This is a genomic window from Faecalimonas umbilicata (assembly GCF_004346095.1).
GTDB classification, from domain to species: domain Bacteria; phylum Bacillota; class Clostridia; order Lachnospirales; family Lachnospiraceae; genus Faecalimonas; species Faecalimonas umbilicata.
Genome location: NZ_SLZV01000024.1, coordinates 1 through 47970, shown reverse-complemented (window position 1 = coordinate 47970; position 47970 = coordinate 1). Strand labels below are relative to the sequence as shown.

Annotated in this window: 36 protein-coding genes and 1 pseudogene; 7 read left to right on the top strand and 30 right to left on the bottom strand. The window is 38.4% G+C overall.

Annotated features, from left to right (window positions below):
• Positions 1–254 precede the first annotated feature (254 nt).
• The gene (locus EDD74_RS11330) at positions 255–1631 is read left to right on the top strand and encodes an MATE family efflux transporter (protein ID WP_016439489.1); all 1377 of its coding nucleotides are present in this window, start codon (positions 255–257) and stop codon (positions 1629–1631) included.
• Positions 1632–1712: 81 nt separating this feature from the next.
• Here EDD74_RS11330 and EDD74_RS11325 read toward each other — a convergent pair whose 3' ends face one another.
• The 23 genes from EDD74_RS11325 to EDD74_RS11215 form a co-directional block, all read right to left on the bottom strand.
• Positions 1713–3200 (bottom strand): D-alanyl-D-alanine carboxypeptidase family protein, encoded by a 1488-nt coding sequence (locus EDD74_RS11325; protein WP_116441388.1) that lies wholly within the window; start codon positions 3198–3200, stop codon positions 1713–1715.
• 372 nt (positions 3201–3572) lie between these two features.
• Positions 3573–4673 carry a UDP-galactopyranose mutase gene (gene glf / locus EDD74_RS11320; RefSeq protein WP_116441025.1) on the bottom strand — a complete coding sequence of 367 codons (1101 nt, stop codon included), beginning with the start codon at positions 4671–4673 and terminating at the stop codon, positions 3573–3575.
• 90 nt (positions 4674–4763) lie between these two features.
• Entirely contained in the window at positions 4764–5900 is a 1137-nt protein-coding gene (locus tag EDD74_RS11315) for a tyramine oxidase subunit B (RefSeq protein ID WP_116441024.1), read from the bottom strand.
• Between the two features lie 4 nt (positions 5901–5904).
• Positions 5905–7170, bottom strand: coding sequence for an ATP-binding protein (locus tag EDD74_RS11310; RefSeq protein WP_116441023.1), 1266 nt, complete (start codon positions 7168–7170; stop codon positions 5905–5907).
• A gap of 487 nt (positions 7171–7657) precedes the next feature.
• A complete protein-coding gene (locus EDD74_RS11305; RefSeq protein WP_116441022.1) occupies positions 7658–8701 on the bottom strand; it encodes a glycosyltransferase family 2 protein in 1044 nt (347 codons plus the stop codon).
• 29 nt (positions 8702–8730) lie between these two features.
• Positions 8731–9921 (bottom strand): sugar-transfer associated ATP-grasp domain-containing protein, encoded by a 1191-nt coding sequence (locus EDD74_RS11300; protein WP_242990045.1) that lies wholly within the window; start codon positions 9919–9921, stop codon positions 8731–8733.
• Between the two features lie 25 nt (positions 9922–9946).
• Positions 9947–10783 carry a sugar transferase gene (locus EDD74_RS11295; RefSeq protein ID WP_116441021.1) on the bottom strand — a complete coding sequence of 279 codons (837 nt, stop codon included), beginning with the start codon at positions 10781–10783 and terminating at the stop codon, positions 9947–9949.
• A gap of 228 nt (positions 10784–11011) precedes the next feature.
• On the bottom strand, positions 11012–12547 hold the full coding sequence (locus EDD74_RS11290; protein WP_116441020.1) for an O-antigen ligase family protein: 1536 nt from the start codon (positions 12545–12547) through the stop codon (positions 11012–11014).
• 29 nt (positions 12548–12576) lie between these two features.
• Complete coding sequence (locus tag EDD74_RS11285) at positions 12577–13686, bottom strand: DegT/DnrJ/EryC1/StrS family aminotransferase (protein WP_116441386.1); 1110 nt, start codon at positions 13684–13686, stop codon at positions 12577–12579.
• Positions 13687–13963: 277 nt separating this feature from the next.
• Complete coding sequence (locus EDD74_RS11280) at positions 13964–15415, bottom strand: flippase (RefSeq protein WP_116441019.1); 1452 nt, start codon at positions 15413–15415, stop codon at positions 13964–13966.
• Positions 15412–16821 carry an O-antigen polymerase gene (locus EDD74_RS11275; RefSeq protein ID WP_116441018.1) on the bottom strand — a complete coding sequence of 470 codons (1410 nt, stop codon included), beginning with the start codon at positions 16819–16821 and terminating at the stop codon, positions 15412–15414. The genes EDD74_RS11280 and EDD74_RS11275 overlap by 4 nt, the downstream gene beginning before the upstream one ends.
• Before the next feature lie 16 nt (positions 16822–16837).
• Positions 16838–17908, bottom strand: a complete 1071-nt coding sequence (locus EDD74_RS11270) for a glycosyltransferase (RefSeq protein WP_242990043.1) — start codon at positions 17906–17908, stop codon at positions 16838–16840.
• Between the two features lie 18 nt (positions 17909–17926).
• Positions 17927–19012 (bottom strand): glycosyltransferase, encoded by a 1086-nt coding sequence (locus EDD74_RS11265; protein ID WP_116441016.1) that lies wholly within the window; start codon positions 19010–19012, stop codon positions 17927–17929.
• A gap of 1 nt (position 19013) precedes the next feature.
• Positions 19014–20090: a glycosyltransferase family 2 protein gene (locus EDD74_RS11260; protein ID WP_116441015.1), complete on the bottom strand. Its 1077-nt coding sequence runs from the start codon at positions 20088–20090 to the stop codon at positions 19014–19016.
• Between the two features lie 2 nt (positions 20091–20092).
• Positions 20093–21313 carry a glycosyltransferase family 4 protein gene (locus EDD74_RS11255; RefSeq protein WP_016441271.1) on the bottom strand — a complete coding sequence of 407 codons (1221 nt, stop codon included), beginning with the start codon at positions 21311–21313 and terminating at the stop codon, positions 20093–20095.
• Positions 21314–21332: 19 nt separating this feature from the next.
• Positions 21333–22031, bottom strand: a complete 699-nt coding sequence (locus tag EDD74_RS11250) for a sugar transferase (protein WP_016441270.1) — start codon at positions 22029–22031, stop codon at positions 21333–21335.
• Positions 22025–23236, bottom strand: coding sequence for a DegT/DnrJ/EryC1/StrS family aminotransferase (locus EDD74_RS11245; RefSeq protein ID WP_016441269.1), 1212 nt, complete (start codon positions 23234–23236; stop codon positions 22025–22027). The genes EDD74_RS11250 and EDD74_RS11245 overlap by 7 nt, the downstream gene beginning before the upstream one ends.
• A gap of 2 nt (positions 23237–23238) precedes the next feature.
• Positions 23239–25197, bottom strand: a complete 1959-nt coding sequence (locus EDD74_RS11240; protein WP_116441014.1) for a polysaccharide biosynthesis protein — start codon at positions 25195–25197, stop codon at positions 23239–23241.
• Positions 25198–25220: 23 nt separating this feature from the next.
• A complete protein-coding gene (locus tag EDD74_RS11235; RefSeq protein WP_116441013.1) occupies positions 25221–26945 on the bottom strand; it encodes an LCP family protein in 1725 nt (574 codons plus the stop codon).
• A 228-nt stretch (positions 26946–27173) separates the two neighbouring features.
• A complete protein-coding gene (gene ade / locus EDD74_RS11230; RefSeq protein WP_116441012.1) occupies positions 27174–28907 on the bottom strand; it encodes an adenine deaminase in 1734 nt (577 codons plus the stop codon).
• Between the two features lie 97 nt (positions 28908–29004).
• Positions 29005–30006 carry a Fic family protein gene (locus EDD74_RS11225; RefSeq protein ID WP_116441011.1) on the bottom strand — a complete coding sequence of 334 codons (1002 nt, stop codon included), beginning with the start codon at positions 30004–30006 and terminating at the stop codon, positions 29005–29007.
• A 494-nt stretch (positions 30007–30500) separates the two neighbouring features.
• Complete coding sequence (locus EDD74_RS11220) at positions 30501–30824, bottom strand: hypothetical protein (RefSeq protein WP_132038455.1); 324 nt, start codon at positions 30822–30824, stop codon at positions 30501–30503.
• Positions 30825–30860: 36 nt separating this feature from the next.
• Positions 30861–31316: a DUF1653 domain-containing protein gene (locus tag EDD74_RS11215; protein ID WP_116441009.1), complete on the bottom strand. Its 456-nt coding sequence runs from the start codon at positions 31314–31316 to the stop codon at positions 30861–30863.
• Between the two features lie 316 nt (positions 31317–31632).
• Here EDD74_RS11215 and EDD74_RS11210 point away from each other — a divergent pair, with 316 nt between their 5' ends.
• A complete protein-coding gene (locus EDD74_RS11210) occupies positions 31633–33357 on the top strand; it encodes an ABC transporter ATP-binding protein (protein ID WP_116441008.1) in 1725 nt (574 codons plus the stop codon).
• A gap of 1 nt (position 33358) precedes the next feature.
• Positions 33359–35101, top strand: a complete 1743-nt coding sequence (locus EDD74_RS11205) for an ABC transporter ATP-binding protein (protein ID WP_116441007.1) — start codon at positions 33359–33361, stop codon at positions 35099–35101.
• Positions 35102–35146: 45 nt separating this feature from the next.
• On the opposite strand, the gene EDD74_RS11200 is transcribed toward EDD74_RS11205, so the two are convergent.
• Genes EDD74_RS11200 through EDD74_RS11180 form a run of 5 tightly spaced genes read right to left on the bottom strand, consistent with a single transcriptional unit; the run spans position 35147 to position 40661 of the window.
• The gene (locus tag EDD74_RS11200; RefSeq protein WP_116441006.1) at positions 35147–36016 is read right to left on the bottom strand and encodes a uroporphyrinogen decarboxylase family protein; all 870 of its coding nucleotides are present in this window, start codon (positions 36014–36016) and stop codon (positions 35147–35149) included.
• A 16-nt stretch (positions 36017–36032) separates the two neighbouring features.
• Positions 36033–37829, bottom strand: coding sequence for an ASKHA domain-containing protein (locus EDD74_RS11195; protein ID WP_116441005.1), 1797 nt, complete (start codon positions 37827–37829; stop codon positions 36033–36035).
• Positions 37822–38898, bottom strand: a complete 1077-nt coding sequence (locus EDD74_RS11190; protein WP_016441259.1) for a methylcobamide:CoM methyltransferase MtbA — start codon at positions 38896–38898, stop codon at positions 37822–37824. The genes EDD74_RS11195 and EDD74_RS11190 overlap by 8 nt, the downstream gene beginning before the upstream one ends.
• Before the next feature lie 18 nt (positions 38899–38916).
• Entirely contained in the window at positions 38917–39573 is a 657-nt protein-coding gene (locus tag EDD74_RS11185) for a corrinoid protein (protein ID WP_016441258.1), read from the bottom strand.
• A 44-nt stretch (positions 39574–39617) separates the two neighbouring features.
• The gene (locus tag EDD74_RS11180) at positions 39618–40661 is read right to left on the bottom strand and encodes a uroporphyrinogen decarboxylase family protein (RefSeq protein ID WP_116441004.1); all 1044 of its coding nucleotides are present in this window, start codon (positions 40659–40661) and stop codon (positions 39618–39620) included.
• Between the two features lie 184 nt (positions 40662–40845).
• On the opposite strand from EDD74_RS11180, the gene EDD74_RS11175 reads away from it, so the two are divergent.
• From EDD74_RS11175 to EDD74_RS11165, 3 genes are read left to right on the top strand one after another with little or no spacing between them, the layout of a single operon-like run.
• Positions 40846–42153 carry an ABC transporter substrate-binding protein gene (locus tag EDD74_RS11175; RefSeq protein ID WP_016441256.1) on the top strand — a complete coding sequence of 436 codons (1308 nt, stop codon included), beginning with the start codon at positions 40846–40848 and terminating at the stop codon, positions 42151–42153.
• Between the two features lie 17 nt (positions 42154–42170).
• On the top strand, positions 42171–43055 hold the full coding sequence (locus tag EDD74_RS11170; RefSeq protein WP_116441003.1) for a carbohydrate ABC transporter permease: 885 nt from the start codon (positions 42171–42173) through the stop codon (positions 43053–43055).
• Positions 43056–43070: 15 nt separating this feature from the next.
• Positions 43071–43880, top strand: a complete 810-nt coding sequence (locus tag EDD74_RS11165) for a carbohydrate ABC transporter permease (RefSeq protein ID WP_016441254.1) — start codon at positions 43071–43073, stop codon at positions 43878–43880.
• Between the two features lie 48 nt (positions 43881–43928).
• Here EDD74_RS11165 and EDD74_RS11160 read toward each other — a convergent pair whose 3' ends face one another.
• Positions 43929–45596: a DUF4091 domain-containing protein gene (locus tag EDD74_RS11160; protein ID WP_116441002.1), complete on the bottom strand. Its 1668-nt coding sequence runs from the start codon at positions 45594–45596 to the stop codon at positions 43929–43931.
• A gap of 315 nt (positions 45597–45911) precedes the next feature.
• Positions 45912–47165, bottom strand: coding sequence for an ATP-binding protein (locus tag EDD74_RS11155; protein ID WP_116441001.1), 1254 nt, complete (start codon positions 47163–47165; stop codon positions 45912–45914).
• A 257-nt stretch (positions 47166–47422) separates the two neighbouring features.
• Between EDD74_RS11155 and EDD74_RS15660 the strand changes: the two are divergent.
• Positions 47423–47686: pseudogene (locus tag EDD74_RS15660) on the top strand (transposase); the annotation flags it as partial.
• Positions 47687–47970: the final 284 nt, after the last annotated feature.

The following is a 47970-nucleotide window of genomic DNA, read 5'->3' as shown; positions in this document are numbered from 1 at the left end:
TGCAAAGTCAGTAATCTTATTCTACACTGAGGTATTTTTTTCTCAACCTTCTTTCTTGGAATTCCTTATATTTGAATTATACAGGAAGCTCCTTCGTTCCTCTTTTCTTTTTTCCTCAAAATCCTAACTGATTATAGTATGAAGCTTTCTCCTGTGCAAGTCAAAATTTTTTTCATCTCCTATTTCCCCCTTTTCATCTCTATGGTATGATACATGGGAAACAAACAATATCTTACTTTATGAGGGGTAACATTATGAACAATCAGAAAAAAGCCGCAGCTGCGGCAACAAACGCAATTACGGAAGGAATTATCTGGAGACAGCTTTTGATTTTCTTTTTTCCTATTGTTCTCGGTACATTCTTCCAGCAGCTTTACAATACTGCAGACGCGATGATCGTTGGACGGTTCGTTGGAAAGGAGGCACTCGCCGCTGTAGGAGGTTCTTCTAATCAGATCATCAACCTGATCATCGGATTCTTTGTCGGTGTTTCATCAGGAGCAACTGTAATCATCGCCCAGCACTATGGTTCGAGAAAAGAAACCGAACTGTCCCATGCACTGCACACTGCGATTGCTTTCTCGACCGTATCCAGTATTTTTCTCATGGGCGCTGGCTATTTTCTGGCACCTGCGCTTCTTAGCATGATGAATACTCCGGAAAGCATGATGGCAGATTCTGTAACCTATCTCCGGATTTTCTTCCTCGGAATTTTGTTTACATTCATCTACAATATCGGCTCCAGTATCCTCCGCTCTGTCGGAGATTCCAAGCGACCGCTGTACTACCTGATCGTCTGCTGCTTTTTGAACATCGGACTGGATCTTCTATTTGTACTCGTGTTCCATATGGGAATTGCCGGTGCTGCCATTGCAACAGTACTGTCTCAGGCAGTCAGTGCCATCCTTGTACTGCTCGCCCTGATACGGACATCCGATATTTACAAACTACATCTGAGAAAAGTCCGCTTCTTCGAAGGCTCCCTGTCCTCGATCCTTCGTATCGGAATTCCTGCCGGACTTCAAGCAGCCATGTACAGCTTGTCAAATATCATTATCCAGACTGCTCTAAATGCCCTTGGAACTGATACCGTAGCAGCATGGACTTCTTTCGGAAAAATGGATGCCTTCTGCTGGATGGTCATTTCCGCCTTTGGTATTTCTGCCACAACTTTTGTCGGACAAAATTATGGCGCCGGGAAATATGACCGCGTAAGAAAAAGTGTGCGTGTCTGCCTTGGGATGACACTTGCTTCATCCATCGCAATGAGTATATTTCTAATGACTGCAGGAAAGTATCTGTTCCATCTGTTCACAAGTGATCCAGAAGTCATCCGCATCGGAATCCAGATCCTGAACTACATGGCACCGGCTTATGCTCTGTTTGTCTTTATCGAAATCTACTCCGGAGCATTGCGTGGAATCGGTGATGTCATCATCCCGACAATCATGACATGCTGCGGTGTTTGCGTATTCCGTACACTTTGGGTATTCCTGCTTGTCCCAAAATCACCTACGATCGAAACAATCACATTGAGTTATCCAATCTCCTGGGGAATTACAGCCGTACTGTTTATCATTTACTATTATAAAAAGCAGAAAAAACTTGGTATGGAAAACTTCGATCAGTAAATCTTTATACGAAAAATATCAAAGGGAAATTGTGGCTTATTCTGCACAATTTCCCTTTACATTTTGTCCCACAGCTCTTTCCTATCTCCGCGGAAGTCTATGATCCTCACTTCTTTTATTCGTATGATCTTTCTGCTTTTGATACTGCTGTCTTCTTCTTGCCTGAACCTGCTGCTGTCTTACCTGCTTTTCTTTCCTCTGTCGGCGGCGTCTCTGCTCCATCAGCCTTCGCTGCCTTCTCCGCTGTCGTTTTCTATAGACAAGCGCACAAAAAATCAAGCCCATTGCAATAATAACTGACACAACTATGCCAATAATCATCTTAACTTTCGGTGAAACAGTAAAAAGAGGCTTTTGTTCCTTCTGATCTGTGTCACTTTTTTCTGTCTTCGTTCCTGCTGTGTTTGTCTGAAAATATGAACCTTTCAAAACAACTTCTGAGACTCCGACCGTCTGGCCATCGTAAGTGTAAGTCAACGTACCCTTCTTTGATTTCCCGCTTTTATCTTCTGGGACAATCTCCGCTTTTACATCTTGAAATTCTACGTTTTTCGGTACAACAATGTAAGCATCTTCCTCTGTCTCTTTCACACCTTTTGGAAGATCCTTTCCTTCTAAAGGAATCTTTTTAAAATTATTGAAAACATATTCTGCCATATTTTTCGTGTCCGGATAGACGTGAACCCCATGTGTTTTCAAATTCACAGAGACAAGCTGAAGTTCTCCATTGTCCAGATAAGAAACAAGAGTAGACAGTGCCTGGTCTGTATATCCCGTCTTTCCCCCAACACATGGCTCATAAAAGGTATCTGTTCCATCATAAAGCATTTGGTGGTACTGCTGAAATACTCGTTCCTCATTAACAAGATTTGTAGGCGGAATCCGATGTTCGTATGTGTTCGTAATCTTCCGGAATTCCTCATGCTGAAATGCTGCCGCTGCAATGAGCGCCATATCTCTGGCAGAAACATAATGTTCTTCATCATGAAGTCCATGTGGGTTTGTAAAATGTGTATTCGTACATCCCAGCTCCTCTGCCTTCTCGTTCATCATACGGATAAAATTATCATACCCATTTCCCACTGTGTCTGCAATCGCATAGGAGACTTCATTCGCAGATGCCAACAACATCCCATATAAAGCATCCTCCATTGTGATCTCTTCTCCCGGCTGCATACCAATGCTTGCATCTCCATATTCAAGAAATGCCACCGACTCTTCGGTAAAATGAACCTTATCTGTCAGCTCACTGTTTTCCAATGCTACGAGCGCCGTCATGATTTTCGTAATACTCGCCGGAAATTCCTTCTCATCAATATTCTTTGCATAGAGGATTGCTCCACTGTTCATATCCATGATGATTCCCGCCTCCGCAAAGATTCCCGGTCCCTCTGGCCAGTTCTTCAACGCATTTGATTCCACCGGCATCTCATACACTGCCTTCTCTTCATCCGTAACTGCTGCCGCTGCTCCTTCTACCTCTGCTGCACATACCTCATGCACTGCCGTATTCGAAAAAACAAGTCCTGCTGCCAGCAGGAACGCGGCTAATCTATATCTCAATTTCATCTGTATTTCCTCCAAAACATCATAAGCGGTATTATAACATATTCTTGTTCTTCTTCCAACAAAAAATACATTTCCCTTACAAATATGTTTTCTACTTTTATCGGAAACAAAATAGAATTCCTCTGTCTCTCTTTGGAGCATTGCCCGAAACGGCATCGACTTGTTATTAATCCCTGGAAATTTCACAAGAACAGTGAAATCTCCAGAGATTTGATCTGATCATTGATCTGAAATAGATTTTTATTATATCTTCTGTATAAATTCTTCCATTGTTTTTGACTAAAAGGCAACCTGCATCCAGGCTTTAGCACTGCTATGTCCTGCTGCTTTTCCATATCTAAAGCAGTGGGGGTTACAACACATTAGATAAAATTATCCCAATTCCTTTTCGCACATTTCAAGCGCCGCCTCAATAACCTTATCCATATCGTAATACTTATAGTTTCCAAGACGTCCGCCAAAGATCACCGTTGACTCTTTCTCTGCCAACTCGCGGTATTTCTCAAACAATGTATTGTTCTGCTCGTTGTTGACTGGATAATATGGCTCCATTCCTACGCTCCACTCAGAAGAATACTCTCTGGAAATGACTGTCTTCTCCTGTGTACCGAACTCAAAATGTTTGTGCTCGATGATACGTGTATATGGCACTTCTCTCTCTGTATAATTCACAACTGCATTTCCTTGATAGTTATCTGTATCCAGGACTTCTGTCTCAAAACGTACAGAACGATATTCCAGCGCTCCTAATTTATAATCATAATACTCGTCAATCATTCCCGTAAATACTGTCTTCTCTGCAATCTCCGGATTTTCTTTGATAAACGCAAAATAATCTGTATTTGTCTTTACGTCAATGCCATCCAGCATCTTTTCTACAATCTTCGTATAACCACCCATAGGGATTCCCTGAAAGCGATCATTGAAGTAATTATTGTCGTAAGTAAATCGAACTGGAAGACGCTTGATGATAAATGCCGGAAGATCCTTACAGTCTCTTCCCCACTGTTTCTCAGTGTAGCCCTTTACTAACTTCTCAAATACATCCTTACCGACCAAAGATAATCCTTGCTCTTCCAGATTCTTTGGCTCAGTAATACCTGTCTCTGCCACCTGCTCAGCAATCTTTTCCTTCGCTTCCTGTGGCGTGCGGATATTCCACATCTTACTGAAAGTATTCATATTGAACGGCAAGTTATAAAGTTCATCCTTATATACAGCAATCGGAGAGTTAATGTAATTATTGAACTCTGCAAACTGATTGATGTATTCCCATATTTTCTTATTGGATGTGTGGAAAATATGTGCACCATACTTGTGCACATTGATTCCTTCGATTTCCTCACAATAAATATTTCCCGCAATGTGATCACGCTTGTCAATTACAAGACAATTTTTACCCTTTTTCTTTGCCTCATGAGCGAACACTGCTCCATATAATCCCGCTCCTACTACAAGATAATCGTATTTCATATTCGTTCTCCTTCTTGATATTTGGTGATATAAAAATTACCATTCGTCGTCTCTATGGCACTGTCCTTGAACCACCACAATATTTCTTTCTTACAAAGCCGGTTTTTCCCAAAGATTCAATTTTGTTCCAATCCCTTTCTCTATTGCATTCATATATACATCATATCCCCATGCAACATCTTCAATCGGCATACCACCAACAGCATAAAGAAGAATTTGATCATCGCTGTCTCTTCCCGTCTTTTTACCTGCCAAAATTTCTCCCATCTCAGTAATTGATTCACGCATAATGCGTCCTTCCGTTACAGCATCATAAAATCCCATACCTAATAACGTAGAAACATTTTTCTGTGTAGGCAACGGCTGACCGCTTCCCCATCCGTCATACATTTTATAATTATCCGAAATAAGTTTCACCTTTTTATCTGATAAAAATTCTGTATCAACTAATAAAGCAGAAGCCGCAATTACCAATGCACCCGGTTTTAACCATTCTTTTTTCACTGTCGGATTATCTTCATATTTAGAAGCATTTGTAGTTCCATAGAATACAATGTCAGCCCCTTCACACGCTTCCTCGAAACTATCGCATATAACATACTCTTTTATATTCGGGAATTCTGTTTTACAATATTCGATAAAATTTTTCAAACTATTTTTTCCACGTCCTTTGATTTTCACAATATCAATTGTAGGCTGTGCTTCTACAAAAGCATTCAATGAATATCTGCTCATCGTACCAGGTCCAATAATAGCCACTGTTTTTGGATTTTGCACACACAAATGTCTTGCGCCAACACCTGCTGTTGCTCCTGTTCTCATAGCACTAAGAATATTTGCTGACATATATGCCAATGGAGCGCCTGTCTCGGCATCCATTAAAGACATCATAAGAATAGAACGCGGAAGACCTTTTTGAGGATTATCTGGATTAGACCCATAACTCTTTATTCCAAATGAGTGAAAACGTCCCCCTAAATATGCTGGCATTGCCATAAATCTATAATCTGGTTTATGCAATGGCATTCCTTCAACAGAACTTGTTTTCGGAAAAGATACACGAATACCATGTTCATTGGCATCTTCTCCACCCATTCGATAGTCTCCCTTATGCAATAATACAAACATATCTTCCATTGCTTTAATGCAACCCGACATATCACTCACTCCTGCCTTAATCATATCCTGTTCATTCAAATATCTAAAATCTAATTTCTGCCCACTCATATTATTATCCTCTTATTCTACTTGTGTTAAATCTTGCAAAAATAACATCTTCGCCTTTATTATCAGTTGCTACAATCGAACTATGCGTATAGTCAATCAACTCTTTCAATTCATCCAAATCCCGTGCTAATAAATCAATCTCAGCCAATCTCTGATTCACGTTATAGCTCCAAGATATCGTATCTCCTTCCTTACATCTTGGCAAGTAAGACACGATACCCTTTCTTTTTTTCATTTTATCTTCCCCTGTAAATCTTGCTAAATAACATTGTTTTATAGTTAAATATAAAACTGCTCCTCTAGACCCATTTAAATATACAGCACCATCTGGTATTTCAATATTGCAATTACCAGTTAAGGCAATTTGTACCATTGCTTTCATCAAATCCACACCTACTGCCTCTTTGAACACCAATTCAAAATCAACTCCAGGGAAACGAAGACCCGGATCAAAAAATCGGAATACACCTTGGTCCTCAAATCCCTGCATAAAAATTGGACCATTTTTTATTCCCATTTTTTCAAACATCCTAACAACATTCTTATGAGCTGTATTGATATACTTATCCGTATAGCTTGAAGGCATCACTGCACATGAGACCACTTTTTCCATATGCATTTTTTCTGCTCCGCAATAATTGTCGCTAGTACGGATCAAATGTGGCTTTCCGTTCACAAAAAAATATGTTACGTGAAATTCCTGTCCTCCAGTTATATACTTTTCAATTAAAATATCCCCATTTGAAGATTCAGCTTTTGCATTTTCTATAGCAATTGTTAAGTCTTGCATATTGTAACAAACTGCTTGTCCTCTTGACCCCCTACTATCCACTGGCTTTACAAATACTGGGAATTCTATTATACCTTTTTCTGCATCTTCGAGACTATATTCTGGAATTGTATCTACTCCATGTTCTGCACACATTTTTTTAAATGCATGCTTATCTGTCATCAATAAAAATTGTTCTTGTGTTCCATAGCATGACACGCCTAACTGTTCACATATTTCTTGATAAGGTCTCTGGCAAGGATCTAACCAGCCAGAAATTACCCCATCTACTTTTTGCTCTCGTGCTTTTTTAACTATTCCATGCACATCGTAAATATTTAAATCCCAATATTCATCTGCTATTTTTTTCCCTGGTGAGTCATCATATTTCACATTATCAGTTACAATAGTATAAACTCCCAATTCTTGTGCCGCTCTTATTAATTTAACATGAACAGATGCCCCTCCAAGAACTAATAATTTTTTGTGTTTATAATTCATCGTCTCTTTCCTTTCATTATATTTTCATACGACTAAATGATAAATATTTATGTTTTATACTTTATTTGCGCTTATTCCTATTAGCAACTAAAAACTGCCTTTTTACATACTTCTAAAAATCTGTCTTTTAAAACCGCAGACTCCACACTACACACTACAAAATCTTCTTCCATTACTCTAATTACTACACTAACCAATAGCATATGAGGAATCAAAATGAAATATATGTATTTATATAATTCCAAAGTTTAAAATGTTACTAAATATTTCTATACCTATCTATACAAAAAGAACAAAATATGAAACCTCTGAAATTGTAAAAGACACTTAGATTATTCTTGTCAGTAACAAAATCCATGATACCTAAAGAAAAACTATCTGTGGAAAAATAAATAAAGCCATTGTTAAAAAGCATTCCTTACAAAATTAAACATACGAAAACTATTTTTTTCTCTTGCCTTAACATTTTCTACCTGTTTTACAAATCTTATTTTTTTAACATCCAATACAATCTGTAACATTTAAAACGCAATAAAATAACTGTAACTTTCTGTTTGAAGTTAGCCACCATACTAAGGGGCAGATTCCGAATCGCCTCTTTGTATGGAGATGTGGATAGAACATTTTTCATCTCATTCATACGTTCTTGTTTTGTTTTTGGATTGTTTTCATTTTTGAAGTAACGATCCATTGCATGCTGAAAGTATATAAGTACTCTAAAATAGTATCCATTCCAATAGTCTTTGTCCTTATTGTAATCATTTAGATATTTTTCCATTCTGTCAAAAATCAACTCATACGATTCCAATATATTCTTCTTATACCCCTGAGAATAGGACAATTCCATAATCCGATAATGATAAATCGGCTTTTGTACGTATGCTACACTTTTTACGTACTCGTACACATGAAGCATAAATAAAATATCGTCTCCTAATCCTTTCACATATGGATCATACTTCAATTGATTTTTATCTATTACTGCTTTACGAATCAATGCTCTCCATGGGGCACCACCAAAATGATTAATCCTATCAAATTCCTGACATTTTACCGGAGAGCTCAAATCATTATTATTTACAGCACAATGCATTGTTTTTATTGTTTTTACATTTTCTGATTGGAAATTTTTGTCAAAAATATGTATAAGTTCTGTTTTTCCTTCTTTCTCTAAATAATAATCACCATATATTAAATCCGCATTTGTTTTTTCAGCTACATTCCAAAGTTCTTCCAATGCATTTTCTACTAGCCAGTCATCAGAATCTACAATATAAACATACTTTCCTGTAGCCTGGACTAGCCCAGCATTTCTTGCCATAGAAACACCTGCATTTTTCTGATGTATGACCTTATATCGACTATCCTTTTGAACAAATTCATCTAATATTTGAGGACAATTGTCGGGACTTCCATCATCTACAAGAATAACTTCAATATCTTGTAATGTTTGCTTTTCTATACTGTCTAAAAATTGATGTATGTATTTTTCTACCCCATATACAGGTGCTATTACACTGATTTTTATCATAACCATACGCTCCTCTAAGATACAATTTTTTATATAACTTTTTTCATTCTGTTTAAACTCTTTTCTAATTCTCTCTTGATTCCCCGTTTCATTACAATTTGGGGTATGATAAATTGTCCTACCTCATTTACTTCAATAACCACCCAACCTTTTTCTGTATAAGCTAAATCCCACGAAAGATAGCTTATATCTTTTACTGTTACAGCTGCTTCTTTACATAAACTCGTTAGTTCTTCCCACTTGGGAATTTGACTCCCTTTAAAAACCACTTTTGTCTCTGGATGACAGAAGTAGTGACTCCCATATTCATCATAACCATCTGTATTCAAAATTCCTGTTTTTGTATCAACTCCTACTACAATCCCCCCTGCACCTGCGTTATCAACAAATGATCCATTCCGCCCTGCGCGCATAAAAGCATATGGGGTTTCAACTCCTTTATCAGTTTTAAATGTAATACAACGAATGGTATTCACACTAGATTTATTAAATTTTGCCATCTCTTCATGCTGACAGACTTTTTCTTCAAGCAAATATTTACCTGTAGATACCAATTTTTCAAAATAATCCTTTTCGTTTTCACTGATCTCATTAATATTAACTAATTCAACACCTTTTCCCATACTGGAAAAAACCACTTTTTTTACAAAGATAGGATGTTTTTTAACAAACTCATGAAACTGCGCATAGTCACCCTTATTTTTAATTACAATTGCATCTCTTTTGAAATAATTGGAAAATCGAAGATAGCCATCTCCCTTATCTAAAATACTCTGCAATTCTTTTATATCATTCACAGAATATCCAAATACGTTCATATCAATATCTGACGCAAATTCTCTTCGTTGCTCTGGTGTTTTATTTTCCAGTTCGAATCCTGCATATTCGGATGGTATAAATCCATAAGCTAATCTACAGAATAACATGTCTGTTCGAAGATAATCCTTATCTTCCCTATCTTTATATATAGGTGAGTTCTCTAATATGTCTTCCATCTCTTCTATCGATGGTTTTAAATACCGTTTCCATTTTGATAAATATGGCGTAATGATTTCTGCTTTTTTTGATGGATTTTTTTCACATTCTTCTACTTCTTTTGCGGATAAGCAACATCTGTAAAGTCTTTTAATTTTTAATCTCTGCAATCCTTTTCGAATTCCAAATATCTTAGGATATCTACTGCGTAGTATGTAACAAATTCTCTTTTTATCCAATTTCATGCGTTTTCTCCTTATACTATTATTTTTAATAACCTAATCTCTCGACAGCTTTTTCATAATATTTCATAGGTACTTTTAAAGAACTAATACTACTTCCATCTCGATTATATCCCATGAAACTCCCACGAAATGCACCTCCTCGTATTGCTGTTGTTTTTTTATCAAACACCATCTTAACAAGACCATAAACCATTTTTATGTCCAGCAAGAAGCTCACATTTTCAACATAATACACTTCATTTTCAAATTGATCTGCCCAAGTAAGTTCCTTTTTTTTAATTTGCAATATAGGACATTCCAGTCCAGGTCTGACAGCATGTCTCATCATATGACGCTCACTATATGAATCCAAATAATCAACCAAGAGTGGTCTTGGACCAATAAGACTCATATCACCTTTAAAAATACTCCAGAAATTAAGCAACTCATCAAGCGATGTCTTTCTCACAAATTTCCCAAATCGAGTTACTCTTTGACTTGGAGGAAGCAAATCACCATTCTTATCCTTTTTATTTGTCATATTGCGAAATTTGACTAATGTAAATATTTTTCCATCTTTACCCACGCGCTTCTGCTTAAAAAAAATCGGAAATCCCACATCTATTAAAGTGCATATCGCAATAATTAAGTTTATCGGCAAAGTAAGAACCAATGCACAAAATGATATTACGATATCAATAAACCGCTTCCCATATTTTGTATAAAACGACTTCTTCGGTTCAACTTTTGTATCATGTTCGTTGATATATTGCAATGTATCTTCTGCGATTACTTTAGCAACTTCCCGAAACAACTCGGGATGTGGTATTTCTTTTACATCGCTAAGATTAATAAAATTATCCTTTACTATCATCTCTTTCATTATAATATAGCCCTTTCCTATAATTATACTCTTTCGTTATCTTTAACAATAAAATTACCAATGAGCAAATCCCTAATTATCATAAAAATGAATATACATCGATGGATGATGTACTATCAAAATCCTGAAAATATCTAAATTATTTGATTACTATTATTTTTTAACATTTTATCCATCTAAATTATCAGACCATATCTTATGTTAAAATCGATTGTGACTACTTCTATCTTATTTCATTTTTTTATTTTTTTTTATAATTAGTGTGATATACAAAAATAATAAGATAAGTAGAACGCTGGTCGAAAAGCCAAGTAAACTATAAACTATAAACATCAAAGAAAAAGCCTTTTCTTTAAGCACTAGAAAAGTACATGTTGCTATGCAAACTCCAGTAGATGTCACCCAAATCTTACTTTTATTCCTTTTAATTATTTGCACATATGTTTGTATACTGTAATTTCTTGAACTTAAAAATATATTTAACTTTTTTTCTACCCAATCATCTCTTTTTATGCAAAAATTTTTTTCATAATCATAAAGTAAAATATATGCTATAAAAAATCTAAGAATTGGATACGTCGTAACAGCAGTAATAAAATATAACAATAAATACAATGTTTCAAAAATAAATTCGTTATATTCTCTTGTTTTAAATGCATGGATTCCGCTCATAATATATGGAATTGCTAGCAAACTTGTCATCAAAAGACCACCACAGGCAATAAAATATACCAATCCCATACTTATGCCTTGTTTATATTCAGCAAATGCTAACACTGCCTCCTGGTTTTGAAACCCCACACCAATAATTGGGGAATCCAACCATGCTTTGAAACATGCCATAAGATGATCTGTTCGAACATTCATTGATCCTGCCCCAGATGGTGTAGTCAGTTTGTTTAATAAGATACCCACTACTAAAATGCTTCCCAACAATACCAATAACAAAAATGCCGCTTTATGAATAGATTTTTCCTTTTGAGAAAAAACTATTTTTGCTAAATATAAAACAAATACCGCGATGAGAAATACATAAGTTGTAGTTGAAAAAGTAGTTAATGCTGTAATTCCCAGTAAAATCACTTTCCACCAGTGCGTTTTTTGTGAAAGAAACATCTCAGCTGCCAAAGCAACACATAAAACAAAATTATACATTGGTCCTTCCGGAAAAATACCGCAGTTTCTTGGTATATAAAGTGTTTCATTTAGATAAAGCTTTTGAGACTCATAATATATATTGTGAAACGTGCGTATATCCTCAGTCCAAGTTCCCCATATCAAAGAAGTTCTTCCACTTTCCGGAATAAGTGTTAGACATGTCCCTCCTAAATAAAAAATCAATGAAATTATAGCATATATCACAGCAATATTTATGAACGCTTTCCAAACAATATTGGAATCCTCTGCTTGATATAAAAAAAACATAAACCAAACAATTAATAAAAAGAAAAAAGAAAAATACCAATTAAAGTTTCCTTGAAACTGATATATATATGTAATACAACATATAAAAAATAAAAAAATCTTTTTCTTATTATTAATTGACAAATGATTTACTTTATTTGTATTTAGCAAAAACAATCCTAAACTTACAATAATCGTAGCAGCTAACAGCCACCAATAAAGTTGTTCTTGTTCTAATGATAATGAAACATCACATGCCCATGCCCCTCCAGTACTTACAAACAGAAAAAAAGCAATCATGTACGCACCAAAAACGGTAATTATTTTCTTGAAATTCAATTTATGTTTACTAAACGTCATCTAATTTCTCCTACTTCATATATGTAATATTATTTTTTAGACAAAATCACATCACAAATTTTATCCACATCTGTCAATTCTAAGTTTTCATATAACGGTAATGTCAAAATATTTAAAGAAACATCCCTTGCAATAGGTGTCTCATATTTACTATATTGATCTTTATAACAAGTCATATCATTTACAGCTGGATAAAAATATTTTCTTGCATATATTTCATTCTTTTTAAGCAATTCATCTACTTCATCTCTATTTTTCCCAAATTGTTCTTTCGAAAAATATACCGGAAAATAAGCGTAATTGGGTTCTACATCTTCTTGAAGTGAACATAATTTAATTCCATCTATTCCTGATAGTCTTTCTATATATCTTTGATAAACTTGCTTTCTCTTTTCAATACAAATAGCAATTCTATTTAGATTACAAATACCCATTGCAGCACGAAACTCATCCAGTTTTGCATTTCCTCCAATACTGACTACATCATCTGGTCCATGGATCCCAAAATTTTTCAAATCATGTAAATTGATTCTGTAGGAAGAATCTTTAAATGCTACCGCACCACCTTCTATCGAATGAAAACATTTTGTCGCATGGAAAGAGAACATTGATGCATCACCAAAATTCCCAATTCCTATCCCCTTATAAGTACATCCAAAAGCATGTGCCGCATCATAAATAACCTTTAGATTATATTTTTTTGCAATTTGTTCTATCCTCTCTACATCACAAACATTTCCATACACATGCACTGGCATAATTGCCACAGTTTTATCTGTAATCAATTCTTCAATTTTATCTGGATCCATTGTATAATCATCCGGCTTAATATCACAGAATACAGGTGTTAACCCATTTCTTGAAATTGCATGTGTTGTGGAAACAAATGTAAAGGGTGTTGTAATCACTTCTCCCTCTGGAATATTTAATCCCATAGCTTGCATTCCCATCTCTAATGCCATGTGCCCATTCACAAATAAAGATAAATACGGAACCTTTAAATACTCAATTAATTGATGTTGAAACCTTTTATAGATTGGTCCCATATTTGTTAAAATTTTACTTTCAAATATTGGTTTAATTTCTTTAATATAATCTTCTAAGTCAGGCATAGAAGATTGAGTCACATAAATAGCCATTTTTCCCTCCATCTTTTGTATTTACTTTATGCTCTTAACTTCCTCCATAATTTAACATATTAAGTCTGGTAAAACGGATACTTCAAGTCGAATATTTTACTCCTACAAGAGAATCAACTCTAAATATTTCGCGCAAGAAAAGCACCCCATTCTTTCTGAATACTGTACAATTGAACTATCAACAATAATCTACTCCCTCAAACAAGTGGTTACTTATTGAAACCATTATACCTCATTCCAATAATCTTTACAATTTATCCTCATTCTTCCTCATCTCCTATTTTCTCCATATTTTTTTAAATAATGACTCTACAGTATCAGATACAAAGTCTTCTTTTAATATCAGCAAAATGACCCCATATACTCCAAAAAATAAAATGGCTGATACACATAATGTTCCAAACACATTCATTGTTATTTTATTCTGGAATATTACTCCAACTATAGATGCGAACATAATTGCCACAACTATTTTCCACACTTGAACATGTCTTACCATTTCCCACAACTGCTTTCTCAAATATATACACTGCACAATCAATACAAGTAATTCTGCCATAGTTGTTGAAAATGCAGCTCCTGTTGAACCAAACTTCGGAATTAATACTAGATTTAAAATGAAATCTAATACTGCTCCCGCTGCAACTGAACATACAACGTTACTTTCTCTTCCTAGCGGTGTTAATATCTGAATTCCCGTTATATTAGACAGTCCAATCAAAATCAATGTAGGCATTAAAATAATCATGGCTGCTGTCGCTGGCAAGAATGATTCTCCCGCAAGAAACAGTATAGATTCTTTTACATAAATAATAAAATATACTGTCATAGGAATTGAAACAACCAGTACGAACTGAAATGCTTTTGTAACCATTCTTTGAAATTCTTCTTTCTTCTTTTGTTGAATATAATAAGAAAGTCTCGGAAGAAGAACTGTTCCCAATGATGTTACACATGTTACAAGGACTGTTTTTACTTTTATCCCTGCATTGTAATAACCTACTTCCACATCCCCCTTCATGAACCCAAGCATCACCAGATCTAAATTCAAATATACGCTTGTTGCAACAGAAAGTAAAAAGAATGTCAAAATCCCTTTTCCATGTTGTCTTAAATTATATTTATTCTGCTTTTTTAATGTAATAAACTTTCTCAAGCGCAAAAAATTAAGTATATAAGATCCAAAGCTTCCGACTACATGAATTGCTCCATAAATAATATAGTCTTTGGGCTCTTTCACTAATAAAAACATTAGAATAAGACCTATAATTTTAAACAGAACCGCACAGACCGTAATATAAGAATATTGTTCCAGAGCACTATAAAACCACTGCACCCCTATTGTTGTTAACCCTATGCTTACTCCCATGACAATGAGAAGTTCTTTTTGTCCTGCAAATTGTGGTATAATAAATAAAAGAATAAAAAATATAGCATATGTGATTGCTGTTGTAATCCCACTAATGATTAATAACTCCTGCACAGTTTGCGAGAGTTTTTCCTTATCATCTCTCACTCGTGCACAAGCCCGAATCCCATACGTCGGAATTCCCAATGTTGCAAACATTGTAAAATAAGAAACAACGGATGTCGCAAATGCCACTTTTCCACTTCCCTCTACAAGAAGAACTCTTGATATGTACGGAAATGTAATCAGCGGAAATAAAATGGACGAGACCGTCAAAATAGCATTCATAATGAAATTAAATTTTACTGTTCTGATTCTCATTTATTGTTCTTTTTCTCCTTACTCTTTGAAAAATGAAATTTCTCAAACTTCCATTTTTCATTAATATATACAGCGAATCCACCTCTGAATTTCACCTTCATCGTAACAAAAAACCAATACATAAGCGCAAGCAAAATCAGTGTTGTCACAAAAGTCTGACTAACTCCCTGCAAATAGAAGTATCCATCGATTGGATGAAATACAATCGTATAAACTATGTAAGAATACAATACTAACCAAAATCCCGTATTCTTAAAAGTTCTATATTTTAATTTGTTGTAAAAAACACTCATTGTTCCTGCCATCACTCCCTGCAGGATCATCGCTCCGATATACCCGAAATCATAGATCCATCTGCGGTATGCCGTATAAATATTTCCAACCATGACATCCCCATAATATCTAAATTCCAAGTGAATCGGATAAAATTTATCTAAGTTCAATAAGCCTAAATTATATAATTTTAAATTTAAGTTATAAAAAGTTTCTTTTCCAAAGATTTCTGAAGCTGCCGGTGGATGTTTGAAAAACTGATTCAAACACTCAATAGAACAGCCACAGTAAAAGGTAATATACTCCAGCAATCCTTTTGTGTTAATTCTTCCTACGAGGCTGGCACTTAAATAGAAAAGAACTAATCCTCCACAAGCGGCAATTGCTAATATTCCTATTGTTTTGATAGAGATATATGCTTTCCCGGTATGGTACGACCAAATCAAAAAGTAAATAACAATTCCTCCAACTAAAATTTGAAGCATTTGTAATCGGTCTGAGACTAAAAATCCATTACACAAATGCAGCAAAACTGGAAGAAGACACGCTCCTAACTTTAAAGCTTTTTCTTTTGTCATTCTTCTCCCTGTTGCAACAAGATTATTGACAAAAATATACAAGAAAATATACGCGCATAACATAGCGATTCGCTCTACCTGTCCAAGCCACCATGGCAATGATTCTTTTAAAGTAACTGAAGTTACTTCTTTAAAAATATTAAGCGCTTGCGAAAGTGTGTTGAATTTTCCATTTCTGCTTGCAATTTCAATCATGTTAAAATACAACAATGCAATATAAACCGCACAAAATGCACTTGCAGCTATAATTTTCCACCATGGAAGATCAATTTCTTTTACTGCGATTTTTTTTCTGGTGCCCTCGTATCTTTTCTTATATTTCCTGTCAATCGCAACACCAATCACAACAAATTCCGCTGCTCCGATTAAAAGCACAAAAAATGTCATTGGAATCATAGAAATTCCCCATCGTTCTACATTAAATAATGCACATCCCACACTCACTATGTACGCCAACAAAAATAGTAGCGCCGGAGTAAATATGTCTTTATTCACTTTTACATAGAGTATTCCATATAAGACTACCAAGAGTCCAAATAATAAATAAATCAACATAGGTTCTTATTTCCTCCTATTCTAAGTTCTCTATCTCTCTCAGAACTTTTCGCAACATCTCTCCTTTTCGCAATTTTTCTCCCATAGCAGACACGTTCTGAAGCATCTCGTCATATGTTTCCCCGGTAAGCGCAGCCAGTTTCTCTGGAATCTCTCTTAGACACCCCACCTGTATTCCCAGCTGATTCTCTCTGATAAATTCTGCTATCGCTGCTTTCTCCCATACAATAACCGGAAGCTTACTTGCCAAATATAGTGATGTTTTATGCGGATTATTGTACTGCATATATTGCCCAAATTCTCCGCCACACTCGTCAATACTTTTTCCATCCCACACAAGTCCAAATTTCCCGTGCAATACACGCGGAAGGTCATCTGGAGGGAAAGAACCTTTGTAAGTAATATTGCCTGTTCCAACCGCCTCTGTGTTCAGATTTGGACCATATAAGCGAAACTCTGCATTCACCTGATCCAGCTGATACACATATCCCGCTTTTTCTTCCGACAAATTCCCTGCAATGATAACTGCATTTTGATTTTCTTTTGTTTCGGCTTTTTGGATACTTTCCGCTTCCACCAGATAGTCAAATATCTCAAGAGCATGTATTCTCGTATCCAACCCTATTTTTTTTAGATATCCGATCATCTTTTTATTATGGGCGATGACATCGTCTGCCAGGCACAGAAATGACTTTTCTGCATGCTGATACCATTCTTTTTGCTTTTTATCCTGTGTCCTAAGACTTTCTATATCATGAATCAAGATAATGATCTTTACTTTTTTTCTTTTTAACTGTTTGATATATCTAAGCGCCAGCATTGCAACCTTGGGATACATCTCCAATGGATACTGGATCAAAATCTGATCTTCTTCCTTAACTGTTTTTGTAACCTTCCTCCAGTCTTTCATCAGAACCAATCCCATCCGGATCCGCTCTGCATAGCTTACATTCTCCTTTATGACCGGAGGGCTGACGCGCAGAGGATTCCATCCTTCTTTGATCAGTGTATCTGCCACGTCATTTCTTGCTTTAGAACCTGCATGCTGTTCGTTTAATCCCTTTTCTACAATACAATATTTTTTCACACGGATACTCCCCATATCTTAAAATTTCTTTTTTAATTGCTCTATTTTTTTCTCCTGATGATTCAAGTCATATCCCGCACCGATGATCTCCTGCAAGCGAGATTTTCTTTCTTTTCCCCGGTTTTCCAATATTACATTTCTCCACAGTCTAGTATCGCCAAGCTTCAAAAATTCCACAAGGTCTGAAAGCTTTGTCTCCTCACTGATCTGATCTGAGAGAAAACACGGAAGACCTGCCGCCTGAGCTTCGACTGCAACAATCGGAAGACCTTCATAAAAGGACGGCAACAAAAAGCAATCTGCCGCCTGCATCAATCTTTCAACATCCTTTCTGACTCCCAGGAATTTTACTTTGTCGGCAACCCTTTTTTGTGCTGCATAATTTTTTATTTCTTGTTCCAGTTCTCCTGTTCCGACATATAAAAGTACACAGTCTTTTTCTTCCTCCAGACAGCTGCTGAAAATATCGATCACACCTTTCGGATTTTTTTGATGTGCAATTCTCCCCACATGGCAGATTACAAAGTTCTCTTGGATCCCCAATTCTTGCCTGACTTCTTCCCGAACCATTGGATCATACGCATATGTTTCTGCTTCAATCGCATTTGGCATGATCAATACATCTTTGTGCTCCATAACTCTTTGTCCAAACATAAAACTTCCCGCAAGCTTTGAGCAGGCGACAAATTGTTTTGCAATACCATTGAGAAACGGTCTGCAAATTTTATGAAGTCTTTCATTATCTGCCGCCCCATTATGACTGTGAACCACAATCTTTCTTCTGTAGATCCATGGAATGATCAAAGTAAAGACAGCCCCTGCATTCAAAATATTTCCATACACTGTCTGATACTCTGGATGTTCCCTTAGCAACTTTCTAAATTGCTTCCACTGTTTTAACAATCCCTGACTTTTGGCTCCAATATAATAAATCCTAGAGCCATAGCCTCTCAACTCCTCTTCATATGCAACTCCTGGAAAATCTGTGACAAAATCCAGTATGATTTCCGGCGCAAGCTCTTTTGCCAGATTTCGCAGATAAGTTTCAATTCCTCCTGGATTATCTGACATTCCATATACCAATACTCTTTGCTTTTCACTCATCTTAACGCCCTGCCTTCACTTTGGAATAAAAAATCGGAAATTGATTTCTGGCAATATGAATTGCTCTTGCAAAACTCAGACAGAGAAATCTACTTTTTGTCCTCAGGATCCGTAACGCAATTTTTAACATTCTGCTGTCAGATGCCTTGGCATCCATCACTAAGTCCAAAAATAGCGGATCTACAAATAACTTCCTACACCAGTCTTTTCGATCCCGATGCGACATCCCTGAACGTGGATCGCAGTTTCTCTCCATGGCAGATAAAATATACCTTCCATACAGGCTCCCAAGAATCTGTCTGTTTTCTTCTGTATCTGCTTTCCAGTAAGTGCATTGCTCATACAACTTCTGAATCCGCTTCCGCAAAAAATGATAGTAATCTGGAACAAATTCATTTGTCAGGCTGCCGTTCACTCTCTTTGCATAGTGATAAGGGGCAAAATCCAGCAAGTTCATACTGTCTATCTCCATACAAAATTCAATATTAAAACAGATATCCTCTATAAACTTTGCATCTTTATAGTCGTCAAAAGTAACCCCCAGCTTCTTCAGGTATTGAAGATCATATACCTTATTCCACGGATATCCATACAGTGTCTCTCTCTCCATATAAATCAACTGCTGGTGAATCTGTTCTGGATCTGTTAAATACATTTCTTCAGGAACCCTGATTTCATTGTAAGAAAAATTCCCCTGCCGGTCATAATATTCCACAACAATTCCAAACAGTACAAGCTTTGCCCGGTTCTTCTGCAACGATTGATATACTTTCTCAAGCAGGTCTTCCTCGACCGTATCATCTGCATCTGCAAACCACAGATATTCTCCAGCGGCCTCTTGGATCCCTCGGTTTCTCGCCTCGCTGACCCCACAATTCTTTGGCTGTTCAATTAAGCGGATTCTGGAATCTTTTGTTGCGGCTTCTCTTACAATCTCTTTTGTACGGTCCGGAGAACCATCTTCTACCACAATACATTCCCAATCTGAAAAAGTCTGCTTTCCAATGGATGCTAACGTGTCTGCAATATATTTCTCGGCTTTATATGCCGGCATTACAATACTAAAAAATGGTTTCATACTTACTTCTCTGTCAACTCCCTAATCAACTCTACAATCTTCTTATAAGACTCTGGTCTGTCAAACTGCTCTTCGGCAATCTTTCTCGCTTGTTTTCCCATTTCTTCCCGCACATCTTCATTCTCGTAGAGCTTCTCGATCGCATCTGCCAGAATTTCTTCATCTTCCGGCATAATATTAACTCCAAATCCATCTGTCTCTACTTTCTTTCGGAACTCCGGACTCATGCAAGTATTGATCATCGGATGTCCGGAAGCAAGGTAATCACCGATTTTTGTGACGATACTCTGTGGCGCTTTCTTTACAAACGAATTGACAACAATATCTGACTTTGCAAGATATGCCGCCATCTTTTCGTATGGCATATAGCCGACAAACTCTACATTTTTGCAGTGATGCTCTTTGGCCAGCTGCTCCAGTTCTTCTTTCAGCGGGCCTCCGCCTAGAATTTTGATCTTGATATTCAGCCTTCTTCTTCGGATCAGTTCTTCTCCGGTCAGAACAAGTGTCCGGATATCATAACTTGTTCCGATCGTTCCCGCATAAGTCACCCAGAATTCGTCCTCTTCTTTTTCGATCTCCGGACTGTATTTTTCCACACCTGCATCAAACTCTTTGATTTCATTGCCGACATAAACGGTCACTTTTGGAACATCCAGCTTCTGGTTTTTTAACGGGCGATCCCGGTATTCATCAGAAGTTCCCACGATTCCCGATACAAGCGAATATACTTTCTCCGCATCTCTCTGCAGCGGATGAAAGATCATGCTGCTCACAACCGGAATATCCAATACCATACGCATCGCTTCCGGCCAAAGATCATTGACATCCGGCACAAATGGAATTCCTTTTTTCTTTGCATAAGATGCCGCAGCAAGCGCCACATCGTTTGGAGGAATCTCACAGTAGATCAGGTCGTAGTCTCCTTCCTTCTCTAAAAGTGCTGTCAGATTCTTTGCCGCAACTCTGTGACTATACACCCTTTTAAGATCAATGTTTTTCTTGTATCCCGGTTCATAGATAAATTTTAAATGAAATTTATATTTTGTTTTCTGTATTTCGGAAATATTTCTCTGTGCCTTTTCCCAATGCTGAAACGTCGTCGTAATCAGATCGACCTCATATCCGGCATCCACAAGGAACTCTGATAAAAATTTAAACCTCGTGTATCCCTTCTCATTGTTCAGCTTCACTCCCATTGTAATCACTGCAATTTTCTTCATATTTCTGCTCCAATAAACTTTATTTTATTACTGCCATTGCTGTCCGCAGCATAATCTTCATATCACTGAAAAATCCAAATGTCTCTATGTACTTCAAATTGTATTTCATCTTTTCCGGAAGAATATAGTTGAGATAAATCTCATCTACATCTGTGATTCCTTTTGCCCGATAGGCATCAATGATTTCATCTTCGTCTTTATATTCAATACTCGTATTCGATGTGATTCCTGCCGGAAGAAGAAGCGTCGCCTGCATCTCATCCGTATAGCAGTCCACATATTTTTTCACTTCCGGTCTTGTCCCTACAAAAGTCATATCCCCTGTCAAAATGTTAAACAACTGTGGAAGCTCATCCAAGCGCAGTTTGCGCAGTTTCTGTCCGACCTTTGTGATTCTGCTGTCACTCTTTTCCGTGACAAGAGGTCCTTTTTTATCGGCTCCTGTCACCATTGTACGAAACTTAAAAATACGATATGGTTTGCCATAACTGGTGATTCTTTCCTGACGGTAGAATACCGGTCCTTTGCTGTCTATTTTGATCCAACATGCAATAAAAATCATGACTGGGGACAATAAAATCATAAAAATAAAAGCAAGAAACACATCTGCTATGCGCTTGATGCGCAGGGCAGACTTTTTCTTGCTCAAAATTTTATAATATTTCTTTACCTCATCATTTCTCATCTGTTCTGGTAATTCCGACCAACTCTTTAGCATAATCCGTGTTCCCTCAATAACCTCTGAAAAGTATCTATTACATATTGCTGCTGTTCATCTGTCAGACAAGAATGCAGCGGAAGTGAAATTTCATTTTCGTACATTCTGTAAGCATTTGGAAAATCCTCGATGGCAAATCCCATATTTTTGTATGCAGTCAAAAGCGGAAGTGGTTTGTAATGTACGTTTGCCGCAATTTCTGCTTTTGCCAGTTCCTGGATGATCTGATTGCATTCTTCCCTCTGTTTGCCATTCAGCCGCACAAGATACAGATGTCCATTTGACTGGCTTCCTTCTCCATAGTGGTTAAGCACCTGCACCTGATATGGACGAAAAGCCTCATCGTATCTCTCGATCAACTGCCTTCTTCTCTGTAATATTTTCGCATAACGCTTCATCTGCGCAAGTCCGATAGATGCCGTAATATCTGTCATATTCGCTTTATAGTACGGTGCAACAATATCGTATTCCCATCCCCCTGCTTTCATCTTCGCCAAAGCATCTTTTGATTGCCCATGCAGTGTCAGCAACATATACTCTTTGTATAATGCTTCATCTTCTTCAGGCGTCAAAGACTTCCATGTCACAGCGCCTCCCTCCGCAGTTGTAAGGTTTTTCACTGCATGAAACGAAAAACAGGTAATATCTGCAATCTGTCCACACTTTTTCCCTTCACGCTCTGCGCCGAAAGCATGTGCTGCATCTGCAAGAATCAAGATCCTTCCCAGCTTCTCCTGTCTTTCGGATGACGGCTGAAACAATCCTTTCTTCTCTTCTACAATTTCAAACAGTCTGTCATAATACGGATAAATAATCCCTGCAAGATCAATCGTAAGAATTGCCTTCGTCTTCTCTGTGATAGCTTCCCGTACTTTCTCCGGATCCATGTCAATAGAATCTGGCATCGTGTCTACCAGCACAGGGGTTGCCCCTACATGGCAGATGACGCTGCACGTCGCTGTAAATGTATATGCCGAGGTGATCACCTCATCTCCCGGTCCGATTCCCATCGCCCGCAATGTCATCTCCATACAGGTTGTTGCAGAACTTAAACATGCCGCTTTAGTCGTTCCACAAAACTGTGCGATTTCCTGCTCAAACTTTTTTGTCTTCGGTCCTGTTGTAATCCATCCACTTTTTAAAGTATCGATCACCTCTGCAATTTCTTCCTCTGTAATATCCGGGGGCGAAAATTCTACTCTCATACTTACCTCTCTCCATGTTCTCTGTTTAAAAATTCACTTGGAAGTGTTGAGCGCGTATCTGAAAAATCTTTCATCAATTCACTCGCGATCTTCCTGTCTCTCTCCACATCTTCCTGTCTGATATGATAGGTTGGAACGATTTTGTGGACAATCTCTTTCATTCCCTCTTCTTCTGCGTAAGCTGCCCGGTACAAGTCTTCCAGGTCTTTCAGAAATTGATCTTCATCAAAATCAATCGGTTTTCCAATATGAATCAACTCGTTCGCAGTACTTTGCAGACCTTCCTCGCTCATCAATAATTCTTCATAAAGCTTTTCTCCAGGTCTAAGTCCTGTAAATTTAATCTCGATATCTTCTCCTACCGTATATCCGGATAAACGAATCAGATTTTTTGCCAGATCCAGAATTTTCACCGGCTCTCCCATATCCAGCACAAAGATCTCTCCTCCCTTTGCACTTGCTCCAGCCTGGAGCACAAGAGATACTGCCTCCGGAATTGTCATAAAATATCTGATAATATCCGGATGCGTAATCGTTACCGGTCCGCCTGCTGCAATCTGCTTTTTGAAAAGTGGGATGACACTTCCATTGCTTCCAAGCACGTTTCCAAAACGTACTGCCACATATTCCGTCTTGCATCTGTGGCTGAAGGTCTGTATGATCATCTCACACATCCTTTTGGAAGCTCCCATGATGTTGGTCGAATTGACTGCCTTATCTGTGGAGATCAGAACAAACTTCTCAACTCCGTACCTATCTGCCGCAAGTGCAGTCTTATATGTTCCAAATACATTGTTTTTAATCGCCTCGTTCGGACTGTCTTCCATCAGCGGTACATGCTTATGCGCAGCTGCATGATAGACAATATCCGGTCTGTATTTTGCAAAAACACTGTTGATTTTTCTACTGTTTCGCACAGAACCAATCAGAACAACCAGATCCAGATCTGGATATTTATGCTTCAGTTCCTGTTGGATATCGTATGCATTATTTTCATAGATATCAAAAATAATCAGTCTCTTTACTCCATTTGCTGCAATCTGACGGCACAGCTCACTTCCGATGCTTCCGCCTCCTCCAGTGACAAGGACAACTTTATCATACACATATCTTCCTATGGTCTCTGTCTTGATATCGATCGGTTCTCTGCCAAGCAAGTCTTCAATCTCCACATTGCGAAGCTTCTGAACGCTGACATCCCCATTCACAAGCTGATATACCCCAGGAAGAGTCTTCAGATCTGCATCGGTATTCTTACAGATTCCAAGGATCGCCTGGATCTCTTTCTTTTTGGCACTTGGCATTGCCAGAATAATCTCATTGATCTTATATTTTTCTACATTTTCCAGAATTTTATCTCTGCCACCCACTACTTTTACACCGTGGATATAAGTTCCGGCTTTTCTCGGATCGTCATCGATGATACAGCAGATCTTTGCATCGAGCTGTTTACTCATCTCAAGCTCTTTCATCACGACATTGCATGCCTCTCCCGCACCGACGATCATCGTGCGCCGCACGTTCTCACTATGAACACTGCTTCGATAAATCATTCTGACAAATCGATAGGAAAATCTGCCAATACAAGTGCATAAGAACAGACCAATAGTGTAAATCACAAAGTAACTTCTGTAAATTTCTTTGTAAGTCAGAAAATAGGCTGCCGCATTAAAAAGAAAGGAACCTATACATGCCTCTCCAATATAGAGGAGCTCTTTCGCACTTGCAAATCTCCAAAGACTTCGATAAAGCCTGCATACGGTAAAAATCCCGATCGTCACGATCGTATTGGGAATCATCATACTTCGAACCGACTCCCAATATTCCACCGGAACTGCTGACAGTTCAAAGCGGACAAGCAACGCCGCAACGGAACACAGGTTAATAAAACATACATCTAAAATCACTAATGCAATCTGATAGATTGCCGATAAATCCCATTTTTTTAAAAACTCTCTCATTTGCCCTTATCTCACTCTTTTCTCTATTGTGCAATCTCGGAGCCTTCCAATGTCTCCCCATTTTCTACACGGTCGATCAGTGATCGAATCGTATCAACCGATGCCTGATCCGGCTGCATCACATAAAGTGCTCCTCCGCCATAAGAGAAGCAGACCTGCTCATCTCCTGTCCCTGCGGCAGCCACAGAATAAATATTCCATGCTTTTCCCTGGGCGAGCTGATCTTTGATCAAATCCTGAATCTGATCCTGAGACATATTCGTCTCTACATTTCCACTGACACTGTTGATAATACCGTTGGCATTGACCAGCATCGCCGGTGAGATCATCTTTTTGATCAGACCTGTGATCACTGCCTGCTGATTTTTTCCCCTCTGATTGTCTCCGCCTTCGATATTCTGTCTTTCCCGCGAAAATGCCAGCGCCTGCTGCCCGTTAAAGTGGTTTGTTCCCTGAGCAACATCCATGACAAGTCCAGAATCTTCACTGGTTGTAAATGCAAACTCGGACTCTACGTCAACCCCGCCAAGCTGATCTACGATTTCGATCAGGGACGTAAAGTTTACACGCGCATAGAACGGAATCTCTGTATCATAAAGCTGTGATAACGTTCTCATAGAAGCATCTACTCCGTAGATTCCTGCATGTGTAAGCTTATCTTTCTGTCCACCACTGATTCCCGGTATCTCCACATAGTAATCACGCGGTGTTGTCGTCAAAAGGATCTGATGTGTCGTCGGATTGATTGTCGCAACAATATTCACATCGCTTCGACTGTTTGTCTCAATTGGTCCAAACACATCAATTCCACTGATAAATACACTGAAAGTATCTTTCTTCACCTCTACCTGAGCTGCTGTACTGTCCAGTTCTTTTTTGATACTGTGCTGATAAATGACCTTCACGTTCTTTGAATAATTTTCAAATGCTTCTTCCAGAATTCCGGTATATCCTTCATTATAAATAATCGCCTGTACCTGTCCATCGTGCAGTGCCTGCGCCTGCTCACTTAAACTTCCATACTCCACGGTCTGGATCTCTGTTCCCAGCTTTTCATTGATATCTGCAACTGCTGATCGAACATCGTCTCCACTCATCGCATACTGAACACCAAAGGTATACGATGCCGCATCTTCAATCTTCTCTGCTCCGTCGTCTGCCAGCACTGCAACTACCATATTATCTACTTTATAAGAACCACCTGAGATTTTACCCAGTGCTCCATTTGCCTTTCCTATATAATATGTCGCAACTAACAGTAGAATCATAATGAAAAAGCTAAAGATCTTTCCTCCGATATGCCTTCCCTTCTTCCGGAGCTGGGTTGCCAGCGTAATTCCAAAAAGAAGCAGTAATATCACAGCAATGATTCCGAGATATTCTATCGGCAGCATATCTAGAATAAATAACATGACCATAAATACTACTGAGACCAGTCCCTGCAGTCCTGCCAGAATCAGGCCAAGCACATCCTTTTTCTTACCTTTTCTTACAGTTTCTTTTCGGTTTCCCGCTGATTTTTTGTTAGTTCCTGATCCTCTTCTATCTCCTGCCATGGATTTTGCCGGATTATAGTAAACTTCCTCCAGCTCCCTCCGGCTTTTTTCCGGTCTTCTATTTCCCTGTGGTTTTCTACTATCTTGCGTCCGCCTGCTGTCCCGAGGTCTTCTGTTATCTTGAGATTTCCTGCTGTCCTGAGGCCTTCTTTGTGTTCTATGCTCTTTTGCGGGCATTTCTCTCTTTCCCATAATCCATCCTTTCTTCCAAATTTCCTTTTTTCATCATCACTCTGTTTTCTTCTAAAACATCTAATCTATTGCTATCCTATGAGGATTTCTATCTAACCCCATATCCAAACGAGTATAGCATAAACTATAGTAAACTTCAAATTCTTTCCAAAAAGCTCAGACCTTGTACCTGCCTTTCATTTTTCCAAAAAAATGGCCTTCTTTTCGGTCTTAAACTCTCAGACTTCTCTATTCTGCCTCTACCGAAATAAACTGGAATGTTGTCACATCAAACAATCCCATATCTGTCAGTTTGAGCTCCGGGATCACTGCAAGTGACATAAAGCAAAGTGTCATGACCGGCTCGACTTCCCCACAGATTCCAAGTTCTGCATAAGCTTTCTCATGAATCTCTGTCAGTTTCTGGTCCACCCATTCCCCACTTCTGTCACTCATCAGTCCTGCGATCGGCATAGGCATTTCTTCGATGATTTTGCCTTCTTTTACAAGGACAATGCCGCCTTCCTGTTTGATCAGACTTTCTACCGCAAATGTAATCTCCTCATCACTGACACCGACTGCAATAATGTTATGGGAATCGTGGGCCACAGAAAGCGCCACCGCTCCTTCTTTGATCCCGTATCCTTTTAAGAATCCACATGCGACGTTTCCAGTTCCCTGATGTCTCTCCACAACCGCAATCTTCACGAGATCTTTTTGAGGATCCCGGATAAATTCTCCGTTTTCATCTACTTTGATCTCCTCAACTGTCTTCTTTGTGACAACACCGCCTGGCTGTATCTCAATGACATTTACCCGGTTCGACTTCAAGTGCATTTTCAATTTCTCTTTCGAAAAATCTTTGACAATCACACTTCCTCTGACTGGCGCAATATCTGCATACGATGTCTCCGGAAGATATCTGCCATCTTCTGCGGTCAGTTTCCCTCCAATCCACACTTTTTCTGTCTCAAATTGTTCCAGATCCTTCATCAGAACAATATCCGCCTGATAGCCAGGTGCAATCGCTCCCTTTTCACGCAGCCCAAAGCATTCTGCGGCATTTAATGTTGCCATACGGATTGCCGTAATCGCATCTATTCCCTCTTCGCGACAGATTCGCAAATGATTGTCCAGATGTCCCTCTTGCAGAATTGTCTTTGGCTGACGATCATCCGAGCATAGCAGACATCGTCTGCTGTTTTGTCCCGTTACCCCGCGAAGAAGCGTCCTCAGATTATGACACGCAGAGCCCTGTCTGAGTAAAATGTACATCCCTCTTGCCAGTCTGTCATTCATCTCTTCCACCGTAGAACATTCATGATCTGCAAGAATCCTTGCCGCCGCATAAGCATTCAGCTCCTTGCCACTGATTCCAGGTCCATGTCCATCGATCACCTTTCCGGCCCGCTTGGCTACAAGCAATTTCTCAAGGACACTATCGTCTGCCCCAATGACTCCCGGAAAATTCATAAATTCTCCAAGCCCCAGGATCCCCTCTCTCTGAATTGGCTCTTCCATTTCGGCTGCACCGATCACAGCACCTGCATGCTCAAATGGTGTCGCCGGAACACAGGATGGAACCACATACTGAATATCCAATGCAGTCCTCTCTGCTGCCTCCATCATATAATCCAGCCCTCGGATCCCACAGACGTTTACAATCTCATGTGGGTCCGCAATGATTGTTGTCGTTCCATGAGGTACTAAAAGCCGCCCGATCTCCTCCGGTGTAACATAAGAAGATTCAATGTGAATATGACTGTCAATCAGACCCGGAACCGCATAAGAGCCTTCTGCATCCACAACCTCTCGCCCTTCATATTCTCCAATTCCCGCAATCTTAGACCCACTGACTGCAATATCTCCGCTAATAATTTCTCCCGAAAATACATTTACCACTTTACAGTTTTTGATCACAAGATCCGCCGGAATCCTTCCTGCTGCTGTATCAATCAATTTTTTCAATTCTTGCTTGTCCATGTTTTCTTCCTTTTCTATCTATTTTGCTGTTTTTTGCATGCTTCTGCGTAAATTATAGCATATCCTTATTTCACCCTCAACCGTTGGCAGACAACAGTTATTTCTTTTCACAACTACTTTTTACATATCTTTGATTTTTACTCTTCGGCGCATTCGGGATCGTCATTTGGATCTGCCCACTCTCAAGCGCCGGATTCAGATAATTTTTTCTCAGAGCATCTTTGGATTTCAAGTGAAGCAACTCTAAAATTTCATTCGCTGTATAAGGAATATCTTCTTCCATCGCTTCCAGAAGTTTCTTTACATATTTTGAAAGACTTTCCACCGGTTCCTTCGGTTCCTTTTTGATCTCATCCAGTGCAATCTCAATCTGTTCCAACATAAACTCAATAAAACCCGTGATGGTTCTCTCCATCTGGCAGATAGAAATCGCCTCATAATATCCTCCCTGCACTCTCTCCATCTGGGTTTCCAATGGAAGATAGGTAAAGAAAGGTCTCCACTTTGCCAAAATCGCTGTCTGCCACAACTGTGCCAGTCTGCTGTTACCGTCCGTAAATGGGTGAAGAAACAGGACTTCATAATGGAAGATGGAAGACAGAATCAGCGGATGGATTTTCTCCCTCTGACTTTCCATCCATGCAAAAAGCTCCTGCATCTGCCCCTCAATAAACCTCGCCGGCGGTGCCATAAAAAACTGATTGTGATTAAACACACCCTTTTCCGTCTGGCGAAATTCTCCGGATTCGCTTGCAATATCCTTCGTCAGAATTCCGTGAGCCTTCTTAAAGTCCGCAATACTATAAGTCTCCACTTCCTGCATGTATTCATAAACCGCGTACAGGTTCTGAACTTCCCGGATCACTCTTTCACTCACCGATACCGGCCGACCCTCTACAATCTCCTTGATCTCCGGAATCGAAAGCTGATTCCCTTCCATCTTTAAAAAAGCATGGATTGCACGAATTCTTCTTTCCCGGTTTGTTTCCGACATCCCTACTTTATAATATTCCATAATCCTTCCGGACTTCTCCGCAATCGATGCCACCAGCATTACTATTTTATCTGTAATTTCATATGGCGGATTGTAATTTCCCATAAAATCTCTCCTTCATCTTACATCTTTTCTTGCTTATTATCTTACATGTTTTTAAGTTTTCTTTTTGGAATATGATATGCGCTTTTTCTGTTTTTCTAATTCTGATTTTTCTCATAAACATAGATGTAATGTTACTTATTATTTCTATTTATCTTGCATGTTTTAAGTTGATTTAGCACAAAAAATAACAGGTATCGCATTCCTGTATTTTGTTTCAAACACTTTTCATTCATCTATGTAAACCGCTGTAATCATTGGCATTTCCATCTTTTCTACTTCTTTTCAATGGCCAGAACATCTAACCTATTACTTTCATTAACTTTTTAAAAAGCACCTCATCTTACGCACTTATCATACCACACTTCACCTCATCTGTCTAAGGCTAAAGAAACCTGTCACATGCCATTTGCATCATACATATTTTTTAGCAGATTACTTTTATACCTTCACAGACGTTTCAAATTCAGCAGCAACATTGTACAACGAATTTCAGACTATTTTGCAAAGCGGCAATACGAGTTTTCTTTCAGATCAGGCAGGTTTTTAAATCGACTTTCAGATAGTGCCTGCGCCTTTAAAATAATATCTGTATAATGCCTGTATAATATCTGTGCGAAATTTTCGCAAAAAAACGCCCGGCAGAGACTTTCTCTTCTTTCAAAAAAGTTTTCCCACTTTCTTTTCAAAGAGTTTCTTTCTGCCAAGGCGTATTTTCTATGTTTTTTTGCCAAGTATATTTCCACCACGCTATCAAACGCCGTATTTTGCGATATAAGCGATTTTATCGTTTCAGGTAAGACTTGTATGCCTATCATCATTAAAACCTCTTATATCGCATTCTATTGCATTGTTTTTTACTTAAATTCTACCTTTTCGAATCGATACTTCTGTTTCACCTCGGGATATTTTTCCCGGTCCACCTCACTCATAAACATCCCATAGGGTCTTGCACAGATCTTAAAAGGCGGATACATCGCCTGATAGATCACCAGCTTCTCTCCTGTCTCTGTGTGCTGGGCAAACGCAAGTACCTTATACAGATATTCTGCTGTATGCTCTGATACCCATTCCCGCTTAAAGTGCTGTACAAGGTCCCCCTCTCTGATATCCCTCCGCACAGTTTCCTCCTCTTTCGGCTCCGGTTCTGTATCGAGTTCCATATATTCTTCCCGATCCAGCGAAACCGGGATTCCTGATTTTCCTACAATGTGAACCCCGCCATACCATGTCCCGGTGATCTGAAAAATGTCTCCAACTTGGTATTCCGAAGTATATTCATCGTTTTTCTTAATAATTCTTACTCTGCTCATCCTTTTTCCTTTCATTAATCCTGACTGCGCTCGCAGTATAGAAACAGACAACCTTGTCATCCGGTTTATATATCGTATTTATGCTAGTATTATGCCATTATTCCCTGCCTGATACAAGACACTATTTTGATTCTACTTCTATTTTTAATTTTTTACAATTCCCCTCTTGACTGTACAGTTACTGTACATTTTACAATGTGCCATGTTGATCATAGAATCCATTCAACAAAGATTCTGTTGAATATTACCTCGTGTGATACAAAGTAAAAATACAGATTTGAAAAATATCGATCTATGAAAGGAGAATGAAATTGAGATGAAAACGATTTTAAAACATGTAAAATTCAAAAGCAAACAACTGGTAGCGCTGTTTTTTCTGATACTACTATCTGCTTTTGGTCAAATGCTATTACCCGCATTACTATCAAAAATGATTAGTTTAGGAGTGGTCACAGGAGAAAACAGAACCATTTGGATGTTCGCTGCAATTATGGCCGGAGTTGCCGTCTTTTCTTGTCTTATCAGCTTTGGATCCGTAAAAATTGCCTCCGGTATTTCCACCAGTTTTGCCGCACAGCTGCGAGACAAAGTTTTCTCTACTGTTCAAAGCTTTTCCGCAGCTGACTTGGATCAGTTTGGCACAGCCAGCTTAATCACCCGAAGCACATCCGACATCACAAATGTTCAAAACTTTTTGACATTGTTGCTCCGCGTAGGACTTCTCGCTCCTATGATGGCAATTGCAGGATTGATTTTCTCAGCATCTACAGGAGGAAAAGTTAGTTTCGTACTTCTATTTGCGATTCCTGTTTTATTGATTGTACTGACGATCATTATGATCTTTGCATCTCGTTATTCGATACGTCTGCGCAGCAAGCTCGACCATATCAATCATTTATTTTTAGAAACTTTAGAAGGTGTGCGTGTTATCAGAGCTTTTAATAAACAAAAAACGGAATGCACACGATTTGAAAATTCTAACGAAGATTATGCCATGACCGCAATGACCGCCGGAAGAATTACAAGCATATTAATGCCGGCAATCAGTGTTATTTTCGGTGTCACAACTGCTGCAGTACTCGGAGTCGGATCCTATTATGTTGAACTAGGTTCCATGGAAGTCGGTTCTTTAGTAGCCAACAGTCAATACATTAGTATGGTTCTCACTTCGGTGATGATGTTATCCATGGTGATCATGATGTTTCCTACCAGTTATGCCTGCGCCAAGCGCATTGCCGAAGTATTGAACACCAAAAGCACAATTGTAGATGGTTCCTTTCCTTTGGAACAAAGACCTTTGCGCTCCACTGTGGAGTTCCGCAATGTGACATTTGCTTATCCGGGAGCAGATGAGCCAGTTTTAAAAGATATCAACTTTATTTCAAAGCCTGGTGAAATTACTGCAATTATCGGTGGTACAGGAAGAGGAAAATCCAGCATTGTAAAGTTGATCCCAAGATTATACGACCCATTGTTTGGGGAAATCTTGATTGATGGCGTAAATATCAAAGATTATTCCTTAAAGGATCTGCGTTCTTTGATTGGATATGTGCCACAGAAAAACAAATTATTTTCCGGAAATATCGCAGAGAACTTAAACTTCGGAAATGAAAACGGAAATGAAAAAGATTGGAACGAAGCAGCAAAAATAGCCTGTGCCAATGAATTTATCGAAAAGAAGCAATCCGGATTTTTCGATCCAATCGCTCAGGGCGGAACAAATTTGTCCGGTGGTCAGCGCCAGCGAATGGCGATCGCCCGTGCTATTATGAAGAAACCGGAAATCTATGTTTTTGATGATAGTTTTTCAGCTTTAGATATGAAAACAGATCGTCAATTACGTCAAAACCTGAAAGAAAGTATTGGCGATGCCACTATGATTATTGTAGCGCAACGCATCAGTTCGATTTTGAATGCAGATCGTATTCTAGTGATTGATGATGGAAGGATTATAGGCAATGGCACACACAAAGAATTATTAGAAAGCTGTTCTTTATATAGAGAAATTGCCGAAATCCAATTAGGAAAGGAGAATTTATAATATGGGGAACTTTAAAACTTTTCAAAGATTATTCTCTTATCTAAAAGAGCACCGCCTGAAACTTCTTTTCGTAATCCTATCAGCTATCATCAGCACAGGATTTATGGTTCTTGCTCCATTTTTGATTGGAAAAGTGACAACAACCTTATTTGCAAGTGTTACAGATGGTGTATTTTACTGGAACACCATTCTCTCCCTATTAGTAAGTTTAGTTGCTTTATATTTCATATCACAACTATTTACTTTTTTACAAGGTTTCATAATGTCTAAAATTACTGCTAAAGTGATGCAAACACTTCGCCGGGAGATCGACGAAAAAATGCACAGAATCAAATTGAATTATTACGATACTCATACCCATGGTGATATTCTGAGCATCATTACCAATGACGTAGATACCATCAACAACACACTTAGCCAGAATTTAACTTCTATTGTTACTCAGGTCACTACCGCCATCGGTGTTTTGCTAATGATGATTGCCATCAGTCCTACGCTATCGATCATTCCGATCGCAATGGTTCCACTTTCGCTTTTCAGTGCAGCCGGAGTTATGAAAGCAAGTGAAAAGTATTATCAGCAACAGCAAGGACTGTTAGGAGAACTAAATGGATATATCGAAGAAATATATAATGGACAAGATGTCGTACAAACTTTTAATTATCAAGAACGAGCAAAAAATCACTTCTCAAAATTAAATGAAAAATTAAAGATCAGTTCCCAAAAAGCAGAAACAACTGCAGGTGCGATCTCACCAATCACAACATTGGTCAACGATTTAGGATATGTACTGTGTGCAGCAATCGGCTGTCTTTGGGCAATTGTGGGGAAAATTACCGTTGGTAACGTTCAGGCAATGTTAGAATATACTTGGCGTTTTGCAGAACCATTTTCTACTATTGCAGGAATGGTTGGTAGCTTTAGCGCTGCAAATGCTGCGGGAAATAGAATATTCGCATTATTAGATGCAGAGGAAGATATAGCAGATAAAGAAAACTGTATCGTTCCGAAATCCAACAAAGGATCTGTATCTTTTGAAAATGTTAGTTTTGGGTATTCCCCAGATCACCTTTTGATGAAGCGTATTCATTTAAATGTACTTCCTGGACAGAAAGTTGCCATTGTCGGTCCAACCGGTGCAGGGAAAACAACCTTGATCAATCTGTTAATGCGATTTTATGAGGTAAATTCCGGTTCCATCCTAGTTGATGGTGTCAAAACATCTGACATGACTCGCGAGGAACTGAGAAATCGTTTTGGAATGGTATTACAGGACACCTGGCTTTTCGAAGGCACGATTCGTGATAATATTGGATATGCCGAGGATGATATGCCTATGGAAAGGATTGTTGCATCAGCAAAATCAGCCTGTGCCCATAATTTTATCAAGACATTGCCTGGCGGATATGAAATGATGCTAAGCAAAGGCGCAGAAAATCTTTCTCAGGGCGAGAGACAATTGCTTACGATTGCAAGAGCCCTGGCTTCTGATCCTGAAATTATGATTTTAGATGAGGCGACAAGTAATGTTGATACACATACGGAACTGTTAATTCAACGAGCAATGGCAGAATTGATGAAAGGAAGAACAAGTTTTGTAATCGCACATCGTCTTTCTACTATCCGCGATGCAGATATGATCCTTTATATGGAGGACGGTGATATCAAAGAGGTCGGTACTCATGAAGAATTAATAAAAAAACAGGGAAAATATGCAAATCTATATTTTAGCCAGTTTGAATAAAAACTTTCTAAGGGAGCATATCACATTTCTGATGCTCCCTTTTCACTATTTCAATACAACTTCTTTCATTATCCCTGATTTCAGCAAAAATCCCATATTTTTTGCACATTGTATTCCAACTATTTTCGCTTTTCCAAGTACTTCTATACACCCTTCCCCATAGGTACTTCCAGCTGGTATATCTATATCTGCAAGTTCTGCTTTCTCTGTCCCAAGAAGCGCAAATGTTGTTTTCGGACAAAGCATCAAAAGTGTATGTTCATCTGAGTACTCCTGTGCTTCTTTCAAAAAATCATAAGTAAATCCTTCTACCATCTGCTCTGCCATCTTCGGGCCAAGTATATTCACTCCTCCAACCGAGTCTGCATAACTGATGAAATCTACCCCATATTTTTTTGCTTCTTTTATATAGCTCAAAATTTGCGTACCAACTTTTTGGAATACAGATTTCATAAATTCGAAATCTTTACGCATTCCTTTAAAAATTTGTTTAATATCAATCAACACATTGAGAATTGTAATGGGGCCTGAAACTTCAAGCATCACATGTTCTCCTTGTTCGTGCAGAATCTGACAGGCCTGAAGAACTTCCTGAATTCTTCCTTTTGTAAAATCAATTTCATTGATTTCCCCAAGCTCCTTATAATCTGTATAAAGATATTCCTTTGCCCGGGGTCCTGCAACTTCATTGCCGAGTGTGATGATTCCTCCCATAGCTTCTCCTTCTACGGTATGGCAAAAAGGCAGAACACAGATCGAATTTCCTTGTTTTTCTTTTTGCCTTTTGGAAAGCGCAGCCATCTTGTCAGCATGTAAATATACATCAGGAAATGTAAACCCCAGTTCTTCCACGATTTTGGAATGCTCTAATACACCATTATCGTAGGTACATTTAAAATCTTTAATGCTGCTCATAGTTCTTACTCCTACTCTATTTCACATTAGGGAAAATCAAACATTCAGAAAACAAGCGTTCATAGTTTTCTGTTGCCCCTAACTCCATATAATCCATCTGTCCGGCCAGTTCTTCCATTTCTCGTTTTACTTTTGCGGACATCAGAGCCATATAGGCCCCTGTCTTTGAAGAGTTTCCTACATAAACAAGCTTTTCTTGTACTTCTTTTGGAATGATTCCGGTTCCCACCAGACTATCCGCAGGAAGATGTGCTCCAAACTGTCCCGCAATCATAACTTTATCCAAATCTTCCATTTGGATTCCAGCTTTCTTAAGAAGCGCTAAAAATCCTGATAGAATGGCTCCTTTTGCAAGTTGTACCTGCCGAATATCTCCTTGCGTAATCAAAAGTTTTTGTTCTTCCGATAAAATAAATTCTCTTTTTTTCCCATTTTCCTGCAGCATGTGAAAACGATAATCCGATTCTTCTAATTTATTTAGCTTGATAAATGCTCCTTCTTTTCTGACAAGACCAACTCTCAGCAATTCCTTTACAACTGCTAAAATCCCACTTCCACAAATGCCGATTGGCTTTTCATTTCCAATTACTTTCCATTCTATTCCGGATTCTGTGATCGTCACATCTTCAATAGCACCTTCTGCTGCCCGCATCCCTGAACTGATATTCATGCCTTCCAATGCCGGACCTGCTGCACAAGAACAGCAAAGCAATCTGCCATGACTGGATAATACGATTTCCCCATTCGTTCCTATATCTATAAACAGCACATTCCCAGACTCTTTTTGAAGCTGACATACATAAGCTCCTGCTACAATGTCGGCTCCAATATAAGCGGATACCGATGGCAAACAATACAGTCGCGCACCTTCTGCTGCACATAATCCAATTTCTTTTGCCTTGATGTCTTTTCCACGTACAAACACAGGCGCATACGGAGATCTTCCAAGTGATGTTGCAGGAACCCCAAGTAACATATGCATCATTGTACAGTTCGCTCCAACAGCAATTTCATAAATCCACTCTTTGGATACTTCTGCCTGACAACAAATATCCTCTATCATCTCATTAATAGAATTTACCAATGCCTTTTGCAATTTTTCTAAACCATCTTCAGGATGCTCTAACTCATAAGTAATACGGGTCAACACATCCAGTCCAAAATGCTTCTGTGCGTTAATCATGGATGCATGTGCAAGTTCCTTGCCGGTAAGCATATCAATCAACGTGCAGACAACTGTCGTTGTTCCAATATCAACCGCAACCCCATACATTTTTTCCGTCGTATTGCCCTCTTCTATTTGAATCACTTGATTTCCATGGAGTACAACCGTCACCTGTCCCGGAACAAACTCCCTCATCTGGAGGCATCCCAGCTCTAGACTTGCTTTCGGAATCTGACGCAGAATCTGATCCTCAAAAGATGTTTGATCTTCCAAAGTTGGTTTTTGAATTTCCACCACGATTTTTTGGATATCCTGATCGAACGCAAAGGAAGGGATATAGCCTCCCGTCAGCACTTGATGCTTCCTTTCCTTCTGCATAAGTTCTATCTCCAAATCTGTTTCCGGTTTTACAAGGCAGGAAAGTCTGACTCCATTTTCCATCTCCTCTTGCTTTAATAACTTCCGTTCGGTATCTTCCGGTTCCGATAATTCTCCTGCCAGAATTCGCACTTTACACTTCCCACAAAGTCCTTTTCCATTACAAGGATTATCTACGAATATACCTTCTTCTAAGAGAACTTCTAAAAGAGTTTTTCCTACTTCATATTCATATACGTTACCAGAAGGCTGTACTTTGATATTAGGCATTTTTCATCTCCTCTTCTTTCCACTCTTCCATCGTTTCCATTTTTTCAAATGCTTCTTCGTCCATCTTTAACGTTTTTAAAATCGCCTGAATATTTGCAAGAGGTGACTTTGTCCCCAGTCCACATGCTGGAGAAATGATATCAGAGCCGCTTTGCACACAAAATTTTGTCAGCTTTTGAACTCTTTCTTCATCTCCAAACTCTAATGCGAATGTACTTACATTCCCCATCAATACTCGATCTTGGAGATTCTTTCTGGCTTCTTTCAATGGAACGATCGCATCAAAGCTCAACGCATCTGAATGCACTTTATCAATCTGCTCATATACACTTCTCATCTGCCCACAAATATGTACAATCGTACCTTTTTCTTGATCTTTGATTCCATCCAAAAGCATATTCAGATATTTTACCGCATACTCTTCAAAAAATTTTGGTCCGAGAATCTCTCCCGTTCCGCTTGGATCAGAAATTGCGATCACATCTGCGCCGTTTTCAATCATCGCATTTGCAAAGGCAATCAATTGTTCTGTCACAAAAGTCATAAACTGATGTGCTTCTTCTTTGTGTCTTCTCAAATCTTTATAAAATCCCACTGGATCGATCACAGAACTTGCCACACTTACCGGTCCTACTAAGTTTCCAATGATCGGAACATCTAAATTCTTTTCTTTTAAAATACGGATTGCATCCAATACTACTTTTGCTCTCCCGCATTCCAAATTGATCGGAGATGATTTTTTCCATTCCGTTACAGATGTTCCCGCATATTCCGTTACATGTGGTTCAAAAATCTTAGATCCTAATGTTACTTTTGCACCCAGTTCTTCTGCTTCTATTGTCATACAAAAAGGAACTCCTACGTTTTCAAAGCAACCATGTTGATAACTTGCCAATGCCAAATCTGCCATCATCTGTGCATCTGTATGCGCTTCCGGCCATGTAACTCCACAAGCATCCATGAGATCTGTCGTGATCATATTCATCATTCCCCCAGGACAGATACATGGCGGACGATCCACTTCTTCCTGTCTCAAAGCGCGTTCCAAACGTTCTTTTTCCGTAAACATACATTTTCCTCCCATTACTTACGCAAGATCTAATAATTTTTTTGCCAGTTTTACAGCTTCCACTGCATTCACGGAATATCCGTCCGCTCCTATTTCATTCGCAAACTTCTGTGAAACCGGACTTCCACCAACCATGACTTTTACTTGATCACGAATCCCTTGTTCCTTTAATTGCTCAATCACCGTTTTCATTCCAATCATTGTAGTTGTCATTAGCGTAGAAATACAGATTAACGGTGCTTGAATTTCTATTGCTTTTTTTACAAATGCTTCCGGTGGAACATCTCGTCCTAAGTCATACATCTCAAATCCAGCTGTATCCATCATGATCTTCACCAGATTTTTCCCAATATCATGAGTATCTCCCTCTACAACTCCAATTACCGCCTTCGGTTTTTCTCCGCTTTGTGCACTTTCAGGAAGGTGTGGACGCAGCACTTCCAACCCGGCATACATAGCATCCGAACAAAGAAGAATATCTGTTACAAAATACTCTTCTTCATCATAAAGATCCGAAGCTTTATTCATGCCATCTACAAGACCATCCATAATCCCGTCAAATGCCGGATACCCTGCTGCAATATATTCTTCAGCAACGTCGACTACCTCTTCCTCTTCCATCTCCAATACACATTCCGACAGTTTTTCTAATAATTCTTCTTTTGACTTTGCCATTTTCATTTCCTCCAAATTCCATTCCCTTTTCATAAAATATAAGCTTATCTTTTCTTCCCGTATAATCTAGCTGCTTCCATAAACCAATCTACTTTTTCAGGTGAAGTTCCGTCCGGAATATCACAACCGGTCGTAAGATGAAATCCCTTCTCAGCAGAATTTCCAAGTTCTATGCATTTTTGAACATCTGCAAAAATCTCTTCTTTTGTACCATTCAGCATGCTCTGTACAGGATCTACATTGCCGGCAATTGGTACTTTTTTTCCTAATTCTCGCGCAGCCCTGTCTAAATCCACAATATTGTCTAAGCTAATTTCATTTAACTGATATTGTTCGATATACTTCCAAATACTATAGGTAGCCCCACACATATGAAGAGATACTTTCTTTCCGGTTTTCTCCAGTGCATAGTCTGTCAATTCTTTTGTATAAGGAAAAACGAATTTCTCATATAATTTTGGTCCGATCAGCGCCGGATTTGCCACAGGATCTGCCATCGCAATTCCTACGCCATATTGTGCAAATGCATCAATACAGCTCTTTTGGGAATCCACAATAATGCGAAGTAATTTCTGTACTTTATCGCCATTTCTTCTACAATCGCGTAAAAGAAGCTCAATCTCTCGCAGAAATGATGCAATTGTAAGGGGACCTCCAATACTTATCTCAACAGGAACAATCTCTCCTGCAGATTCTTGGAGCATCTCTGCTGCCTGTAAGAATCTTTGAATTACCAAATCATTTCTTGCATTTACAGGCTCTAAGTATTCTAATTTACTGTAATCATCCAAAACAAGACTTCCTTGTTTCTTATCCGGAACCTGAGCTGCTAACGCATCTGATATCCCTCTTGTATTCGGTCCGATTCCTAATCTGTCAAAGCCGAATCTCTGATAAGACATCAGTTCTGCTTTTACCATATTTTCTGCAGAATCCCAATATTCTTCCGGTGTCATTCCCCCTACTTTACATCTGACATTGCCTATAAATGGTACACTTGGTATTCTGTCATAGGATAATCCATGCTCGTATGCATAGATACGTTCCAATGGAGTCATTTCATCCGCATTATGTTTTTCCAATCTCATAATTACCCCCTGCCTTTCTCTTAAAGATTATCATGATTTTCAAACAGTATCAATCGTTTCCTATTTTCATTTATAGATTTTTTCTATATATAGTAACTTCTTATTGCTTTTATCAATTTTACTTTGTCTAAAAATACTTCTACAATAGAAAGTGTGAAACTTATTTCTATAGGAGGAAAAACTAATGAAAAAGAAACTTTTAAGCTTGTTGCTTTGTACTTCCATGCTTGCAACACTTGCAGCTGGCTGTGGAAGCAAAACCAAGGAAGCAGACAAACCAAAGGAAGGAGAGCCTACTACACTTACTATGTGGCTGCCTCCTCTCGATGAAGACACAGAAGGAAACTTTAAGAAGCTTCTTGCCGGATGGGAGAAAGAAAATAATTGTACTGTAGAAATGGAAATCATTCCATGGGGTTCTTATGAAGAAAGATGGTCTACAGGAGTTGCAGGTGGAGAAACACCTGATATCGGTTATATGTATGTGGAAATGTATCCTACTTATATCTCTTCCGGACTTGTAACAGACTTATCCGACATGGTTGAAGAAGAAGATTACAAAGAATATCTCTTCCTGGATCGTGGTGAAATGATGGGTGGATTATACGGTGTTCCTATCGTAACCGGTGTACCATTCGTCCTTTATTATAATCAGGATATTTTAGATTCTATCGGGGAAAAGGCTCCTGAGACATGGGAAGACTTTGCTCGTATCTGTGAAAAAGCTACAAAAGACACAGATGGCGATGGTAAGATTGATCAGTACGGATATGCTGTAGGTCTTAATAGCGGAAGTATGAGTAACCTTTATGTTTTAAATTCTTATATGTATAGCTTATTATGGCAGGCTGGCGGAGATATCTACACAGATGATCTGAAAGAAGTAGCTTTCAATGGAAAAGCTGGTGTAGAAGCCTTAGAATTTTTCAAGAGTTTACAGCCATATATGCCAGAAAATGCAATGTCACTTTCTGGTCAAGATGCATTCTCTACAGTATTTGCAGAAGGCAAAGCCGCTTTTGGTGTCACTCGCTCCTCTGCTTCTAATGAAACAACCTTTGCAAAAGATTACCCAAATCTTAAAAACTGGGACTACGTAACTTCTTTGAAACATAAAGAGTATGGTACATTCGGTGCTGCTGACTGTCTCTCTGTGATGTCTACATCCAAACAGCCTGAGCTTGCACTTGATTTGATCAAATACATTACAGGTCCTGAGTTTATGACAGAATATCATAAAGTAGCTCCAGGTGCCCCTCTTACAGCAAGCGAAGAATACGTAGGAGATCCTAAAATGGAACGTATCGTTACAGAAGATCGTGATAAATGGCGTCCATTACAGGCTGGTCCTTGCGGAAGCGAAATCCTTGAAAACTACGCAGCTCATATTCAGGCTGTCATGGAAGGAAAACAAGATGTAAAGGCAGCATTAGATGAATCTGCATCCTATGCAAATGACTTGTTAAAAGAGTACTACGCGGAAAACGAATAAAAAGAATCGAGGCACTTATGAAAAAAAAGAAAGGACTATCCGTCCTTGCGCCTTATCTTTATATCGCACCAATTGCAATGATCCTGCTTACTTTTGTAGCGGGGTCATTGATTCTTGCAATATATTTTAGTTTTACAAAATATAATATCATCACACCGGCGCAATTTAACGGATTATTTAATTATCAAAGACTATTTCGTGACTCCAAATTACATCTTTGCATTATCAATACTTTAAAGATTGCTGCAATCATCGTGCCATTTGAAATCGTAAGTTCTACTCTTTTTGCAATACTAATTTCTTCTCGTAAAGATACCGTGCTTGGAAAAATTGCAAAGGCAGCCCTTTTCGTTCCTGTGCTTTCTTCCAGCGCTGTTATCGGTACTGTTTGGAACACAATTTTAAATGGTGGACATCCGGCAGTAAAAGCGATCTTTGGTGTATTTGGAATTGATCCCACGCTTCTTCTTGGCAGCAGTAAAACTGCTTTTATTGCCGTCGCCTTTATCATTGTATGGAAAGGTATGGGCTATTATATGGTAATCACGCTTGCTTCTCTTACCTCTATTTCGGATACTTTTTACGAAGCAGCCAAAGTAGACGGCGCTACAAAATGGGATTGTTTAACCAAAATTACATTACCACTTTTGAAACCTACTATTATCATGAACATTTTTTTATCAACAATAAGTGCTATGCAAGTGTTTGATATGGTCTATACTATGACCGGCGGCGGTCCATCGATGTCTACTACAACATTAAGTATGTACGCATATCAACTCACCTTCAAAGGAAACAAAGCCGGATATGCTATGGCCGTTTCCAATGTACTGATGTTGATTGTTTTAATCATCGTATTATTCCAACAACGCTTTATTAAACACGAGAATTCAGAAATATAAGAAGGAGAACATGAAATGAAAAAGACATCTCGTTTACTAGTTGATATTTTTCTAATCATCACAATCTTACTGTGCATTCTTCCTTTTTTATACATGATTCTCATGTCATTAAAAAGTACTGTGAATGCATATGATTTTGATTTTGCTTTATCAAAACTCACCTTAAAACATTATAAAAATATTTTTACAAACTCAACATTCATACGCTATTTTTTCAATAGTGTATTTGTTGCAATATCCGGTGTGCTTCTTACATTATTCACAAGCTGTACTGCTGGTTTTGCATTTGCGAAATTAAAATTCCGTGGAAATGATAAACTTTTCTTTCTGCTGATTTTATCGATGTTAGTTCCATCGGGTGCCATACTTGTTCCACTTTACTTAGTCGTACGTGGTCTTGGCTGGGTCAATACGTTCCGCGCTCTTATTTTACCTCTGCCAACTGCTTTTGGTGTATTTGTTATGAGAAATGCTATTATGGCTATTCCAGAAGAACTCATTGAATCTGCCAAAATAGATGGAGCCACTACCAGTAAAATTTTACGGACTGTCATTTTGCCTTTGGTAAAATCTTCTATGCTGACAGTCGCAATTTTCACATTTATTGGCGCCTGGAATAACTTTACATGGCCACTCATTATCACTACTGATGATGCTTATCGTACACTTCCGCTTGCTTTAAAAGCAATGCAGACACAATACGATACGGATATCGGACTTACAATGGCTTGTGCGACCTGTACGTTCCTTCCTCCATTTATTTTCTATTTGTTCTTACAATCCAAATTTGAAGAAGGAATGTCCATGAGTGGACTCAAAGGATAAAAAAAATGTTGGAATCATGACAACTCATGTTCCAACATTTTTAATTTTTTAGGAAGCAGAACTTAATCTTGCTATTTCTTTATTTACTTTATTTCGTAATGCAATCAAATACATATCTGATTTTGGATATCGCTTAAATGTAAGTGGTTCATCCAAATCTTCTTCGATTAATTCCATTACATATTCTTTACTTGTCAGGCTTTCTAACAATTCCAGCGCCCGCAAATCTGTTAATGCTTCGTAATGAACCATCATGCGAATGGATTCTTCCGGATGCCCGTCTGCTCCCGGATATACAAGGAATGGATCACCTGCCGGGAATCCATTGGATGCATCTGTCACCTGATATGGATTAATGTGTTCATAAGAATGCTGACTATTGTAGAAATTATACCCCCAATGTAAAATGCCAATAATGTCATATTTATACAGCTGAATTCCATAAATGCGGTTTCTAGCAGATGGCATTGACATAAACCGGTTACTTACTTCGTAAAACTGTCCTGTACAATAATATGTCCACATGTCTGTAAGACCATGTTCTAAAAATTCTTCAATCTCGTTATTTCCCGGAATTGGTTTGCTGATCAAACCGTGCTTATAAAATTCATAGCTGGAAAGTGCATCAAATGTATGGAATCCATCTAACATATTGCCAAGAGATTCTTTTGCAGCTTTAAAAGTCTCCAAGTGTTCTTCTCTTGGTTCATCTGAAATATGGAAGTATGTCACTTCTGCAATTCCCCACTCTTTTAACTTCTCAACCAGTCTCGGAAGAAATGCCTGTAAAAATCTTGTATATTCCCCAACTGCCGGTGTATGCCATCCAAAAATCCGCTCTTCTTTTCCATCTACGAGAGCCATAACTTTTGGTGCATACTTTGCTCCCCATTGTGAGAATAGATGAGACATTTCATAGTACTCGATCCCACACTTTTTACAAAGGTCTACCCAGCGTTTCATTTTATCAAACCCAAAATGATATTCGCCATTCTTCACTTCCACCTCGATGAGCTGAGTCGTTGTACGATCATTGCCCACTTCCATATCTAACGGATATGTAAACAATGGAACCATCATCATATTACAGCCTCGATCTACATACTCGTGGAAGTAATTTTCCAGTATCTCCCAATGCTTTTCTGAAAAAACATCCACATGATAATAGTCTGCAAGGCAATCTGCGTGGAACCATTCCGTATGCATAATCTTCTGTTTTGGAAGATGAACGCCGATCACTGTAATTTTTCTTTTTGCAGAACATATTACAGCATCATCTTTCACAAGCTGAATTTCAATCTCATAGTCTCCTGCCGGAATTTCATCCGTCAGTTTCACATCAATCCACAAACAACTCCACTGATGAGAGCGGATAATTACTTTTCCATCTTTGATGTCCTTCAACAAATCCGGATAGAGTCCTGATGTCGTTTTTAAATAATTATCATCTACAATTCCATTTGTAGCACGTCCCACTGGAACCTGTTCTACCGTTCGAACACGTACATACTCAGCGATTGGTGAAACGACTTTTACATCTACGCGTTCTCTCAGAAAATGATTTCCGGTATATGCAACCTGATAGGATACGGTCTCGTCCCAAAGTCCACTTAATTTTACACATTCTGGCCGATATACCGGTTCTTCATCCGGAAATACCTTCACCAAGGAGCTTAACACTTTCATCTGATACTTTACTTCTCTTTTTTCTCTCATTGTTTTATTTTCTCCTTTTTTTCTTCTCATCCTATTAAAAGTATAGCATTATTTTTTTAAGAAGTATAATTGATACGTTCTATATAAGTGTAGTTATTATAGTCTTTTTCTATATATTTAACTATTTTATATAAAAATGAAACTTCACTTCCCTATGATCTAAATCCAGGATCTGCTGATGCTTGCTAAAGTCATTTCTTTTTCTTATATTACTTCCCATATTTTTGTCAGGTTCCCCAATTCGTTTGCCTTCTAAAATATAATAAAAAAGAGCAAAATGACTCATTTTTAATCCAGAATGAAAGTGTAAAAAAATTAAAATTCCAAACTATCTGCATTCAAAAGGAAATACTTCATACCCATAATAACAAAACCCTCATCATTTCTCCAAGGTTTCTTGCTACCATTCACAATGACAATCTTCTTGAAAGAATCTGGGATATTACGCAGAGAATTGAACTCCTGAGTCTGCTTTTCTTCCGAAGTCATGTCATAAGCAACCTGGATGTAATATCTCTGGTTGCCTTGGTTTACCACAAAGTCAACCTCCAGCTGCTTGCGGACACGCTTACCTTCTTTATTCTTATCAAAGATCTCCACAACACCCACATCAACATTGTAGCCACGGATCAGCAGCTCGTTATAAACAATGTTCTCCATAATATGAGTAGGCTCCTGCTGTCTGAAATTTAGACGGGCATTTCTCAGTCCCAGATCAGTAAAGTAGTATTTCAGATTCGCACCAATATACTTTCTTCCCTTAATATTGTAACGACTTGCCTTGGAAATCAAAAAGGCATCCGCTAAATGGTCAATATGGTTGGAGATAGTTTTATTGGCATAAGTCATCTGGCGCTCACTGGCGAAGGTGTTGGCAATCTTCGATGGATTGGTCGGTGCGCCGATTGCAGATGCAAGTATATCAACCAGAATGCCAATCTCATCTACGCTCTGAATCTTGTTTCTTTCAATTACATCTTTCAGATAGACATTGGCAAAGATGTTCTTCAGATAATCTGCTTTCTGTCGCTCGCTCTGGAAGCCTACAACCTGCGGCAATCCTCCATAGATCATGTAGTCATCCCAAGCATCGTCGTAATCACCGTCATAGACAGAATAAAACTCTGCAAAGGAGAGGGGATAGATTCTGATCTCATCACCTCTGCCACGGAACTCGGTCACAATGTCGCTGGACAGGAACTTAGAGTTACTTCCGGTAACATACACATCAATATTGCTCATGCGAAGCAGGCTATTCAGCACTTCCTCAAATCTTGGCATGAACTGTACTTCATCCAGAAGGAGATAATACTTCCCATCGTCTTTCATAGTATCTTTGATGTACTTGAAGCACACCTTGGGATCTCTTAATTCCTCATTTTCGATACCATCCAATGCAATCTCAATAATATGATCAGTATCAATTCCGTTCTCCAGTAAATATCTCTTGAAGATAGTAAACAGCAAGAAGGATTTACCACATCTACGAATGCCGGTAATCACCTTTATCATTCCATTATCTTTTCGCTCAATCAGTTGCTGTAGATAAGTGTCTCTTTTAATTTCCATTATTACACTCCCTATTTCTGTGTATTTGCACATTTTTTAGTAATGATATTCTATCGCAAATCAAGTTGAATTTCAATAACTATTACTATTTTATGTACATCTGCACACTTTTATGTACTGAATTTAGATGTTTTTATATTTTTCGATTGAAGTGTCCAAAATTGAGACTCTAAATGAATGTATAATCTGATGACCACTCTGCAAATGTAGTATTAAACAATTCTCGCTGAAATGTCTGATCTCCTCTATAAACTTGATTTCTGAAATATCGAAAAGAAGATTTGGAACGGATTCTTTCTGACGAAGGGATTCTCCTAAGACTAAACAGAAGGATCCAAGCAGAAGGATCTTTTGGTAAACTGAAACAGGATATGCAGTTTCGTAGATATTTAAGTCATGGTACATCAAATGTTCTTGCGGAAAGTGTATTGCTTGCAATGGCAAAAAACGTGAACAAACTTCATAACAAAATCCAAAACAAGAAAACAGGAAGACATTTATTTCCGTTGAAGAGTGCGTAAATTTTAAAACTCTAAATATTTTTATAAAACTGTTTTAGAGCTGTATTAAAGTACGGCTTTTTTGTATCCTCTAGTCTTTTTCACTAGAAAAAAGATAGATATATAGCCCAAAACATCAAAAGGGAAGCTGCCGCTTCATGATTTATTAAGAGTATGATGATCTGTATTTAGACGAAGATGAGGAATATGTGTGTCAACTACCCACGACCTAAAGGTCATGGGCTTGTAACTGCCCAGTCGTACGAACGACATACGTCTCCGACTTTTAACCCCAAAAGATATTG

Bases quoted from the DNA above. Each gene is read 5' to 3' on its own strand.
- EDD74_RS11155 (WP_116441001.1), bottom strand. From the start codon at position 47,165: ATGGAAATTAAAAGAGACACTTATCTACAGCAACTGATTGAGCGAAAA.
- EDD74_RS11175 (WP_016441256.1), top strand. From the start codon at position 40,846: ATGAAAAAGAAACTTTTAAGCTTGTTGCTTTGTACTTCCATGCTTGCA.
- EDD74_RS11215 (WP_116441009.1), bottom strand. From the start codon at position 31,316: ATGAGCAGAGTAAGAATTATTAAGAAAAACGATGAATATACTTCGGAA.
- EDD74_RS11165 (WP_016441254.1), top strand. From the start codon at position 43,071: ATGAAAAAGACATCTCGTTTACTAGTTGATATTTTTCTAATCATCACA.
- EDD74_RS11160 (WP_116441002.1), bottom strand. From the start codon at position 45,596: ATGAGAGAAAAAAGAGAAGTAAAGTATCAGATGAAAGTGTTAAGCTCC.
- glf (WP_116441025.1), bottom strand. From the start codon at position 4,673: ATGAAATACGATTATCTTGTAGTAGGAGCGGGATTATATGGAGCAGTG.
- EDD74_RS11210 (WP_116441008.1), top strand. From the start codon at position 31,633: ATGAAAACGATTTTAAAACATGTAAAATTCAAAAGCAAACAACTGGTA.
- EDD74_RS11255 (WP_016441271.1), bottom strand. From the start codon at position 21,313: ATGAAGAAAATTGCAGTGATTACAATGGGAGTGAAGCTGAACAATGAG.
- EDD74_RS11265 (WP_116441016.1), bottom strand. From the start codon at position 19,012: ATGAGTGAAAAGCAAAGAGTATTGGTATATGGAATGTCAGATAATCCA.
- EDD74_RS11185 (WP_016441258.1), bottom strand. From the start codon at position 39,573: ATGGCAAAGTCAAAAGAAGAATTATTAGAAAAACTGTCGGAATGTGTA.
- EDD74_RS11315 (WP_116441024.1), bottom strand. From the start codon at position 5,900: ATGAGTGGGCAGAAATTAGATTTTAGATATTTGAATGAACAGGATATG.
- EDD74_RS11300 (WP_242990045.1), bottom strand. From the start codon at position 9,921: ATGAAATTGGATAAAAAGAGAATTTGTTACATACTACGCAGTAGATAT.
- EDD74_RS11245 (WP_016441269.1), bottom strand. From the start codon at position 23,236: ATGAGAGTAGAATTTTCGCCCCCGGATATTACAGAGGAAGAAATTGCA.
- EDD74_RS11235 (WP_116441013.1), bottom strand. From the start codon at position 26,945: ATGGGAAAGAGAGAAATGCCCGCAAAAGAGCATAGAACACAAAGAAGG.
- EDD74_RS11285 (WP_116441386.1), bottom strand. From the start codon at position 13,686: ATGGCTATTTATGTGACTCAATCTTCTATGCCTGACTTAGAAGATTAT.
- EDD74_RS11250 (WP_016441270.1), bottom strand. From the start codon at position 22,031: ATGCTAAAGAGTTGGTCGGAATTACCAGAACAGATGAGAAATGATGAG.
- EDD74_RS11240 (WP_116441014.1), bottom strand. From the start codon at position 25,197: ATGAGAGAGTTTTTAAAAAAATGGGATTTATCGGCAATCTATCAGATT.
- EDD74_RS11225 (WP_116441011.1), bottom strand. From the start codon at position 30,006: ATGGGAAATTACAATCCGCCATATGAAATTACAGATAAAATAGTAATG.
- EDD74_RS11180 (WP_116441004.1), bottom strand. From the start codon at position 40,661: ATGAGATTGGAAAAACATAATGCGGATGAAATGACTCCATTGGAACGT.
- EDD74_RS11170 (WP_116441003.1), top strand. From the start codon at position 42,171: ATGAAAAAAAAGAAAGGACTATCCGTCCTTGCGCCTTATCTTTATATC.
- EDD74_RS11330 (WP_016439489.1), top strand. From the start codon at position 255: ATGAACAATCAGAAAAAAGCCGCAGCTGCGGCAACAAACGCAATTACG.
- EDD74_RS11205 (WP_116441007.1), top strand. From the start codon at position 33,359: ATGGGGAACTTTAAAACTTTTCAAAGATTATTCTCTTATCTAAAAGAG.
- EDD74_RS11325 (WP_116441388.1), bottom strand. From the start codon at position 3,200: ATGAAATTGAGATATAGATTAGCCGCGTTCCTGCTGGCAGCAGGACTT.
- ade (WP_116441012.1), bottom strand. From the start codon at position 28,907: ATGGACAAGCAAGAATTGAAAAAATTGATTGATACAGCAGCAGGAAGG.
- EDD74_RS11190 (WP_016441259.1), bottom strand. From the start codon at position 38,898: ATGTTTACGGAAAAAGAACGTTTGGAACGCGCTTTGAGACAGGAAGAA.
- EDD74_RS11275 (WP_116441018.1), bottom strand. From the start codon at position 16,821: ATGTTGATTTATTTATTATTTGGACTCTTGGTAGTCTTATATGGAATA.
- EDD74_RS11200 (WP_116441006.1), bottom strand. From the start codon at position 36,016: ATGAGCAGCATTAAAGATTTTAAATGTACCTACGATAATGGTGTATTA.
- EDD74_RS11280 (WP_116441019.1), bottom strand. From the start codon at position 15,415: ATGAGAATCAGAACAGTAAAATTTAATTTCATTATGAATGCTATTTTG.
- EDD74_RS11295 (WP_116441021.1), bottom strand. From the start codon at position 10,783: ATGAAAGAGATGATAGTAAAGGATAATTTTATTAATCTTAGCGATGTA.
- EDD74_RS11290 (WP_116441020.1), bottom strand. From the start codon at position 12,547: ATGACGTTTAGTAAACATAAATTGAATTTCAAGAAAATAATTACCGTT.
- EDD74_RS11195 (WP_116441005.1), bottom strand. From the start codon at position 37,829: ATGCCTAATATCAAAGTACAGCCTTCTGGTAACGTATATGAATATGAA.
- EDD74_RS11305 (WP_116441022.1), bottom strand. From the start codon at position 8,701: ATGATAAAAATCAGTGTAATAGCACCTGTATATGGGGTAGAAAAATAC.
- EDD74_RS11220 (WP_132038455.1), bottom strand. From the start codon at position 30,824: ATGATGATAGGCATACAAGTCTTACCTGAAACGATAAAATCGCTTATA.
- EDD74_RS11260 (WP_116441015.1), bottom strand. From the start codon at position 20,090: ATGAAACCATTTTTTAGTATTGTAATGCCGGCATATAAAGCCGAGAAA.
- EDD74_RS11310 (WP_116441023.1), bottom strand. From the start codon at position 7,170: ATGAATTATAAACACAAAAAATTATTAGTTCTTGGAGGGGCATCTGTT.